Here is a 57,671-nt window from a genome sequence, read left to right as displayed (position 1 = left end):
ACCTTCACGACCAGCAAATGGAGAATCATTGGTCCGGAAAGTCATCTGCAATGTAGGTGGATCAATCCGTAATGGAGTGATTGCTTCGGGGTGTTCTGGATCTGTTACAGTTTCCCCAACATTAATATCTTCCATTCCAGAAACCGCAATCAAGTCACCAGCTTTAGCTTCATTAATTTCCAATCGCTTCAAACCGAAGAAACCAAAAAGCTTAGTAACCCGGAAATTCTTCTTTGAGCCATCAAGCTTCATTAAGGTAACATTATCGCCGACCTTAATCTTACCACGGAAGACACGACCAATACCAATACGACCAACGAAGTCATTATAATCCAAGATAGCAACTTGGAATTGGAGTGGTTCATCAGCGTTATCTACTGGAGCAGGAATTGTCTTGATAATAGTATCAAACAATGGCTTCATTGTGTGTTCTTGAGTAGAAACATCTGAATCGTAACTTGAAGTACCATTCATTGCTGAAGTGTAAACAACTGGGAAGTCAAGTTGATCTTCATCAGCGCCCAATTCAATAAAGAGGTCAAGAACTTCATCAACAACTTCTTCAGGACGAGCACCTTTACGGTCAACCTTGTTAATCACAACAATTGGTGTTAAGTGTTGTTCAAGAGCCTTCTTAAGAACAAACCGTGTCTGAGGCATTGTCCCTTCGAAAGCATCCACAACAAGCAATACACCATCAACCATCTTCATAACACGTTCAACTTCACCACCGAAGTCCGCGTGTCCTGGTGTATCCAAGATGTTAATTTGGTGATTGTCATATTTAACAGCAGTATTTTTTGAAAGAATAGTAATACCACGTTCACGCTCAATAGCGTTAGTATCCATCGCACGATCTTCAATTGAGAAGTGTTCTGGTAAAGTATCTGATTGCTTCAACATTTCGTTAACTAAGGTAGTTTTACCGTGGTCAACGTGGGCAATAATCGCAATGTTACGAATGTCGTCACGAGTTTTCAAAACTTGATTCTCCCTTTCGTCATATCATTTTTAAGTCGAACAGCAGCGGCCTATCAATAGCCAATTTCATAAAAAAACTGTGACATCGCGGTCACAGCCTCGACAACTAATTGATGATTTGTCGAATATCTCGACTAACCTGCCTCGTTGCTACTAATACAAGATTAGATGATAACACATTAATAGAACTACCGTCAATTGATTTCACAACTAAGCCTAATTCTTCTGCTAACATTCGCCCAGCAGCAAGGTCCCATGGCTTTAAATTCGAGATATATCCACCTAATTGACCAGTGATCACACCAATCATCTCAATACCAGCACTTCCATACATCCTTAAGCCAATTGCGTCTTGAGCGATTTCCTTTAATGCTGAATCGCCACTTAAAGTTAATGTCCGATTCATCGCTAATAAACTTTCTCGTAAGCCTAAATCAGCTGGTTGAATAATTTTTTGGTTGTTAACATAAACACCAGCGTTTCTTCGACCATGGTAAAGACGATTATTAATTACATCTAAAATATAACCAAGCGTTGGTTGACCATCAACGTATAATGCCAACATAACAGCAAAATTATTATGCTGCTTAACAAAATTCATCGTTCCATCAATCGGATCAACAATCCAAACATGTCCTTGCATATTGCTTATTTGCTGGTCGCCAAATCCTTCTTCACTTAAGATTTGACTATCAGGATCAATTTTGCGCAGTTGATCATTTATTAATTGTTCATTCTCCCGGTCAATCGTCGTTACAAGGTCAGTATAATTCGTCTTAGTATCGATTTGGTAATCATTTTCCATTTTCTGGTATGCATTTTGACCTGCTTGACGAATTATTTGTTGTACTTTTTGGTCTAACTCTTCAATACTAATCATTTTTACCCAACCATCTTAATTCGTTTATCTGTTGATTCTTGTGCTGCTTTGACAACACGGTAGAGAACATAGCCAGAATTCTTTTCAAATTCGCGCCCTAATTGTTTCTCTTCAGCCTTCGAGGGAACGACTTGCTTAAAAGCACGATAACAATCTAGGATTTTATCCCTGTCAATCCCAACTTCATAAGCATCTTCAACTGCCCTAAACATAGCAATTACTGTTTCCATCTCTTTAGTTGTCCATGATGGATCAAGCGGATAACTATAGTTTTGTGAATTCATTTTTTGTCCCTCCATTCATTTCCTACTTGTATTATACAATCCAAACGGAAATTTAGGAATAAAAGGCCTAAAAGAATCCAAATAGAAAAAGTTCTTAGTGCTCTCAAAATTGAGTCATTCATCACTAAGAACTTTTCTAATTTATTAAAATTTAAATATGTGTTGGGAAGCCAAGCGCAATGTCTGCAGCTTCTTGAACAGGTTCATTCAATGTTGGGTGTGGATGAATTGTTAAAGCAACGTCTTCAACATTCATTCCACAGTTGACAATCAATGAAAGTTCACCAGCAAGGTCACTAACACCAGGACCAACACCTTGAGCACCAATAACATTCTTCTTATCTTTAGTATAGATTAAGCGAATAAACCCTTCCGCAGCATCAAGAGAAACGGCACGAGCATTACCAGCAAATGGGAATTGAGCAGTAGATACATCAATTTCTTTATCTTTAGCTTCTTCAACCGTCATACCAACTTGAGCTAATTCCGGATCAGCAAAGCAAACCATTGGTACTCCAACCCAATCGTTAGCAGTATTTTTACCAGCAATTGCACCAGCGGCAGTCTTAGCTTCAAAGAATGCCTTGTGAGCAAGAGCAGGACCAGGAACAATATCTCCAATAGCCCAAATACCAGGTACATTCGTCCGACCTTGTTCATCAACAATTACTTGATGACGGTCGTTTAACTTAACATTTGTCATATCAAGCCCAAAATCATCAGTATTTGGTTTACGGCCAACAGATACCATGCAGTAGTCTGCTTTAATGCTCTTTTCACTGCCATCGACTTCATAAGTGACAGTAACACTATTTTCATCTTGCTGAGAATCTTTAGCCATTGCCTTAGTTACAATGTCTACGCCCTTCTTTTCAAGATTCTTGACAACAATATCAACCATATCATGGTCAAATCCACCAAGAATTGAATCAGTACCTTCAATAATCGTTACATGAGCACCAAGATCGGCATAGGCACCAGCTAATTCTGTACCAATGTAGCCACCACCAATTACAACTAATTCTGCTGGTACTTCCTTGAGGTTTAAGCCACCAGTTGAATCAATAACACGTCCTTCAAACTTAAAATGGGGAATTTCTACTGGACGACTTCCTGTTGCAAGAATCAAATTCTTCCACGCGATAGTCCGACCATTATCATTATCCATGAATTGCTTTGGACCGGGCTTAATTACACGAAGTTGATGGTCATTATCGAGAATTGCCTCGCCATCAATAACTTCAACTTTATGCTTCTTTAAAAGCATCTTAACTCCACGAATCATCCGGTCAACAACTTTATGGTCCTTCCATTCTTGAGTCTTAGTAAAGTCTAGCTTTGCATCAGTCTTAGAAATACCATAAATAGATGAATCTAAAGTTTCTTGGTAACGGTGACCAGCAGCAATTAATGCTTTAGATGGTACACATCCAATATTTAGACAAACACCACCTAAACCTGGTTCACCCTTATCAATTAAGGTAACCTTTTGACCTAATTCTGAAGCTCGAATAGCGGCTACATAACCACCAGGACCTCCACCAACAATTACTGTATCCTTTTGTTCAACATCAGCCATTATCTAACCCTCCATCATCAATAATTCTGGATCATGTAATAACTTGTTCATGTAGTTCAATGCATGTTGTGCAAGTCCACCATCAATTAAACGGTGATCGTAAGTCAATGATAACTTCATCATTCGGCCAACAACAATTTCACCATCTTCGTTAACGTATGGTTCCTTGTCAATTCGACCAACACCAAGAATTGCAACATCTGGTTGGTTGATAACAGGGGTGAACCAGCCACCGCCAATTGAACCAATATTACTGATGCTGATAGTCCGACCAGCCATTGATTCTGGACTTAGCTTGTTGTCAAAGGCTGCTTGAGTATTTTCGGTAATTTCCTTAGCAATCTCAAACATACTCTTAGAATCTGCATTCTTAATATTTGGATTATAGAGGCCGTGGTCAGTGTTAGTAAGGATTCCAACATTGTAGTAGTGCTTGTAAACAATTTCTTGAGCAGAATCATCAATTGAAGCATTTAATTCTGGGAACTTCTTACATGTGGCAACTAAAGCCTTAATAATGTATGGCAAGAAAGTTAAATGAATATCTTGTTCTGCAGCAACTGCCTTGTACTTCTTGCGACTAGCCATTAGAGCAGATACTTCAACTTCATCAAATGACGTAACATGTGGTGAGATATCCTTTGATTCACGAGTAGTCTTAGCGATGATCTTCCGCATGTTAGACATTGGTTCACGTTCTTCAAGGTCAGCATTCCATGGCTTGATGGTATTACCAGCTGTCTTAGCCGCAACAGGAGCAGTCTTAGCTAACGTAGATGTACTCTTTTCTTCCTTAGCTGGAGCAGCTGACCCATTAAAGTTATCAATATCTTCTTTAAGAACTTGACCGTGATTCCCACTTGGTTGGACAAGTGAGATATCAACACCTTTATCACGGGCATATTGACGAACAGAAGGCATTGCCATTACAAGCTTATTTGGTTCTGCAAGGGGAGCCACTCCACCCTTTGAAGAATTACCTTCTGAAGGGGAATCTGTAGCTGGAGCAGTGGATTCTTCACTCTCAGTAGCCTCCTCACTACCTGTATCAGTTTCATCATCGTCGTCACTTTCGACATTTGTACTAATACCTGGCTTACCATCATCAATTTCAGCGAGCTTGTCGCCCTTTTCAACGTGGTCGTCTTCCTTTACAAATAATTTTTTGATAGTTCCATCAACTGGAGATACCAATTGCGTAGTTGACTTGTCAGTTTGAATTTCAATTAAAGGATCATCAGCTTTAATTGCTCCTCCTTCTTTAACGAGCCAAGAAGCAACATCACCTTCAGTTAATCCTTCTCCCATTTCTGGTAGTCTAAAAATGTATGCCATATCGTATTAACACCCTTTCTATTCCGCACTTTAGTAATTAATTACTTCTCGTACGGCGTCCTCAATATCACGTGCACCTGGAAGCCAAACATTTTCAGCTTGTGGGAATGGATATACTGAGTTAGGAGCAGCAACCCGGGTAACAGGAGCATCAAGATACATAATTGCGCCTTCTGAAATAGCTGATGCAACTTGGGCACCAACACCAGCCATCTTTTGCGCTTCTTGAACAATAACTACTCGGTGCGTCTTCTTAAGTGATTCAAAGATCGTGTCAGTATCAAGCGGGTAAAGAGAACGTAAGTCGATAATCTCAGCAGAAATATTATCCTTAGCTAATTTCTTAGCAGCTTTTTGCGCTTCTGATACTTCACCACCATAAGCGATAATTGTAACATCAGTACCTTCTTGAACAACATTTGCTTTATCCAACGGAACAGTATACTTATCATCAGGAACTTCACCTTTGACTGAACGATAGAGACGAAGGTTTTCAAGGAAAAGAACTGGATCGTTATTTTCAATTGCAGAAATAATTAATCCCTTAGCATCATAGGCAGAACTTGGTGCAACAACCCGTAATCCTGGAATACCAACGAAGAAGTTTTCAAGATCATCCCCGTGCAATTCAGCAGTATGAGTACCACCACCATAAGGAGTCCGAATGGTAATTGGCGCATGCTTAGTTCCATTATATTGGAAACGCATCCGTGACATTTGGGCAGCGATAGAATCCATTGCTTCAAAGGTGAAACCCATAAATTGAATTTCTGGGACTGGACGCCAGCCGGTTGCTGCTAAACCAATTGACATTCCTAAAATACCTGATTCGGCAAGCGGAGTACTAAATACTCGATCAACACCGTATTTTTCTTGAAGACCATTAGTGGCACGGAAAACACCACCGTTTTTACCAACATCTTCACCGAATACTAAAGTCTTAGGATCTTCGGCTAAAGCGATGTCAATACCTTCAGTAATTGCTTTGATATAAGTCTTTTTAGCCATGATTACTTCGACTCCTTTTCTTCGTACTTCTTAATTTGTTCTTTAATATCTGGAGTTGGTACTTCAAACGTCCGCTTCAACATATCGCTAACTTTTTCTGGCTCTACTGAGTCGGCTTCTTTCATTGCTTCTTTAAAGCTTTGTTTACATTCATCAGCGTACTTTTGTTCTTCTTCTTCAGACCAAAGCCCTTTCTTTGTTAAGTACTTGCGAAGGCGAATCAATGGGTCTTTATCAAACCATGGCTTTGTTTCATCCTCAGTCCGGTAACGACTAGGATCATCACCAGCAGAACTGTGCGCACCGAACCGGTATGTTAATGTTTCAATTAGTACTGGTCCATTACCAGCAGCAGCAAATTCACGAGCTTCCTTTGCAACTTCATAACATGCAAGAACATCCATCCCATCAACTTGAACGCCAGGAATACCAGCAGCAACAGCTTTTTGGGCAATTGTTTGCGCTTCAGTTTGGAGTTTCCGTGGGAATGAGATAGCCCAGCCATTATTTTGAATAATAAACACACCAGGAGCTTGGAACGCACCAGCAAAATTCATTCCTTCATAAGTATCCCCTTGTGAGCTTCCACCTTCACCAGTGTAAGCATAGGCAACAGTGTCCTTTTCGCCATTCTTCTTAATTCCAAGAGCGCCACCAGCCATTTCGACCATCTGAGCACCAATAATGATTTGTGGCCGAAGAGCACGAGCATCAAAAAGATTACCTTTGATGTGTCCCTTTGACCATAAGTACATTTGAGCAACGGTTGCTCCATGTTGAATTAATTGTGGCAAATCACGGTATGCCGGAAATAGGAAGTCTTGCTTCTTAAATGCAGCAGCGGTTCCCATTTCAGAAGCTTCTTCACCCCAAGTTGGAGCATAAAAACCTAACCGACCTTGCTTTGAGAAACTCATTGTTTGTTCATGCAAGGCACGTTCCCAAACCATTTTTTTCATTAAGTCAACTAATAATTCATCACTGAAATTAGCCATTAATTCTTTGTTAACAACGTTTCCGTCGTTATCAAGAATTTGTACGGGTTTTGCATAAGGTACCCCTTCATTGGCTTTAATCTCAGCAAAATTGACAGCTTTGGTATTGGCCATATTCAACATTCCTTTCCAAATCCAATTAACATCATGTAAGCGATTGCTTACCTACATTTATAGTATAACCGATTGCCCAAATAATACAAGCGCTTTCATGGACTTGATAAACAGAATTGTTAAAATGATTCAATTAAAGTATACGTTTTTTCCAAAATTTATAGTTAACTATTGTTACCCTCATATTCATTAGCAATTTTAAATAGTTATGATAGACTATAATATGACTGAATTTTTATATGGAGGCATAGTGAGTAATGTATTTAATGAAAGATATTACCCGTGATGGAAATCCCGTTTTACGTAAACGAGCTGCCAAGGTCTCATTTCCCCTATCTGATGAAGACCAAAAATTAGCTAAGGATATGATGCAATACTTAGAAGTAAGTCAAGATCCTGAATTATGTGAAAAGTACAAATTGCGAGCTGGGGTTGGCCTTGCTGCCCCTCAAGTTGGTGTTTCAAAGCAAATGGCCGCTGTTCTTGTCCCTGCACCTGATGAGAATGAAAAGCCCTTATTTAAGGACGTTATTATTAATCCAGTAATCGTCAGTGAATCGGTTCAATATGGTGCTCTTACTGAAGGCGAAGGTTGTCTTTCAGTTGATAAAGACGTGCCTGGCTATGTACCACGACATGACCGGATTACACTACGTTATCAAGATGTTAATGGTGAAACACATAAGGTACGATTAAAGCATTATCCAGCAATTGTTTGTCAGCATGAAATTGACCATTTGCATGGGGTGCTATTTTACGATCATATTAATAAAGATCAACCATTTGAGGCACCTGCAGATACAGTGATGATCAGTTAATTTTTATAAAAAATGGTCGAGAGAAATCTACACTTTCTCCCGACCATTTTAACTAATTTGGTTTAATTTTTTTAAATCCTCAATGTACTCAACAGTTGCTTCATTTATCAAATAAGCAATATCGATATGCAAAATTCCTTCATATTTCCACCAATCGGTTATAATAAACGGCTGAGGGGCCTTGGGAGCCATCTTTAAATGATGGCGTTTTGCATATTCATCAAGGGCTGATGCTAGTTTTTGACGTGTGAAATCATCAAGATTAATATTTTCTTTTTTATAATCAAAATGGTATTCAAAAGCAAGAACGCCTTTTCCCCAAACATCGGCAACAATTTGAGAATCTAGATTTTTATTCCAATGCAACATTTCTTTCAAGCTAGTATTTAACGCTGCATCAGTAACGTCTTGAGCATTTTTCTGCACCATCATCGTTGCTCGCTTAAGAAATACGCGATGGATCGTTAAATAAAGAGCAATAACAATTATTGCTGCTAAAATACAGATTAAGAATATAACCATGACTATCACCTCTTTGGCCTTTAACTTTATTTAATAATACCATGTTAGGAAAATTTAAGACACTTTTGGTCATCTGTGATAGAATAATAAAGTAAATCACTGCATAATATCTTTAATTAAGGAGTTTTTAACAGTATGACTTTTAAAGTATACTACCAAGCTGATAAGACAAAACGTCCAGTTCGTGAAAACACTCAATCATTATATCTTGAAGCTGATTCAGAAGCTGAAGCACTTTTAATGGTTGAACACAACACAGACTACAATATTGAATTTGTAGAACAACTTGATGAAAAGGCCCTTGCTTACGAAAAGCAAAATCCTAACTTTAAGTTGACGACGTTCTAAGCTTTTAATCATTAAACAGAGGCTGAGAAAAACGCTTGTTTTTCTCAGCCTCCAACTTTCTTATGAACATTAGAAAAAGACTGAATTAATTATTCAAATATAAATATTATTTTTGCTTTTTGGCACCATTCAAAGGAGGAATATTGATGAATTATTCAATCATCCTCAACCGTCATGCTGGTAATGGCAATGCAGAAAAGGCATGGTCGTCAATTAAACCAATTTTAGATCAACAACAAATTAATTATCACATGGAAACAACTAAGTATCCTAATCATGGAGAATACCTTGCCAGTCAAATCGCCCAATCTCATAATGCGGGATCAACAATTGTCATTGCGATTGGTGGTGATGGGACACTACATCAAGTTGTTAATGGACTTATGAAGACGGCCAAGCGATTGAATAAAGAACCACTCGCGGTTGGATATATTCCTGCTGGGACAGGAAATGATTTTGCCCGTGGCTACGGAATTGCTATGCATCCACAAAAGGCATTAAATCAAATTTTAACTGCAAACGCACCACAAAAAATTAACATTGGTCATTATCATGAGGCAATTCGGGGTGAAGAAGGCTATTTTCTTAATAATTTAGGAATTGGTTTTGACGCGGCAATTGTTAGTCGTGCTAATACATTTAAGGCTCATCATAAGAAAAACCATATTGGTCGTTTCACCTACCTTCAAAAAGCCATTGGGGTAATATACGATCAAGAACCTTTTACTTTGATGATTCAAGCAGGGCGGGAACGTTTTATTTTCCCAAAGGCTTACATTGCAATTGCTAGTAATCATCCATTTATCGGTGGTGGATTTAAGGTCGCACCAAACGCTTCATTAAAGAAACCATCATTGGAATTAGTCGTCGCTGAACGAAAAGGTTGGCCGATGACAATCTGGCAATTACTTCAGTTAGCCCGGGGCAATTTAAGTCAATCAAAATTTGCCCACCACTTTCAAAGTGATAGTCTGCATATCACTACTACTTCACTAGAATTTAGTCAAACTGATGGTGAAGAGATAGGTAATCGTTTTATCGATCTCACCCTAGATATTAGTCAATACCCAATTTGGCAAACAACAGAAAAATAAGTTAAAAGCAGTAAGGCCAGAAAAAATTTTTTCTTCTAGCGCTTACTGCTTTTTGTTAATCTTTTATTTTATTAATCTTCAGAAGCTTCCATCGCTTCTAAAATAATCCGTAACTGACTGCATTCTTCCCGTAACGATTGCATCTCTTCACCGTACTTTGGTTGAATAGTAACAGTCTGGGTACCCGTACTTTCCTGTCCCTCTTGTTTACATAAATCGTCTAATCGAGACTGTGCACGGTATAAATCTTCCTCAATTTCATGTTTGTTACTCATATTTAACACTCCCCAATAAATGTGAAATATTTTTAGAGCAATACTGGAATTGCAATATAAGTAAGATAACACGAGCATAGAAGAATGTTAACCCTTTTTAGGTTACATCTTTGTTACTATCTAATGAAAAAGCTCTAATAATTTATCAGAACTATTTAACTGTTCCGGCAAAACTTGGATTAAAATATGGACTAATCGTGTAAGTTGCAACATTAGTACCTGGTTTAGCAGCAGCAACATACTGGTTATTACCAGTATAAATTGCAGTATGGTAAGTTGAACCATGGTTACCCCAGAATAAAAGATCACCCGGCTTAGCTTCACTAACTGGATGTTGATCAACACAATTTTCAAGTGCTCCTGTATAGTGTGGTAATTGCTTACCTTCCGCATTAGCATAAACATACTTAACTAATCCAGAACAATCCATTCCACTAAGGCTTTCACCACCCCATACGTACGGAACGCTATTAGAGTTAGCAATTTTAGTGGCAAGACTAACTACAGAACCATGTTGTAAATCTTGATTAGTAGTTGTTGCTTGTTGCGCAGGTTGACTAACAGCCGCTTGTGATTGTTGTGGTTGGGCTTGTGACGTTACAGCAGTTGTTTGTTGTGAAGCAACGTTACTATTCTGAACGTTAACCGTTGCTTGTGATGCTGGGGCAGTCTGTGATTGCGGAGCTTGACTTGCTACTGGAGCTGCTTGAACAAATGATTGTCCATATAAGGCGGCAGTATTGGCAGCTGTTGATGCAGCCTGACTAACAGTAAAGTTTTGTGTTTGTGGTGCAACACTATTTTCAGCTGAGGTAGAAGCAACCTGAACATTAGACTGAGTAGTATCTGTTGCAGTTGATGAAACTGTTACATCAGCAGAAGTTGAAGTTGTACTACTATTATTAGCTGCACTTTGATTAGGAACAGCTACTGTTGAAGCAGTTGAAACTTGTTGCATTGCACTTGAAGCAGGCGTTGCTGAAGTTCCTGCTGGTTGGCTACTAGCCACATCTTGTTGCGGCATAGAAGCAGACGTAACTGCTGAAGTTTGAACTTGAGTAGTTGATTGAACAACCGGTTGTTGAGTTGGTACACTTGCATCAGAAACAGGCGCACTTACAACATGTGTACTTACAGGAGTTGCAATAGCAGGCCCCGTTATACTGAGTTGTTGTCCAATGTATAATGAATCATTAGTGCTTAAATTATTCCATACCATTAATTGATTAACAGTTACATTATAACGATCAGCAATAGAGCTAAGCGTGTCGCCAGGCTTAACAGTATAACTACCATCAGCATTCAAATCAGCGCTAGCATCATGTTGAGCAGTAGGCAACGTTAATTGTTGACCAACCGTAATTAAGTCGATGCTATCGTTTATCTTCTTAACTGAAGGATTTGCTTGTTCTAATGCACTAACAGAAAGTCCATGTTGTTTTGCAAGCCCCCAAATAGTGTCACCAGACTTAACAGTAAGCTGTTCAGCATTAACTGCTTGTGTTGTTACTGCTAATAAACTTAAGGCACTAACTGCTCCTGCAAAAACGCCACGAGATCGATGGTTATTTGAATGATGTGTTCTTTTTTTACTCATATAAATAAAACACCCTCCCAATAAGTTCCTAAAAACTAAACAAATAATAATAAATTAGTGAAATACACAATTCTAACTTTACCATTAATTTTTAAATGCGTATAGCAATTATTAGATAGTTCTTAAAAAACGTTACTCTTTCTTAAAATATTAACTATTATAATAATATTTAATCTATCATTTCGTTTTTTACACGATCCATACGAGTCACTAATAATAATTCAATAATTGTAATAATACTCATTAATAGAACTGAGTAACGACTAGTCGTCATGAAAACAATAATTGCTAAGATACACAAGATCCAATTCAACCGTTTCTCTTGACGAATTACTCGGATAAAATCCTTCGTAACTTTATCTGGTCGTTGACTTGCCAAAAATCCAAGTTGACTATGCAAACGATTTTCCCAAATCACTAATCCTAAAAAGGCAATTGAAATAATAAACGTTATTAAGCTATTCATCATTATCCTCGCTATCATCGGCATGCACCGTCTTATTATTTGCTTGTGATTCATTATATCGCGCGGATAAAATCTGCTGATACTTTTCCATGATTACTTTATTGATCGGTGTATCATTTAGGGTTGGATATTTTTCTTTTATTTTTTCCAAAACATCATCTGAAAAGTCATAAACGGTCTTAACTTCCTTTTCACCATTAAGAAATGCCAACGTCTCATCATAGTCCAGAGTTATTAAATCGCGCTGTGTACGGTCAGCATCTGGCTGGTGAAGAACATCCGGATCATCTTTTAGATCTTCCCGAAAGCCGTTTTCATCATATTGATATTTATTATCTTCCATTTTTAAATTCTCCTTGATTATCTTCCAATTCATTATACGGTCTTTATAAGACTAAGCCAAGCCAGTAATTTGCTATAAAAAGTGCATAGAAAACAGTCTTCTCGACAAGGCGGTTGGCTAAACTAAGGCGGAGTCACGGGCTGATTATCGTTCAGACGTGAGCCTTGTGACGACGCGAAGCTAGAGTTCTACGTTATCTTGCAATTGTTCGTGAAAATAGCAGAGGGTGAGAAAAAAGCAAAGTTTTTTCCACCCTCTTTTAATTCTTAATTACTAACATGACTCACTTTAATTAAACGTGCAACGTTTTCCGCTGTTTGAGCAATATCAATAGGTGCATCCGCTAATGCTGTTTTTAATGGTTTAGCCCCTTCAGGAGTTGCAAAAATTGCATCAATGGCCGTGGATGAATATAGATCATTTACACCTTTACCAATATTTCCAGCCAACACAATTACTGGAGCATTAGGCGCCACCTCTTTAGTTGCCTTAGCGACTCCATATGGCGTTTTACCAAATTTAGTCTGGAAATCAATTCCCCCTTCACCAGTAAAAACATAATCAGCGCCAACTGCCTTTTTTTGTAGTTGAGTTGCTTCAATCACTAATTCTACTCCTCGCTTCATTGTCGCACCGGTAAATGCTATTAATCCGGCTCCTAAACCACCGGCTGCACCTGCACCTGCCGTTTGTTCAACGTCAGGCCCACCAGCTGCAACTATTTTTCGTGCATAATGATGAAGATTTTTGTCCAAGATATTAACCATTTCGTCATCAGCTCCTTTTTGAGGGCCAAATACTGGGGCTGCCCCATTTTTTCCTGTTAATGGGTTGGTAACGTCTGATGCAATCTGAATATCTACATTTTTTAATCGAGGATCTAAGTCTCCAAAATCTATTTGCTCTAAACTTGCTAACGCACCACCGCCTAAACCAATTTCATGATTATCAGCATCCAATAAACGTGCTCCAAGCGCTTGGGCCATCCCCGCTCCGCCATCAACGGTTGCACTTCCACCAATTCCAATAATTATTTTTTTAATGTTATGGTCAAGAGCATCCTTAATTAGCTCGCCGGTACCATATGTAGTTGTAATAAGTGGGTTTGCAGTCTCCGTATTAACAAATTGAAGGCCACTTGCCGCCGCCATCTCAATCACTGCTGTTTCCCCATCACCTAATATTCCATACTCAGCATTAACTAATTTATTTAATGGATTGTGGACTTTAGCAATCATTTTTTGACCGTTAGTCGCATCAACTAAGGATTGAACAGTTCCCTCCCCTCCATCAGCCATTGGAACTAAAGCATACTCGGCATTCGGAAACACTCTTTTGATTCCTTCTGCCATCACATTTGCTGCTTCTTTTGCTGTTAATCCGCCTTTAAATGAATCTGGAGCAATTACAAATTTCATCACTGATCATCCTTTCATTTATAGTAAATGCAAAAAGCCATACAAGATAGTTGCGGTTAACATTGCGGAACCCCCAACTAAGAATTCATAAAAAATACCTTGCGATCGTTCTTTAATATCCATATGCATTGCATTCGCTGTAACATGGAAATAGTTTCCTTGAGGTAATTGGTCAATGACAATCGCCCCAGTATGAACCATTGCCGCCGCTGCAAGTGGTGCAACACCAAATCCTAAAATAGACTTGGCAAAAGAACCAGTAGCTAAAATAACACCCGTAGAAGTTGAAGCAGTTGCTCCAGCCATGAGAATACCAGAAAGTGGTGCTAATAAGACACCAGGCACATGACTTGCCTTAATAAGATCAATTAATAACTCTGGGAAAGTAGACGCGGTGATAGTTGCACCAATTGCACCTGCACCAATTAAAATCATTACTACACCAGTCATTCGACTAACACCAGTCTGAGCATAACTTTTAATCTTCTCACCTTTTCCCATTGCTAAAGCACCTATTATTGCTGCAAATGGCAAAACATAGGTAGCATCTAAATTTACCTTTGCTAATAATGGTAAATGACAAATAGTTCCAATTGGTCCTAATAAAAGTAAAACTATTGCAATAACAGGAGCAACGATGGCTTGTTTAAACGTTGGCAAATCACTTTGCTTGATTGTTTTTGTACTATCTTCAAGATCTTGTTCTAAAACTGCCCTACCTTTTTTGTGGATCATTCTAGCTACAACAACTGTAACTATTAAAGCGATTACGGCAGGAATAAAATCAGCAATCATTACTTGACTCAGCTCAAGACCAAATCCCTTTGCCGCTGCAATTGTATTTGCATTTGGTGAGATTATGTTACCTGCCTTGCCTCCACCAGATAAGGCAACCAATAAAGATAATTTTGAAATATGCATATTGCGACCAACTTCAAGGGCAATTGGTGCAACAATTAAAACAGCAACTGGGATAAAGACCCCCACAGCTGTAATTACCATCGTTGCAAGAGCTAATGCAAAAATAGCTAACCGATCACCAAATTTATTAACGATCGTCCGTGCAAGGGTTTCGGCAGCCCCAGAATCCATCATAACGCCAGCTAACATTCCTGCCGCTAATACTCGAAGGACCGTTCCCATTACACTTTGCTCACCTTTAACCAAAATATTAATAGTTCCTTCTAAACCAGCCCCACCAATAATGGCGCCGACAATGGCTCCTAATAATAGCGAATATACTGGATCTAGTTTTCGTAAAATCAAAAAAATCGCAAGTGCTAATCCTATTAATGCTCCCCACCAAGAAATCATTTTATAAGCCTCCTCTTTGATTACTAGTAAAGAAATACTAAAATAAGATAAAACATCACAAAAAACAACATCCCTTTGTCACCGTTTACATTAACCTTTAAACAAGCTTATAACAAGTTACGTTTTGCACAAAAATTATTATGCATCTTGTACATAGTTCCTATTATCAAAATATTAAAGGAGAAAAATGATGGAGCTCAAACCAAAACTTGCACAATCAATTGTCGATCATATGATGACACAAATACCATATAACATTAATATTATGAATAAGAAAGGTTATATCATCGCAAGCGGTAACAAAAGTAGGATAAATACTTTACATGTTGGAGCTGTCGATGCGATAAAACAGCTAAAAACACTACCAATGGATCAACAATATGGAAATCATGGGCAACCAGGCGTTAATATGCCTTTAAAATTCAAAAATGAAATTATCGGTGTTGTTGGAATTACCGGTGACCCTAATAAAGTTACTCCCCTAGCATCATTGCTAAAAACAGCAGTCGAACTCTTGCTACAGCAAAAACAAGAAAATGAACAAGAGCACGAAATTGAAAAAGTTAAACAAAGATTTATTTATAGGTGGCTTAATGTCAGCAAGTATCAAGATCCGCAACTTGATAGTGAACTAGTTGAGGAAGCAAATCGTCTAAATATAAATTTAGGAAAACAACGATGTGTAATTGCAATTGCCGGGAGTTCTCAAATAATTAAAAACCTTAAACTAGATCAGGAAACAATTATTTTTTCTCTCACTAATCGTATTGAGTTGATTATTCTCAGTTCAAAGCACCAAGAAGCATATATTCAACAAAAACTTGAACATCAAGAAATTGAATACGGTATCAGTAATTGGGGTAATTTGCTTGGTAGATTAGCGGAGCAAGCAGTTACAACACTGCGATTAAGTAATATTTTTGGAAAGCCATCATTTAGGTATTATTCACAAATTTCTTTTGTTAAACAGGTATTAGATAGTGATTTAAATTTAATAGCAGTTAATGATCAATATGAAGCCTTACTAAAAAGAAAAGATGGGAAAGAATTAATCGATACAATCCGTGAATTTATTAAGTGTAATATGAGTGTGAATCAAACTGCACATAATTTATTTGTACACCGTAATACACTCAGTAATCGATTACTTCGTATAAAAAAACTTTTTGAACTAGATCCTAAAAATACTGAAGACTTATTTCAACTTTTTATTGGCTACATTACTTTTTACTATCGACAAACTTTATAATCATACAAAAAATACTCCCTATATTCAGAGAGTATTTTTTATTATGATTATTAAATTTTAAACTAACCCATTTGCGACTAACCGCTCTGCATTTTCAACGGTATTCCAAGCAGCCCCTTTAAGGAGATTATCAGCAACAACCCACATATTAAAGGAACCAGGATTTTCTTCATCTGCACGAAGACGGCCAACAAAAGTGTCACGCTTACCGACAGCATTAATTGGTTGAGGATAAACCTGGTGCGCAGGATCATCCTGCAGAACTACCCCGGGAGCGTCCTTTAATACTGCCCGCAATTGGTCAACAGTTACTGTTGGATCGTCAACAGTAAAGTAAATTGATTCTCCATGAGCAATTGGGACAGGTACACGAACACAAGTGGCAGTAACCTTAATATCCTTAGCGTTCATATCGTTTAACATGATCTTCTTTGTTTCATGGATCATCTTCCATTCTTCATGGGAGTAACCATCATCTTCAAAGACATCGATCTGCGGCAATAAATTAAAGGCTAATGGATAATGCTTCTTGTCACCCTTTGTTGGCAAAATCTTGGCATCTGCTTGCATGTCTTTACCATCAAGGTAGTCTTGAGTTTCTTGTCGCAATTCATTTAAAGCTGATTGACCTGCTCCTGAAGCTGCTTGGTAAGTCGAAACAATAATTTGATTCAATCCAAATGCTTGGCGGATTGGTTCCAATGCTACCACCATTTGAATTGTCGAACAGTTAGGATTAGCAATAATTCCGTGATGATTTTTTAATGCCTCTTCATTTACTTCTGGAACTACTAGCGGTACATCGGGTTCCATCCGAAAAGCACTCGTATTATCAACACAAACTGCTCCCCGCTTTACTGCTTCTGGAAGGAACTTTTTTGATACTGATCCACCAGCAGATGAAAGCACAATATCAACCCCATCAAAAGAATCAGGTGTAGTCTCTTCAACAGTGATCGGTTGGCCCTTAAATGATAATTGCTTACCAGCTGACTTAGCGGATGCTAGTAATTTCACACTCTTTACTGGAATTGTTGACTGTTCCAATTGTTGAATCATCCGTGTACCAACTGCACCAGTAGCACCCAAAATTGCGACATTATATTCTTTACTCATCTTAGTTCCTTCTTTCAACCTATCCTAAATTATTCATAAAATTTTGTAACCGTTCAATCGCCGTATCAATAACAGAATCTGCCGCTGCATATGATAAGCGAATGTATCCTTCTCCACCAGGACCAAATGCATTCCCGGGAATTACGCCAACTTTAGCTTCGTGGGCTAATTTACGAGCAAAGGCGAGATCATCCTTCCCAAATTGCGCAGGGATTTTAGCAAAAATATAAAATGCGCCATCTGGCAATGCAATTTCAAAGCCCATCTTTCGCATTGCACTCGCAAGTTTATCTCTCCGTTGACGATAAGCCTGCTTAAATTTTTGCGGATCATCATCCCCGTTTTCTAACGCTTCAATCGCGGCCGCTTGCGCAGTATCATTTGGGCACGTTACCATAAATGAATGCATCTTTGACATCGTTGAAATAAATTCTCCTGGGCCAGCCACATATCCTAAACGATAACCCGTCATTGCATGTGATTTTGATAAACCACTAATCAGAATTGTCTGCTCGGGCAAAAGTGTCGCAAGTGAATGGAAGGGTTGATCGTACATCAGCGAACTATAAATCTCATCAACAATCGCATAAATGTGATGATCTTCAATTACTTTAGCCAGTGCTTTTAGCTCTTCTTCGGTATATGAACGGCCAGTTGGATTGTTAGGATAATTTAAGAGAACGGCCTTTACCGCAGGCCCCTCTTTTGCTAATACCTCTTCTAATCTTTCAGCAGATAGCAAAAAGCCATCATCAGCAGTATTAACTTTGATCGGTTCAGCACCAGTTAGGGAAACACTCGGGAAATATAACGAAAATGCTGGAGTGGGAATAATTACTTTATCTCCCGGATTTAACATTGCAAAAGTTGTCGCGGTTACCGCTTCTGTTGCCCCAATCGTGACTACAATTTCGGTTTCAGGGTCATAGTAAACATGACGACTCTGCTCAAGATATTTACTAATCGCTTTGCGTAATTCAATCTTACCCTTGCTTGGTGAATAGTGAGAATCATCATTTTGAATACTTTCAATTGCCGCTTTTTTGACGTGATCTGGCACAGCAAAGTCTGGTTCACCAAGTGTTAATTTTACTAGTCCAGGAACGGCAGAAATTTCTTCATCAAATGCGCGAATCTGTGCTGGCGGAACAGCTGCCAAATGACTATTTACGGTGGTTGCTAATTCAGCATGGAGTCTTGGCATTTTTTTCACCCTCTTATAAAATATTTTCTAAACCAATTACCAATTTTGATAATCCATCAACTTTTTCCAGAGCAACCTTAACCCCATTCATAAAGGATTGACGGTCAAACGAGTCTTGGCGAATTGTCAGAGCCTCACCATCCCCACCAAAGAGAACTTGTTCGTGAGCAATGTACCCCGGAAGCCGAACAGCATGAATCTTAATTCCATGGTAGTCGCCACCCCGCGCACCGGTTAAACTCTCTGTTTCATCAGGATTTGTCTCATGTTCAGGACGGACTTGATCGATCAACTTTGCGGTACTCAAAGCCGTTCCCGATGGGGCATCTTTTTTATCACCGTGATGCATTTCAATAATTTCAACGTCCGGGAAATACTTAGCCGCTTCCTGAGCAAATTTCATAAGAAGAACTGCCGACATCCCAAAATTAGCAGCAATCAATCCCCCCACTTGTTTTTCTTCACTGAGGCGCACCAGATCTGCTTGTTGTTCATCGGTTAAGCCAGTTGTTCCAACAATCGGCCTCATTTCGTGTTCAAGTGCGAACTTAACATTCTGATAAACAGCACTTGGCAAGGTGAAATCAATCCAAATATCAGCAACTCCATCTTCAATTTCATCCAAAGTTTGATAAGGATGAACAGATGATGCAAGGTGAAAATCAGCCATATTCTCTTTTGTTAAGGTTGGTGCAAGCGCAGCGGTAATTTCAAAGCCAGCGAGTGAGTTTACTAGATCAACCGCCTTTTGTCCCATTGCTCCAGTCGCACCAGCAATTAAAACTTTTTTCATGCTTTATTCCCCCAAATTTAAAGGTAAGTTCTTAGTAGTCAGTGAATTAGTAGGTAATGATAAAGCAGCCTCTAATTCGCGTTTTTCTTCTTCATTTAATGAAAGAATTGGTAAGCGACAACTACCAACGTTAAAACCTTGCGCATTCAAAACCGCTTTAACTGGTGATGGTGATGGAAACATAAACAAAGCAGCCATCCGGGGAGTTAACCACCGTTGCAGCTTACCAGCAGTTTGATAATCGCCTCGGTATAGTGAGTCATACATTTGGCGCATTTGATCGACATAGGCATGGGAAGCAACCGAGATAACCCCATTTGCTCCTAAAACCCGGGCAGTTAATGCCTGTGCATCTTCACCCGTGAAAACTGCAAAATCAGGGTCGCGGTGTTCAACAATGTATTCAAGTTCTTCCAAAGATGTACATTGTTTTACAGCGGCGATATTTTGATGGCGCGACAATTCTACTACGGTTTCCTGAGCCATTTTTACCCCTGTACGACCAGGAATGTTGTAAATGATGATTGGGAGGTCAACATTATCCGCAACTGCTGTAAAATGAGCAACCATTCCCCGTTGGTTAGGTTTGTTATAAGGAGGAACAACAACGAGGGCATAATCGATACCGTTAATTTGCGCAACCTCATTAGTAAAGGCAATCGTTTCCTTAGTATTATTGCTTCCAGTTCCAGCAATAACCGGAACTCGTCCGTTTACAATTTCACCGAAATGCTGGTATAGCTCAATTTTTTCATCATGAGTGAGTTCTGGCGTTTCTCCAGTAGTGCCTCCGATAACAAAGCCGTTACTCCCATGTTCAATTAAGTAATTTGTCAAATATTCTAAACGATCATAGTCAATGTTTCCCTCATCATCAAAAGGGGTTACAATCGCTGTCATTAAATCTGCATCTTGTAATAATGTCATCTTATTTCCTCCATTATTTCTTCCCTATTAATTTTGCATCCGATATTCAAGAAAACCAGTAATTGCATCCACTCCCCGTTTAATTGCTTTTTCATTGGGGTTAAGGGTGGCCGAATGTAATTGTGAATCATCTTCAACCCCAAGCCAAAACATGGTTCCTGGAAATTTAGCCAGTAAGTAGCCAAAATCTTCCCCAGTCATTGCTGGCTCTGTTTCTATAAAGTTTACAGTTGGTGTTTCTTCCATATAATGGATAAACCGTTTTGTTAATCCTGGATTATTCTCTACCGGCCAATAGCCACCCTGATTTAATTCAAGAGAAACATCCATGTTAAAACTACGCCCAATTCCTTCACATATATCCTTCAAGCGGTCATCAATGGTTTCAATCATGGTCTGCGTTAATCCCCGAATCGTTCCTTCAATTCGCGTATGTCCAGCAATAACATTTCGAATCGTCCCGCCGTCAATCTTTCCTAAAGTAATTACACCACTTTGAATAGGATCGATACTCCGCGAAATCACAGTCTGCACTTGAAGAATCAATGATGCTGCCGCAACGACTGTATCATTAGCATTTTGAGGATACGCCGCGTGACCGCCCTTGCCATTAAGGTCAATATTAACTTCCGTGGTTCCCGCAAACAAGGTCCCCATTCGACAACCAATTGCTCCTGCTGGTAAATCCGGATTATCATGCAAACCGTAAAATTCACCTGGTTTCCACTTTCCACTAAACAATCCCAGTTCATATGCCCGTTTTCCACCATTTTCGCTTTCTTCGGCCGGTTGGAAGAAAAACAGTAAATTATCCTGCGGCTGGTGTTCACTAAAATAATTCAATACACCTAATGCAACTGTCATATGGATATCATGACCACAGGCGTGCATTACTCCCGGGTGAGTTGATGAATATGGCAAACCTGTTTGTTCCTCAACTGGTAAAGCATCGATGTCTGTTCGGTACCCAATTGTTCGTTGCGGATTCTGACCATGAACTAACACCATGAGGGCAGTTGGTAATTCCTTAAAAGTACGAACTTCTAAAAAGGCTTGGTTGAAACTAGCGATCGTATCGGCAAGGTATTGGTGGGTTTCAAATTCTTTGAGAGCCAGTTCCGGAATTTGGTGGAGGTGGCGACGAATTTGAATTAATTCTTCTTCTGTTAACATCTTCACCCTCCTAAAGTTTCCGTAAATCGTCCTCTAGTTCAGTTTTACCAGCAGTTTGATCATCAACATTCTTAATAAACTTAGCAGGAACTCCCGCAACCATTGTATGTGGAGCTACATTATGGGTAACTACAGCACCGGCAGCAATTACAGCACCTTCCCCGACATGCACTCCTTCAATTACAACCGCATTGGCGCCAATCATTACATTGTCATCGATGCGGACTGGTTCAGCTGAAGCCGGTTCAACAACTCCAGCTAAGACAGTACCAGCTCCAATATGACAGTGGCGGCCAACAATTGCACGGCCACCAAGAACTGCTCCCATATCAATCATTGAATCAGCACCAATTTCTGCACCGATATTAATCGTTGCGCCCATCATAATGACAGCATTGTCACCAATAAGAACTTTATCGCGAATAATTGCACCAGGCTCAATCCGGGCATTAATATTCTTCAAATCGAGCAAAGGAACTGCTGAATTACGCGCATCGTTTTCCACGTGGTAAGATTCAATTGCTGAACTGTATTCCTTTAATAACGATTCAATAATTGTCCAATCACCGAAAATAACACCTGTATGCGGTTCAAGAAAGGTTTCGACTTCTGCGGGAAATTCTAAATCACCCAGATTTCCTTTTAGATAGACCTTTACCGGTGTCTTCTTGGGTGCGTTACTAATGTAGTTAATGATTGTTTGTGCATCTAATTCAGCCATAATTGTTTACCTCTTTCTTCCTTTATATATGTCAAATTATTGTTGGTATGGTTCATCCAAATGAATTAAATCATCATAGGTTTCTCGTTTAATTACAACCTGAGCTATGCCTTTTTCTGCAAAGACAACTGCTGGTCGAGGATTCCGATTATAATTTGAAGCCATTGAATAGCCATAAGCTCCAGTATCAAGCATTGCTAAGACATCCCCTGGTTTTGTAGCCGGTAATGCCTGATTCTGACTGAGGATATCACCAGATTCGCAATACTTTCCTGCTACCCGAACATGTTCAACCAACTCTGCACGAGGATTATTTGCTAAGACCGTTTCATATTGTGCTTCATAAAGTGCTGGACGAATGTTATCACCCATCCCGCCATCAACTGTTACATATGGTTTCAACCCTGGTACATCTTTACGTGATCCAACAGTATAAAGATTATAACCAGCAGGTCCTACGATTGAACGACCTGGTTCTATCCAGATCGCTGGCATGGTAAGATTGGTTTCTTTAATTTCAGTTTTGATTGCCTTAATAATTGCTGCCACAAATTCTTCTGGGGCAAGTGGTGTGTCGTCTTTTACATAACGGATTCCAAAACCGCCCCCGACATTGATCACAGCAGCTTGATAATTAAATTTCTCTTGCCAGTGAGCTGCAACTTCAACTAACTTCTTAGCTACCCCTTCAAATCCCGCAAGTTCAAAAATCTGCGAACCAATATGGGCATGCAATCCTTTCATTTGCATCCGGGAATTTTCGAGAACTTTTACTAACGCCTTATCTGCCTGTCCTGATTGAAGGTCAAACCCAAATTTACTGTCAACTTGACCAGTTTGAATGTACTTATTTGTATGAGCAGAAATTCCAGGAGTAATTCGCAGCATCACATCAACATGCGCATCATGTTCTTCCAAAACGGCTGCTAGCAATTCAATCTCATGGAAGTTATCAATCATGATTGTGCCTACATGATGATCAATTGCCATTTCCAATTCTTCCCGCGATTTATTGTTTCCGTGAAAACTAACATTAGCCATTGGAAAACCAGCTTTAATTGCGGTATATAATTCACCACCGGAAACAACATCAACATGTGCACCTTCTGCAGCAGCTACTTGATACATTGCGATTGCTGAAAAAGCTTTACTAGCATAACTAACTGCATAAGCAACATCATTTTCTTCAAAAACCTGCTTAAATGCTCGGATCTGTTGCCGAATCTGTTGAACATCATAAACAACTAGCGGGGTACCAAACTGATGGGCTAAATCAATCGCATCACATCCCCCAATTGTTAAGTGACCAGCGGTATTTAATTGTTGATCAGAAACTTGTTCGTTCATTTGTAATTCCTCCATGAGATTTGTAGTAAAGAGGCTATAAAAAAATCCACTGTCTGCGCAAACAAACAGTGGAATTCACTTATCCATTCTGATTTGTCGATAGCGCAACGCAGGCTCTTATTGTCCTGCGACAGTCCGTAGCTTATTCAACCACGACCCAGCTACTTAATGTGCCAAACTAAGCGCTTCGGCAACTTCCCTGTTCAACTAACCTCAATGTCTTGGCGGACTAAATTAGTTTACTAGTGTCGGTTGCGCCTCTTCGATTTATACATAGCTTATAAGTCTTTTATGAGAATGTCAATACAAATAATTAAATTTAAAAAAGTTTTTTTAATCCATTAGATGTAAGAAAGTTTATTTTACTTACCTTTTAAAACTCAAAGCCTTGCATGTCACCCTCAATGTGTTAGAATTCGATTAAATTATTTTAGAGATAAATTAGCAGTCCTAATTATCTCAAAGGAGTATTTAAGTATGAAAGTTGTAAAGTTTGGTGGAAGTTCTCTAGCTAATGGAGAAGCCTTTCAAAATGCAATTAATATTATTACCTCTGATCCACAACGACGGGTAATTGTCACTTCTGCGCCAGGCAAACGTTTTGCCGATGATATTAAGGTTACTGATTTACTAATTAAGTATGCCCAAGCAGTAATCGCAGGCCAAAATCCCGAAAAAATCGTTGAGCAAGTTTTAAATCGATATCAAGAAATTGCCGCTTATTTTGGCTTACCAGCTGATAAATTAATCCCGTTAGCTGAACGACTGGAGGGCCTTCCTAGTCATACATATCCCAATAATAATTACCTTTTGGCTGCTTTCAAAGCTCATGGGGAACGCTTAAATGCCCAATTAATGGCAATCCTTTTACAACATTTAGGTTATGAAGCACGCTTTGTGACGCCGAGTGAAGCTGGTATTATCGTTACTGGAACTCCTAATAATGCCAACGTTATTCCAGAAACTTACGTAAATTTGAGTCATTTTACATTTAACGAGAACGAATTATTAGTATTCCCCGGTTTCTATGGCCTCACCCTTGCCGGACATATTGCTACTTTTTCTCGTGGTGGTTCTGATATCACTGGCGCAATTCTCGCGCGCGGTCTTCATGCCTCTACTTACGAGAATTTCACTGATGTTGATGCTATTTACTCAGCCAATCCACAAATTGTCGATCATCCGCAACCAATTACTACCATGACTTATCGAGAAATGCGGGAACTATCTTATGCTGGTTTTTCCGTCTTTCACGATGAAGCATTGATTCCTGCCATTCAAGGAAATATTCCAATTAATGTTCGTAATACTAATGATCCTGAAAAGCCAGGAACAATGATCGTCCCTGATAAAGATTTTCAACCAAGTGACATTGTAACGGGGGTCGTGAGCGGAAAACACTTTGCGGCCCTCTACCTCCATAAATACCTTCTCAATAAGCAAGCAGGTTTTACTCTTCGTATCCTTGAAATTCTCGCAAAGCACAATGTCTCATATGAACATATGCCTTCAGGAATCGATGATATAACAATTATCCTTGATCGAAATGCAATTAATGACCAATTAATCGATACCATCTGCAATGAAATTCAAGAAGAGATTAATCCTGACCGTTTAGAATGGATTGATAATTATGCAATTACCATGGTTGTTGGTGAAGGTATGCGTAATCGCACGGGGGTAATTGATGATATTTTAATGCCCCTAGCTGAAAAACACATTGCGGTTCCCATGATTAATCAGGGGGCATCACGAATTGCAATTATGATTGGGACATACAACGAGGATGCAGATGAAGCTGTTCGAGCTATCTACCATCGCTTTTTTGTAAATTAGGAGGAACTATTTATGGTGCAATTATTAAAAGTACACGGATCACAAAATGCCTTTTTTATCCTTGACCAAACGCAACTAATCAATCCCCTTACCGATGAAGAATTAGTGTCATTTACCAAAAAAATAACTGATGCACAAAATGGTGTTCTTGGCGGTGCTGACGGTGTGTTAGTTGTTAATCATCCCACTAGACCAGGATCAACAGCGCAAATGCGGGTAATTAACGCAGATGGCAGTGAAGCTTCAATGTGCGGTAATGGTTTAAGGACGGTTGCTCGTTATGTAGCAGAGCGTGATAATTTAACCGATTTTAAAGTTGATACAATGAATGCTAGTCTTCGTGTTCGTCAACATGAAGACCTTGCACCCGGAGTTCCCGCTTTTGCCGTTGAAATTTCACCAGTAAAGTTTGACCGCACCGCTTTGCCATTTGATAACCTTGGCCATGAGCGCTTGTTAGACACCCTTGTCCCTGAATTATATCCTAGTCTCCGTTTTTCCGCCCTTGCTGTTCCAAATCCCCACTTAATTAGTTTTGTTAGTATGGAAGAACTAAATGGCCCAGCACTTGAAGAATTAGGGACACGGTTAAATAGTGATAATCCTTACTTCAGTGATGGGGTAAATGTTAACTTTGGCCATATTCTCGGTCATAACAAACTCTTTGTAAAAACTTTTGAACGTGGTGTTGGCTTTACGAATGCTTGCGGGACAGGTATGTCTGCCACTAGTCTCGCTCTAGCCCTTACTCATCCAGACACAGCATCCTTTAATGAACCAATTAGTGTTTATAATCCTGGTGGAATGGTTAAGACAATTCTTCACCGTGATAACTACAACTATTGGATCGAATTAATTGGTAATGCTACGTTTACTCATACTCTTACCGTAGATGAATCAGCTTTGCACGCAGTCAATCTAGCTGACCTTCGTAAAAACATTGTCGAAAGTAATGAAAGTCAAGCTTATCAGACATTCGTTGACTCATTACCATCATTATCAATTTAGTTTAATCACAAAAAGCCGAGGTTAAGATTTTTTCTTAGCCTCGGCTTTTTTAATCATTTGAGATGACAAACAATAATGTATTTTTAGTCACTCATACCAGTTGATAGATATCCAAACAAATTTATTTACGATTAAACAATGTATCAATTGACTGGTTGTTATGAATCCGAACAATTGCTTCTTTTAATAAATCGTCCACTGATAATTGAACCAGCTTAGGGAATTCCTTCTCTTTTGGCAGTTGAATTGTATCTGTTACAATCATCTTTTCAAGAGGAGAATTTTGCAACGTATTTACCGCATCGGCTGATAATACTGCGTGCGTAGCAATACCATAAACCTTAGCTGCCCCGAAATTCTTCAAGGCTTGCGCAGATAAGTTCATCCGGACACCAGTATCAACAATATCGTCAACAATAATCGCAGTCTTTCCCTTTACGTCTCCAATTACATACTCAGGTACTTCTTGTTCAGTTCGTTCCCGAACTTCATCGTTACGGTTGTCAATAATCGCAATAGACGCTTTAATTCGTTCAGCATATTTCCGTGCTAAATTAACACCGGCATGATCAGGGGCAACTACTACAATATCATCCCCCAAGTTTTGTTCTTCAATATATTTGGTAAAAAGACTGGTTGCTTGGAGATGATCAACTGGAATATCAAAGAATCCTTGAACTTGCGGAGCATGAAGGTCAATTGTTACCAAACGACTAATCTGATCCATTTCAAGAAGGTTTGCAATTAACTTAGCTGTAATTGGTTCACGGCTACGTGCTTTACGATCTTGTCGGGCATAACCATAGTATGGCATTACAACATTGATTTTGGCAGCACTTGCCCGCCGTAGAGCATCAACCATGATTAATAGTTCCATCAAGTTAGTGTTAACTGGATCAGAAACTGACTGGATGACATAAACCTCACAGCCACGAATACTTTCGTCAATTGTAATTTTAATTTCGCCATCCGCAAAATGGCTAATTGACGCCTTACTTAACGGAATTCCTACACGTTGCGCAATTTGTTCAGCGAGTTTAGGATTTGAATTTAATGAAAATAAACGCACATTATCGGCATTTTTTATCTGGGTCATTTTTATACTCCTTTAAAGTTCGACAATAATCATAACTATTATGACAACAAATTACTGTTCAAGCAAGTATTATTTGGCTTGATGCAAACTTTGTAAGCTAATGTTTTCCATTCCGATTAATGGATCAATTTTATTCGAATTAATCAATTCCGCCGTTAGAAGATAGTCTTGAGATTGGGGATCAACTGATCGGCTATCTGCCTGTTCATTTACGGTAATTTGCGAGCTAACGGAACCAGTATTTTTAGTTAAATCCTTCTCTAAAGTATCAGTTTTAAGAGAACGCTGCAAATCATTATGTTTTTCCCAAACCATCTTTAATCGTTCAACAAGAGAAGTATTCCGATTAACTGCCTCATTTTCTACACTGGTGGCAACAGCATATGATTCTCCAATCAAAACTAATTTTTCTGCTGCTCGGGTAATTGCCGTATATAGGAGATTGCGTTGCAGCATCCGACTAAATTGTCGAACAACGGGGAGAAGAACCATTTTGAACTGACTCCCCTGGGCCTTATGGATTGAGATACAGTAAGCTAACCGTAATTGATTCCATTCCATCCGATTATAAGTTACCTCATTTCCATCAAAGTCAACGGTAATTGATTCATTTTTCTTGCCGACTGTTCTACCACTTTCAATTGCCGTAATATTTCCAATATCACCATTGAAAATATTTTTTTCTGGAACATTAACGAGTTGAAGGACTTTATCTCCGACGCGAAAAGTTAGTCCCCGAAAATCAACTTCTTGCTTTCCATTAGTTGGTGGATTATAGGCCTGTTGTGCAAGTTCATTTAAACGATCGATTCCTGCCTGCCCACGATACATTGGTGCCAAAATTTGAATATCATTTGCGGAATAATCTCGTTTTTTCGAAAGGTCAATAATTTGTTGAACAACACTTGGCACTTGGTTAGCATGACATGAAATAAAGGATCGATCTGGCATTTTATTCGTTAGATCTGGTGGTAACTTACCCTCTTTAATAGCATGAGCCAATGGAATAATTGTTGAATCAGCAGCTTGGCGGTGAATATTGGTTAATTCAACTTTCGGCAGTTCTGCAAAGTCAAGAAGATCGTGGAAAACTTGTCCCGGACCGACAGACGGTAATTGGTCCTTATCACCTACCAAAACTACATGCATAGAAGTAGGAATAGCTTGAATAAGAGTCTTAAACAAGAGAGTATCAACCATCGACATTTCATCAATAATCAATAAAGAACCTTCTAGATCGCGGGCATTCATATCGGTTGGCATTTCCCGACCATTGAGCCCAAGCAAGCGGTGAATTGTACTTGCTGGCAAATCAGTAGCTTCACTCATTCGTTTAGCAGCTCGACCTGTAGGAGCAGCTAGTAAAACGGGGAAGGACTTTTCTTTATACTCACTTACATCTAATGAGAGATCGTGAATTTTCGCATAACTAGCTACAATTCCTTTAATAATTGTTGTTTTTCCCGTTCCTGGGCCTCCCGTAAGAAGCATAACTTTACTATTTAAGGCTGTTTTAATAGCCTCTTTTTGAACTTGGTCATAGGTTAGCCCCGATTGCTTAGCAACTTTTGTAACTGTTTTTTCAATAGTCGTTGCTGGCAACTTTTCCGGGTCGACGGTAAGAAGGCGATGTAAGTGATCAGCAATTTGCCATTCTGCGTTATAAAGAGCGGTTGGATAAATTTTTTCATTAGCGTAACGAATTTCTTGATTTTTCTCTAATTCAACAATTTGATTAGCAATTAAATCTGTAGAGACGCGACCACCACTTCCCTGAGCAAGCAATTGGATCGTTTGCTGCAGAAGCGGTTTTGTCGTGGTAAACGTATCACCAGTCTCCATTGTCAAATCATCAAGCGTTTGGATAATTGCTGCATCAATTCGGCGTGAATCATCCGTGGCAATTCCTAATTTCTGTGCCACCTGATCAGCGCGATTAAAGCTAATTCCATCTATTTCAGCGGCAAGTTGATAAGGATTTTCATTAATAATATGCAGAGTCTCTTCCCCGTACTTATCAAAAATTGCACTACTAAGGTTAGCGCCAAAGCCGAGATCATTTAGGCCAATTATAATCTGGTCCATCCCCTGGTTTGCCCGTAAATTATCAACTAATGAATCCTTAATTGCTTTGCGGAGCTTTAATTCATCTAAAACATGAGGGTCAGCAATAATTTTATTAATAGCATCCGTTCCTAACTTATCGACAATTTTTTCAGCCGTCTTTTTTCCAATTCCGGTAAATTGTTTTCCAGACAAGAAATCAATTAACCCATCCTTGCTTGTGGGACGGTTGACATGGTAAGAAGAAGCTTGAAATTGTTGTCCATATCGTGGATGCTCAACAATTTTTCCCTCAAAGCGGTAAGTTTGATCATCACTAATATCACCAAAACTTCCAGTTACCGTGATTTCCGGCGCGTGCCAATCAAAATTTGCCTCTTCAACCGAGACAATTAAAACCTTAAAAAACGAATCTGGACTAGTAAAAATCTCAGATTGAACTTGACCAATAAAAAAAGACGGCTCCGTTGGCGTCTTAAATAGGTCGATTTCTTCAGCCATAGAAGTCATCCTTTCATGTTGCTAATCTTTCTTTTGCGTTGCCTGAAGCGTTTTTTCAATATCATTAAGTCGTTGCTCACTCTTATGGTAGTAATTAGGATTTAACTGCTTAGCTTGGGCAAGGTAGTCTTTGTAAGGCTCACCAAGAACCATTGCCACAATTCCGCGATTAAATTGTGTATCAGCACGTCCTGGATGATACTTTAGAATTGCATCATAGTAAGCTTTAGCTTGTTTAAATTCACCCAATGCTAATAATGAATCACCAATTACCTGATTAATTTCAGGATCGTCTGGGCGTAATTCAAGGGCAGTCAATCCATAAGCAACTGCTTGCTTGTATTGTCCCTTTTTCATATAGCTTTGAGCTAACATAAGATAAGAATCAGCTTTGAGCTTTGGATCATCAATCTTATTGTAAAGTTTAATTGCTTCATTAACTTTGCCAATCTCATAGTAAAGATTACCAAGACCATAGTTTAAGAGATTCATAGCATCCTTGTCGTCTTTTGCCTCAAAAATACCCAAAGCTTTCATGAAGAGTTCTTCTGCTTGTTGATAATCATTTAACCGGGTTAGCAAAGACCCTAAATCATAATAATTATTGACTTTATCTGGATGTTCATCAATTGCTTCAACTAGTTTATGAACTAATTTTTCAGTCTCCTTTTTCTTAGGATCACGAAAATCTTTTTTCTCTGTCATTAATATCACCTCTTAAATTGTATCAGTCGGATCAACCTTGCTCTTGTGAAGATAAGACGTGTCATTCCACTTTTCAAGTTCAAAATGGCGCCCATCATTAGTAGTAAGAACTGTCGTTGATGTATTGCTTAGTCCACCACGATCTTTCAAGTGAGCAAGAGGCGTTCCAATCAATGCATTAATGGCAGCATTCAAGGCAGCTCCATGTGAAATCACAAGAATATTACCACTAGGATATTGGCGACAATACTCTTCAATTGCCGCACGGAAACGGGCTATTACTTCTAGAAAACTTTCTCCTTCTACTAATGATTCATCATATTTATCAGGATGATGACGAAAGTTTTTTAAAACTTCAGGCCATTTTGCCGCAACATCTTCAAAATGCATTCCTTCCATTTTACCTAAATTAAATTCTTTTAACCGGCTATCAATTGTTAATGGAATTTCTGGATTTAAATGATTCAATAAAGCCTGCGTTGTTATTCGCGCACGCTTTAAAGGACTAGTATAAGCATGCTCAAACGGAATCCTTTGCAATGAATCAGCTAATAATTCAATTTCACGATAACTGTCCTTTAATAACGGTGAGTCTCCATTGGCACCTTGATAACGGGACTCTAAATTCCATTGCGTTTTTCCGTGCCGGATTAAATAAACTTTTGTCATCTCTGTCGTTACTCCTTTTATTTACTATCTTACCAGAGTTTGCGGCAATTGTTTATCACAGAGTTATTACTTTATGTATATTTAAGAAGGCAAAAGCAAAACTACTCCTGCCTTCTTTAAGGTTTAAAAATATGAATTAAACGTATTGAAGTTGCCGATCATGACTATAAGCACGATCAATAATGGCACTTCCCAGACATTCCTCTCCATCGTAAAAGACAACTGCTTGACCCGGAGTAATGGCCCGAGCAGGATCATCAAATTCAACTGTTACCATTTGATCATCATCTGACAAATGAACAGTAACGCCAACATCCGTCTGACGGTAGCGGAACTTAGCTGTACAATGAAAATCACGTCCATAACGACTTACGACATCATCAACCCAGTGAATGTCACTAGCCTCAAGATGAGTAGCATAAAGGTGACTATTCTCATAGCCTTGACCAACATAAAGAACGTTCTTCTTCATATCCTTACCAATTACAAACCATGGCTCGTTGCTTTCCTTGTTTCCGCCAAGGCCAAGACCACGACGCTGACCGATGGTGTAATACATTAATCCCATATGCTGACCAACGACTTTGCCATCAAGGGTCTCCATATTCCCTGGTTGGGCAGGAATATATTGACTCAAGAATTCACGGAAATGACCATCTTCACCGATAAAGCAAATTCCAACTGAATCCTTCTTCTTAGCAGTAGCCAGACCAGCTTCTTCAGCAATCTTTCTGATTTCTGGCTTAGTGTAGCCAGCCAATGGAAACATTACCTTATCCAACTGCTTGTAATCCAGTTGACTTAAGAAGTAAGTTTGATCCTTATGTTGGTCTTTAGCGCGCATCAAGTGCATCCGGCCATTCTCATCACGCTTTACATCAGCGTAGTGGCCAGTGGCGACGTAATCAGCACCTAATTGATTAGCATATTCGATAAAAGCCTTGAACTTGATCTCTTTATTACAAATAACATCAGGATTTGGTGTACGGCCTTTCTTGTACTCAGCAATGAAATACTTGAAAACCCGATCCCAGTATTCCTTTTCAAAGTTAACGGAATAATATGGAATCCCAATCTTAGAAGCAACTTTTGCTACATCTTTGTAGTCTTCAGTGGCAGTACAAACACCATTTTCATCAGTGTCATCCCAGTTCTTCATGAAGACACCAACGACATCGTATCCTTGGCGTTTTAAGAGGAGAGCCGTTACAGACGAATCAACTCCCCCACTCATTCCTACTACCACACGTGTATGACTATTATCAGCCATTAATTATCACCATCATTTCGTATAGATTCTGGAATAATCTACGATTGAAGGTCGCATGCATCCAGTGATAACCATTGTACCAGAGTATTTCAATCCCTGCACAGTTTTTATTTAGTGAATATTTGCCGGGCGACCATTTCATCTAAAATATAGTGATATTGTTGAACAAATTCAGCTGCTCGTTGGTGATTAAAAATATTAATTTTTCGTAAGCCATTTCCCGAAAGAGTTTCCATTTTTAAACCATCTAAATCACTGTTAATTAAAATCCGAAGCCGGGCAACAGGTTTAAATGGGTTATCAGTATCGAGACTGCCTAAATATTCAAAGTTTCCCCGGTTCGTCTGTTCAAATCCTAAATCAAGCAAGGCGTATTTTTTTATTTCTGGGCTGATTGTATATTTATCTTTATCACCAGAAATTTGTACTGTTTTTGTAAATTCCATTTTAATTGTCCCCATTAATCTTCTTTAGGTTTTCAACGGTTTTAACAATCGTAGCAATTAACTGATCAATATCTTCTTCCGTATTTAACCCGCCGAAACTAATTCGAATTGATTCACTAATGCGGGGGCTGTCAGCGCCAAACATCGCTGTTAAAACGTGAGAAGGCTCAATGCTACCAGCTGTACATGCAGACCCACCAGAGACTGCGATTCCTGCAAGGTCCAAGTCTGTCTGGATAACATAAGTTGAAATTCCTTTAAACCATAAGTTAAGAACGTGTGTCTTGTTGATTTGACCATTAATTTCAAAATCAACATTATTTTCCCTAAGCGCGTTAACAATTTTTTGCTTAAAGGCATAATAACGATCACGACGTTCTTCTTTCACTTCGGGTGTGTTTAACTCAACCGCTTTAGCAAAGCTAGCAATCCCAGGTACATTTTCAGTTCCGGCACGACGTTTAGTTTCTTGATCCCCACCCTTGATAAAGCTTGGAAAACTAATACCATCACGACGATATAAAAATCCTATCATCTTTGGGCCATTAACCTTATGGGCCGATGTTGAAAGCATATCAATATGGTCAGCTTTAACATCAATTGGTAACAATCCATATGCTTGAACAGCGTCTGTATGGAACCATGCTTGATGGTCTTTCAAAATTTCACCAATCTCATGGATAGGCATTTGACTACCCACTTCATTGTTTTCCATCATAATGGTTACTAAAATCGTATCATTACGAAGAGCTGCCTTAAAATCATCAATTGAGATATTACCATTTTCATCAACTGGTAAATAGGTTACCTCAAAGCCATGTTCTTCTAAAAAATGGAGAGGTTTTAAGACCGCCTCATGCTCAATGGCAGTTGTGATAATGTGCTTACCAAGATTTTGCCGTTTAAAAGCGGTTTGGATAATAGCAGTATTATCACTTTCAGTTCCTCCACTGGTAAAGATAATTTCATTATCATCAGCATTAATGCTTTGGGCAAGAATGTGACGACTATTTTCCATTACAAGTTTAGCATGACGCCCATAAGAGTAACCAGTCGATGCATTACCCCATGATTCTTGCATTTGTTTAGTCATTTCCGCAATCACTTCCGGAGTCATCGGGGTTGTTGCTGCATTATCCAAATAAATCTCACTCACGAGTTTTTCATCCTTCCATTTTACTTATCTAAATCTGCAAAGAGCTGAAGAAGCATATTTGCAGAGCGTTTTCCGGCATCAATAATAAAGTCGTCAAAACTAACGCCGGCGTCTTCATCACCTGTATCCGACATTGCTCGTACTACCACATATGGAATTTGGTGGTCAGTGGCAACTTGTCCAACCGCTGCCCCTTCCATTTCACTAGAAAGTGCATCAGGGAAATTATTCAAAATCTCTTTAATTGCTTCTGAACTTGCAATAAATTGATCACCAGAAACAATCAATCCTCGTTTTACATTTAAGCCAGTCTTCTCGCCGGCTTTTTCTAAAGCTTGTCCCCATTGGTCAGAAGCCTTAAAGCGTGGTTCTTTTCCTGGGAGTTGGCCATAACGGTAATTAAATGCAGTTGCATCAACATCATGGTAGGCCGTTTCAGTTGAAATGACAATATCACCAACATGTAACCCTTCACCAATTCCACCAGCTGATCCAGAATTAATCACAACATTTGCCCCACAATCGGTAATTAAATGTTCAGTAGTAATCCCAGCTTCCACTTTACCAATTCCAGATTCTACTAATACAACGTCTTGATTATTGATTTTACCGAAAAGGTAGGATTTACCCCCGATTTTCTTTTCTTGTTTATCGGATAACTTTGCAGTTAATTCTTTAATTTCTTCAGGCATTGCACAAATAATTCCAAATCGCATATTTTTCTCCTTTTTCTACCCAACATAAAATAGTATTAAGTAAACAATAATAATTGCCACAATCAAAGCAATGATTGCAATATTTAAGCGGCGTTTCAAGCGCGCCGTTTTTTCTGCCACTGTTTCGTCATGACGTTGACTAGCAACTGCTTCGCGACTATAAGGTTGATCAGTTGTATTTTCTGTTGCTTCATTAATAGGTTGCTGTTCAGTCTGACGTTGCTGTTGACGATATTGACTACGTGACATACGTGATTGTTGCTCATCTTGTTGTTTATTATCCACGGTTGTTCATTCCTTGCCAGTAATAGATTGCCATGATTGTCTTAGCATCTTCAATTTCGCCTTGATCAATCATTTCAAGCGCTTGTGGTAAAGTTACTTCTTTTAACATCAATTGTTCATCTTGATCTTGCGGCAGCTCGTTGCTAACCCGTTTTAATCCCGTAGCCAAATAAAGAGTCATGTATTCATCCATACAACCAACAGAAGTATAAAATGAAGAAATCTTTTTTAAACTTGTTGCTTCATACCTTGTTTCTTCATTTAATTCACGTTTAGCCGCATGAAGAGCATTATCAGCATCCCGTTGATCGAGCTTCCCCGCAGGAATTTCAAGGGTTGTTTTTGCAATTGGTGCGCGCCACTGTTTTTCAAGAATCATTTTATTATCAGCCGTCAAAGCCAAAATCGCAATTGCTGGTGCGTGGTGGACGATTTCTCGTTGTGTTTTATTACCATGTGGGGTGATAACTTGCTGTACTTCAACATCGATTAAATGGCCGTGAAAAACTGTTTTACTACTTATTGGTCGCTCTTCAAATTCCATTAGAACCCGTCCTTATCTTAAAACACGAACATGTGCTGCTTGCGGTCCCTTTTGTCCTTGAACAATTACTAATGAGACCTCTTCATCAGGGTGAAGGATGCGACGACGCGTTCCTTCAATTCCACTATAGTGAACAAAAATTTCTCCTTCGTGAGGAACTGTAATAAAGCCCCATCCTTTTTGTTCGTCAAAACTTTTTACTTTTCCTTTGAGCATTTTTTACCAACTCCATAATAAAATACCAAGCAACAAGTGTCACTTGGTATTTTACACCGCTTAAAAATAATTGTCATTTACTGGATAGCGAAAACCAGTTTTTTTAGAGATTATTATTCTTCTAAACCATCTTCTACTGTTTCAGGGAAGTTTTCCCGAACAATAGCAGCACAGCGAGCACATAATTCAGGATATGCTGGATCACTGCCAACATCTTCCTTAACCATACGACAACGAGCACAAGTTTCACCATTAGCAGTTGTAACCTTAACTGCTACCCCATCGTTGTATTGGTCAGCATCAGCAGGCGCTTCATCAGCTGGATGTACATGAAGAGCAGAAACTCCTAGCAATAATTGAATGTTTTCATCAAGGCTATCAAGTAATTGCTTTTGGTCATCGGTTAAGTAAAGATCAACTTGCGCTTCAAGAGATTTACCGATTAGCTTAGCATTCCGTGCTTCTTCAAGACTCTTTAGAACATGTGAACGCACTTCCATAAAGTCATCCCACTTACTCAATAGCTCTTCTTCACCATCAAATGTCCGTGGATCTGGAATTTCAGTTAATTGAACAAAATCTTCCGGTTCATTCATGTAACTCCATACTTCTTCTGTAGTGTGAGGAAGGATTGGCGTAAGAAGTTTAACAAGTGTCAAAAGAATATCATAGAAAACTGTTTGCATTGACCGCCGAACTTCTGAATTTTCAGCCTCAATGTAGAGCACATCTTTGGCAATGTTCATGTAGAAAGCTGAAAGATCATTGTTTACAAAGTTGATCAATACCTTATAAGCATCAAGGAAATCGTAGTTATCAAAATCTTCCCGCATTGTCTTCAAGAAGTGGTTAAGTTTAACCAACATGTACTTGTCTACTGATTGTAACTTCTCATAAGAAACGGTATTTTCTTCAGGATCGAAGTCACTAGTATTAGCAAGTAAGAAGCGGAACGTATTTCTCAACTTACGATATGCTTCAGAAATCTGTTGGAATGTCCCCATCGATACCCGAACATCAGCCGAAGTATCAGCACTCATTACCCATAAACGGATAATTTCTGCACCCATTTGTTGAACAACTTTATTTGGATCGATAACGTTACCTTGAGATTTACTCATCTTGTTACCGCGCTTATCAAGTGTGAACCCTTGAGAAACGATTTCCTTATATGGCGCATGTCCTGAACATACAACACTGGTAATCAAACTCGAGTTAAACCAACCACGATATTGGTCAGATCCTTCAAGGTAAAGGTCCGCTGGGTATGTTAAATAATCACGTTCAGCTAATACCCCTTGGTGTGATGAACCAGAATCAAACCATACGTCCATAATGTCAGTTTCTTTAGTAAATTGACCATTAGGAGAGTGTTCATTAGTGTAACCTTCCGGCAAGAGGTCTTTTGCCTCACGTTCAAACCAAACATTAGAGCCATACTTAGCAAATAAATCTGCTACATGATTGATTGTTTCTTCTTCCATGATTGGTGTGCCATCTTCAGCATAGAAGATTGGTAAAGGCACACCCCAAACACGTTGACGAGAAATTACCCAATCACCACGGTCTTTGATCATATTGCGAAGACGAACCTTTCCCCATTCTGGGTGGTACTTAACGTCTTCTAAGGCATCTAAAATATTTTGGCGCATCTTTTCAATTGATACAAACCATTGATCAGTTGCCCGGAAGATGATTGGTTGCTTTGTCCGCCAATCAAATGGGTAGCTGTGTTGTAATGGTTCTTGAAGAAGTAAAGCATTGTTTTCTTCTAACTTTTGAAGGGAAACGTCATCAGCATCTTGGTAGAATACCCCTTCAAAGCCTTCACCGTTTTCCTTGGTTAAAACACCTTGATCATTGATTGGGGCAAAAATTGGCAAGTCATACTTTTTACCAAAGTTGTAATCATCATCCCCATATCCAGGAGCAGTGTGAACAAGGCCAGTACCAGCATCAGCAGTAACGTAATCTGCTAAGCCAACAAGAAGATCACGATCAAGGTATGGGTGTTGAGTAGTCATTCCTTCAAGTTCTTGTCCCATTAGATGGTCAACAACTTCGTAATCTTCCCAACCAAGTTTTTCCGCTAATTTTTCAAGAAGATCTGTTGCAACAACAAACTTCCGGTCATCATTAGCAGGCTTTACAACTGAATAATCAAACTTTGCATTAACAGCAACCGCTTCTGAAGCTGGAATGGTCCATGGTGTAGTCGTCCAAACAACTAAATATGTATCATTATCTAAACGGCCTTTGCCATCTTTAATTTGTTCTGCAAAGAAGGCAGTTTTAGCAACAACATCATGATATTCAACTTCGGCTTCTGCCAAGGCTGATTCTGAAGACCATGACCAGTAAACTGGCTTCTTAGCTTGATATAATAGACCCTTCTTAGCAAATTCACCGAATACCCGAATTTGAGCAGCTTCAAATTCTTTATCAAGGGTAAGATATGGATGATCCCATTCACCACTTACACCTAAACGCTTAAAGTCAGTCCGTTGCTTGTCAACTTGCTTAAGAGCATATTCTCGGCAAAGATCACGGAATTCAGTTAAGCTCATCTTCTTACGGTCATAACCAGATTTAGTTAATTGGTGTTCAATTGGCAAGCCGTGAGTATCCCAACCAGGAACATAAGGTGCCCGGTAGCCAGACATTGACTTATAGCGCACAATAAAATCTTTAGAAATCTTATTCATAGCGTGACCAATGTGAATATTACCGTTAGCATATGGAGGCCCATCATGTAAAACAAAAGTAGGCTTTCCTTCATTTAATTTTTGTCGTAGTTCATAAACTTTATTTTCTTCCCATAGCTGTTCTCGTTGTGCCTCAGTTACAGGTAACTTTCCACGCATTGGAAATTTAGTGCGACCAAGGTTTAACGTATCTTTAACACGCATTGTAACTACCCCTTTCATTAATTCTTGTATTTTAATAATAAAAAAGCTTCCTCCCATTACTGGGACGAAGCTTCTTCGCGGTACCACCCGGATTTAAAACTTTAAGATTAAAGTTTCCTTATGTCATTAGATAACGATAATGAACCGCCTCATCCTAACTAACTCAAATGAGGTACTCCGAGATGATCAGGAATATTTAAACATTATCAACCTCTCACCAATTGTTGACTCGCTTTAACGTTATGATAATTATTCCAATTCTCTTCAACGATTTTATTAAAATACGATCCTAGTGATTTACTTGTTATTATCAGGGAAGACAACAACAGTTTCAGGTGCATCTGATCCTTTGTCATCGTTAACAGCTGTTGGTTGTGCAGGTGCACTCTCTTCTTCCGTTTGTTCAGCAGAAGCAACAGGCTGTTCTGATTCAACAGGTTGTTCTTCACTAGCAGTTGTTGCAGTTGATTCTACACTGGTTGCTGAACTGCTGTCAAGACGACTACCTAAAATTTTTTCAATTTCGTCATATTTACTCAAGTCATCATTTTCCAAAAGCTTGTCCCATTCATTACTCTTAATGACTTCTAATTGAGATTCAAGCATAACTTGAAGACGTTGGCGGAAGATCCGAGTCTGTTTACGAAGATCATTAGTTTCACTTGTCAACTTCTTAGTAGAATTAGCAGCATCTTCAATTACTTGATTTGACTTATCGTTAGCTTCTGAAACGATATCAGTTGCTTGCTTTTGCGCTTCACGAATCATAATATCTGCTTCACGCTTAGCATTATTTTTAACCTTATCAGCAGCTTCTTGAGCAACTAGGATTGACTTATTTAAAGAATCTTTCAAGTCAGCAAAGTACTTAATCTTGCTATCATTAGCACGTACTTGTTCTCGTAAATTATTATTTTCAGTTATTAATTGTTGAACTGTTTGTGAAACTTCCTGAATAAATTCTTGCACTTCTTCAGGATTATAACCCCGCATCTTGGTATTAAATTGCTTATTATTAATTTGATCAACCGTCAAACTCATGAGTAAATTCCTCCATTCAAATTACGCATTTACAACTGAAATGGTAATTCTTTCTTTATCTTTTTTTGTTTTTCCATTGGTCATATCGATTCTAAGGCGACCACCATGACGCACAGATATCAAATCATGAACCACAATTTGATAATCTGGACGATCAATCTCTTCCCAATTTAATCGAACTTGACCATGCTCTATTAATTGCTTTGCCCGGTTTCGTGAATAATTAAAGCCTGCAGCTATCACAACATCTAACCGTAGTGATGAAACTGTTGTAACTATCGGCACCCATTCCTCTTTAGGTGTTACCACTGCTTCTGTTGCGATCGGAATCCATTTAATCTTAATTCGACCAATATGTTCAACGTTTTTACGTAAATACTCTGCCATTGGTTTTGTTACAATAACTTGCCAATGCGATCCATCAGTTAAAATATCACCAAATGTATTCCGCTCCATCCCTTCACCGATCAATGTTCCCATAATTTGCCGATGATGAAGTTCTGAAAACTTAACAGGATAGTTTATCTCTAAAGCCTGTAAAGCAAAGTCTTCTATAGAGGGTTCATAATAAGGCGGATAAATTAGAACTCGTTGCATTTCTGCGCCTTGCCAACCACCATACATTGTTATTTTAACATTGTTATTTCGATTAACAATCGTTTGGACAATAAAACGTTCCCGTGGATTTAAAAAAGGAGTGAGGACAGGACGATATTGGCCTTCAGCAGTAGCTACCCAGTCATTCGCTTGGTCAATAAGGGTGGCTTCATCCGGACGAAAATGTTGTTTAATGTTATCTTCGCTCAAATCTACTTCCTCTTAAATTAATTAAATGATTGCTGCTATTTGTGCTAATCCTGCTTGGACAAAATATAGTACAAGAATAGCGATCATCGGCGCAAAACTTATCCCCCCGATTGGAGGAATAAAGTCAAACCAATGCATATAAGGTTCTACCAACCGATTGATAATATCACCAAGTCGTGAATTACGCGCATTAGGAAACCATGACATAATACACCACACAACTATTACTAAAATATAAGCATCAACTAATTGATTAAGAGCCCATAATAAAAATGCGATCATATTAACTCCTTTTAGTGATTAAAATTTATCACCATCATTTTTTAGATTACTCGTTAAACTACCTGAAATTTCATAGTTTTTAGGGGTGCAGAGGAAAATTTCCTTTCCGATCCGTTTCATTTCACCATCAATTGCAAAAACGGTTCCATTTAAGAAGTCTACTAACCGTGCTGCAACATTCGCGTCCATTTGAGTGAAGTTAACGATCACCGCATGCCCCTCTAATAATTGGGATGCAATCTGCTTTACATCTGCATAAAGACGGGGTTCATATAAGGAAATCTGACTCATTTGGTTAAGACGCCCGCTATTAATTGAAACTACTTTATTGCTTGTGTTTGCTGGCGTTGAAACTTGTTCACTCGTTTCATAGAGACCGTCTTGTTCATCAATGTCTTCTTCACCAAATAGGCTTTTTAAAAAATTTGCCGCCATTGTTTTACCCTCCTTAATAGTGCTAAACAGAAAAAGGCGGATTAAAAATCCACCTTTTTGCTAAATTATTTACTTACGACGATTCTTGAAGAACGGTGGAGTCGATAAGTTAGTATCATCATTGTCATCCGTATTAGCCGCATCATCGTTAAATACGTTAAATTCTGGCTTAGTAACGTGAGAAAATTCGTTATCAGAATTTCTTGATTGGTTACTTGTATCGGCTGTTGGATCATTCCAACCATCAAAAGGATCTCGTTGCTTTGGTTGTTCAACGGGTTGTTCTTCTTGTGGAATAGACCGCGTTACTCGTGGTGCTTCTTTTTCTGTTGGCTTTTGTTGTTGAATTTTCTTTTTCTTATCAATCCCAGTGGCAATTACAGTAACGCGAACTTCATCACCCATCGATTCATTTAGGGACATACCGAATGAAATATCAACATTAGTTCCAGCAGCTTGTTTAATCACATCTGATGCTTCTTGAGCTTCAAACATCGATAAGTCTTTACCACCAGTAATATCCATCAAGACATGTTGAGCACCATCAATTGACACTTCAAGTAATGGAGAAGATATAGCCTTCTTAGTTGCCTCCGTAGCACGGTTTTCACCAGTTGAAGCACCAACCCCCATTAAGGCCGAACCTTGATTAGACATCAACGTCTTAATATCAGCAAAGTCCAAGTTGATGTAACCTGGGGTAACAATTAAGTCTGAAATACCTTGCACACCTTGACGAAGAACATTATCAGCTTCCTTAAATGCTTCCATCATTGGCGTCTTCTTATCAATCATCTCTAATAAGCGATTATTAGCAACGATAATTAAAGTATCAACATTTGACTTTAATTTTTCAAGCCCTTCTGCAGCATAGCGTGCTCGACGAGGTCCTTCAAATGAGAACGGACGAGTCACAACACCAACAGTTAATGCACCACTATCTTTAGCAAGTTTAGCTACAACTGGGGCGGCTCCGGTACCAGTTCCACCACCCATTCCGGCTGTAATGAAGACCATATCTGCTCCCTCAAGAGCTTTTTTAATTTGTTCTTCACTTTCTTGGGCAGCCTTTTCACCTACTTCTGGATTTGAACCAGCACCTAATCCTTTTGTTAATTTAGGTCCTAAGCGAATCTTGGTTGTCGCTTGAGAATTATTTAATGCTTGTAAATCGGTGTTAGCAACAATAAAGTCAACACCTTGTACCTTTTCAGTAATCATTCGGTTGACGGCATTACCGCCAGCTCCACCAACACCAATTACTTTGATTTGCGCTTCCGCAAATTGGTTGTCGTTAGCGAACGTTTCGTTATCCATAGCAGTATTCCTCCAAATTAGTCAAATAAATTATTAAAAATGTTTTTAAACCGATTACTTAGGCCGTTTTGCTTTTTCTTCTTTGGCGCAGGCTCTTCAGTAACTGGTTGCTGCTGTGCTTCTCGCTGTGAACGTTGTAATTTATCAGATTTTTCACTCCATTGTTGACGTGACTGATTAACAGCTTGTCCTTTTTCTTCATGGGGACTCTTAATCGTATCAATTCGTTGAACAGTTTGCTTAATTAATCGATCAATATCTGATAACTGATTTTCATACATCCCCAAAGCTAAACTAACAGCATAGCGAGGATGACGAATGCCCATTTGTTCTGGAACATTCACTTTAATATTACCAGTAAAGTATTGTTCAGCAAGTTCCTTAACTCCTGGCAGAGCAGCCACTCCACCAATCAAAACTACTCCTCCCGGTAATTCAGGAGCATGAATAGCCTTAAGTTTATCCTGAATACGATCAAAAATTTGCCGTACTCGTGCTTCAATTATTTCTGATAAATACTGCTCTGAATATTGGACAGGATCATTTTGGCCAACAACATCAACGTCAACTTGGACATCTTCGTCAGCTAAGGATGCCATAGCATATCCATGGTTTAGCTTAAGTTGTTCAGCATTTTTTAATGATGTATTCATGACCGTAGAAATATCTTTAGTAATATATTTTCCACCTTCAGGATCAACATAAGTATACTTTAATTGATGATCATGAATAATGCTGGTCGTTGTTTGACCGCCACCTAAATCAATAACAACAGTCCCAAAATCTTGCTCTCCATCATTAAGGAGGTTAAAATCTGTTGCGATCGGCGTAATAACAAAATCTTTAATGTCATATCCTGCCTGTTGAACTGCCTTTTTTGTATTATGAATAATGGTCTTAGGTCCTGTATACAAGGTGGCCTTCATTTCTAAACGGACACCAACCATTCCACGGGGGTCCTTAATACCAGAAAAGCCATCAACAGTAAATTCTGTTGGAATTAAATCAATTATTTCCCGCTCAGGGGGAATACTTTGCGTCAACGCTTCACGAGCAACGTCAATTACGTCTTGGTTAACAATCTCTCTTGATTGTCCTCTGGTTGCAATCGTAATCATACCGTGTACTCGTTGCATTTGTAAGTAATTTGCCGGTAAGCCAACTACAACACTTTGAATCTCTACGTTGGACTTTTCCTCGGCCTGTGCTACCGCCGCCGAAATTGCCTGGGCGGTTTTATCAATGTCGACAATAACTCCTCGGTTTAATCCTGCCGATCGTTCTACACCAACACCAATAACTTTCAACTGACCCTTAACACTTTCACACACCAGTGCCTTGATCGAGGTGGTTCCAATATCTAATCCAACGTATACTTCTGAATTATTCATTCTAAAAGGAACCCTCCTAAGACTATCATTAATTAAATTAATTGTATTTTTAACCTATATAAGAATTTTACCACAGATAAACAATGACAAAAAAGGTAATTATCAAGGTTTTTCACAAAATCATTTATCCTTAGATCCATAATCATAAGAATAAGCTCCGACTTGAAGATCTATAATTCCCTTATTTTTCATACTTGCTGCAATTGCAGGGTAATATCCCATTTTATCCCCAATAGTATTTAAATCGCCATAAACTGTATTACCATCACGCATATAAATAATCACGCGATCTGGATACTCCTTAGTTGGTTGATAACTCACACTTGAAATACCATTTCTTATTGCCGGTTTCAGTTTTCCTAGTTGAGCAGCTGTTGCAGCAAGAGCTTTTTTATGACCATCAAAACGCTTATAAGCAATACCATTGTCAGCAGTTTTCGTTCGCTGCAATTGACCATCAGCTAAAACAGCGTATGTATCATTATTCATCACTGCTGTCCCTAAAAGAGCATTTTCTTTTACAGATATTCGCAGAGACTGAGGGCCAGTTACCTCAATCCTTAAACTTTTTATTTGAGGATTTTTACGAACAGCTTGTTTAATAAGTTGATGACGGGTAAGATAAACGCCCCATATAAAACGTCCTGGATAAATATTTGTATTTTTTTCTACCTGCTCTTTAGTCAAGTCATGATTACCAGTTACATGAAGCGTGTTAATTTTGCTCAAGGGAGAAATAATATAAATCATAAAGAGGAGAATAAGACTGAATAATATCACTAATTTTAAGACTCGTTCTCCGTTAGAAACGTAGCGCTTAATCTTAATTCCGCGAATCTTATTACCAACATGAGTTTTAGAAGGCTTCTTTTTCTGTTGTCGCTGTTGAGCGGCAGCACTCCGCTTTTCTAATTCAGTTAATCGCTTCGAATATTTATGATGTTCAATAGCCGATTTATCATCCAACACCTGTTCTCCTCCTTCCTAATCTATACTTTATTTTTTGTGTTCATCAATCGCCTTATGCAAGACCTTAATTAGCCTATCAGCAGCATCAGGTCGTCCCATCTTTTCAGCAGCAAGAGCCATCTTTTTACGTACTTCTTCATCTTCCATAATCTTATCTGCTTGCGTCAATAATGCCCGAGCATCTAACTTATCTTCTGTAATCATTAAGCCTGCATTATTCTTAACTAAAGCCTGAGCATTCTTTACTTGGTGGTTAGCGGTAACATACGGACTAGGAATTAAAATTGTCGGAACTCCGAGTGCTGTTACCTCAGCAATAGTAGTTGCTCCTGCTCGAGATACTAAAGCTGCTACCCGTGGCATCTTAGCTGGCATATCTTTTATGTAAGGAACAACTTTAACATTATCAGCTGGTTTAATATTGCCTTCTGCAAGCTGCTTCTTTACATCATCGTACCGTTTTTGGCCAGTTGCAAAAATAACCTGATAAGGACGCTTATTGAATTCTGGAATTGCATCGACAACTGTCTTATTGATTTTTGGTGCTCCTTGACTTCCCCCAAAAATCATTAAGGTTGGAACATCTTCTTTCAAGTCATAACTTGTCCATGAAAAATCACTATCTTTTTTGGCCGCTACCTGTTGAGCACGAGGATTACCTGCCATTGTAACTTTATCAGCAGGGAATTGACTGCGTGCAGCTTCAAACGCAATTGCAATTTGATCAACATAGCGACTTAAAAACTTATTTGTTACTCCAACGACGCTATTTTGCTCATGAATTACTGTTGGAATATGTTTCTTCGCAGCAGCATAGAGGACAGCTCCACTTACATATCCTCCAGTACCTAAAACAACATCAGGCTTAAATTCACTAATAATTTTTTTAGCATGATGAACAGAGTTTAAGAAAAGATAAATAGTCTTAAAATTTTCAAGAGAAAGAGAACGCTTAAAGCCCTGCATGTGCATTGTTTCAAGCTTAATTCCGGCATCCGGTACAATTTTATTCTCAAGGCCACGGGTTGTTCCAACATATAACACTTCAGTATCTGGCTCAACCTGCTTTAAGCGTTCAATCAATGCTAATGCCGGGTAGATATGACCACCAGTTCCGCCACCTGATACCAATAACCGCATCTTATTGTTCCTTCTTTCCTGTTAAGTCTTCAACTGCTTCAATAAATTTATCACCACGAACCTCAAAGCTCGGGAATTGATCCCAACTAGCATTAGCGGGAGAGAGAAGGATGACATCTCCTGGCTCACTCAACTTCCATGCTTCTGGTACCGCAGTAATCGCATTTTCGCTTTCAATCACTGGAACGCCAGCCTGGTTTCCTGCATCCCTCATTTTATCTTTACATTCACCAAAAACAATCATTGCCTTGACGTGCTTCTTAAAGTAAGGAACTAACCGTTCAAAGGTATACCCACGATCAAGACCACCTGCTAAAAGAATTACCGGGCGATCAAAACCTTGTAAGGCAACCTCAGTAGCTTCAATATCAGTTGATTTGGAATCATTGTAGAAAAGTCGTTCTTGGTATTCCATCACATATTGCAAACGGTGACGAACGCCGCTAAATGTTGTTAAAACTTTCTTTATTGCATCGTTTGTAACGCCACTTAATTTTGCCGCGGCAATTGCGGCCAATGCATTTTCTACATTTTGGGGACCGATCAATCGAATATCCTTGGTTGGCATAACTTCTTGCCCACGCCAGTAAATCATTCCATCTTCTACATAAGCTCCTTCATGGCTTTTGTTTAAACGAGAAAATGGCACAATAGTAGCTTGACTACGCTGAGCAATCTTTTGCCATTCATCACGATCCCAGTTAATAACTAAGAAATCATCTTTGGTTTGATTCCGAGTAATATTAAGCTTTGCATTAATATAGTTTTCCCGTGTCTTATGATAGTCTAAATGGTTAGAAAAAATATTAGTGATAATTGCAATATGGGGGCGAATTGTTGGTGCTCCTAATAATTGGAAACTAGATAATTCTGTAACCAATGTATCGTCTGGCTCTAAATCTTCAGCAATTTTACTAAAGGAGATTCCAATGTTTCCTGCATATTTCACTTGATGTTTTGCATTTTCAGCAATCATTAACTGGGTTAAAGTTGTTGTAGTAGTCTTCCCATTACTTCCGGTTACACTTACAAGGTGACCATCAAAAATTTGCCATCCTAATTCTGCTTCTGTAATAATGGGTGTCCCCTGCTTAACAAAGGCAGCTACTAATGGATTATCATAGGGAATTCCAGGATTTTTTACTACAACATCAAAGCCTTCATTAGCTAATGAAATGGGATTATTACCAGTAATTACTTTAATTCCGTCAGCTTCTAAATCTTCAACAATATCATTATTTTTAGGAGTTGCTTTATCATTAGCAGTAACATTTGCACCAAGTTTTACCAATAAGTGGGCCGCATTAATTCCGCTAATTCCGAAACCCATTACAAGAACTTTTTTACCTTGATATTCATCAATTTTTTTCATTTCTCTTTACTCCTAACCAACTAATAAGATTGTTGTAACAGCAATAATTGCAGCCACTAACCCTACAAGCCAAAATACAATATCAATTTTCCATTCGCTCCACCCACTCATTTCAAAATGATGATGGATTGGCGTCATCTTAAAAATTCGTTTACCAGTTGTTTTAAATGAAGCCACTTGAAGAATTACACTAGCAGTTTCACAAACATAAACAATTCCAATTACTAATAAAGACCATTCATGATGTAATAACAATGAAACAGCGGCTAAGGATGCCCCAATTGCTAAAGATCCCATATCACCCATGAAAATCTTAGCGGGTTTATGGTTGTAGGGGAAGAAGCCTAGTAAAGTTCCGATCATTGCTAAACAGAAAAGGGCAATTTCCGGATAACCTGGTTGATTGAGGTTTACTAAGGCAATGATTAAATAAGCTGCAAAAGAAATAATAGAAAGGCCACTTACTAAACCATCAAGTCCATCAGTTAAATTAACTGCATTTGAAAAACCGACGATCCAAAAAATAATAAACAAACCGTAAAGCCAACCAATTTGAGTTGTTCCAAAGCCCATTTGAAAGCCTTCATGTTGATAAATAACAGTAAAGACCATTGCTGCTAAGACCTGACATAGCGCCTTTTGCCATGGCTTAAATCCTTCATTTTGATGGTGAAAGATTTTAATGCTATCATCCCACATCCCAATCAGGCCATAAACAACTAGGACAAAGAGGAGTGCCCATAGCGTATTTGTAATTAACCCTTGCCAAGCAGCAACCCATAAAATTGTTACTACTGCAGAAAAGATGAACAATAATCCCCCCATTGTTGGCGTCCCAGCCTTTTTGGCATGCCAGGTAGGACCTTCTTTACGAATTTGTTGTCCCTCTTTTTTTGCCCGAAAGTATTTAATCAATGAGGGCATTAATAAAAATGTAATTAAGAATGAACTAAGAATAGTCAAAACTGCACTTAAGAAATTCATATTTACCTCCAATTAGTTTCTCTGCTAGTTTTTAGCTTCATATTGAACAGTCAAAGTTGTTCCTCGCTTAATAGTTGTATCAGGCGAAATACTTTGCTGAGTAACATAGCCGTTTCCATTTTCTTTTACTTTTAGTTTAAGAATCTTAGCTAATTGTTGAACATCAGCAGAGCTCCATCCAGAAATATCTGGCATTTTATACTCGCCACCGGTATCAAGGATAACATGTTGATCTGTTAATACTTGTTCGTCGGGAGCTGCTGATTGTTGTTTAACTTTCTTGCCAGAGCCAACGACGATTACTTGCATTCCTTTACCTGATAGTTTCTTATTAGCATCATCACTTGATTGCCCAACAACATTTGGCATTGTAATAACCTTTTTCTTGGCCTTTTCCGCAACCTTTTGTTGGCTTAATAGCATTTTCATTGTCGGATTAAAGACACTGGCAATTTGTTTGGTTGCTGGTTTTTTTAGGTTTTGCGGTTGGCGAAGGGTGACATACATAATATACTTTGGATTTTTAGCCGGTGCCATCCCTGCAAATGAGTAAAGGTAGTTTGTATCACCAGTTGAATAACCATGAGCACCACCAATTTGTGCAGTAGCTGTCTTTCCGGCAATTCGGTAACCCTTAATTTGATAATCGTGACCAAGTCCTTTTTGATCATAAACAACGCCTTGCATGTATCCAAGGACCTTTTTCGCTGTTGATGCTTTTATTGGCTGCCCAACGACTTTAGGCTTAACCTTTTGGATTGTCTTTCCGCTATTACCATCTACAACTTTGCTAACAATGTAAGGTTTCATCATTTTACCATTATTACCAATAGCACTGAACGCCTGCATCATCTGCATGACATTTACAGTAATTCCCTGTCCAAAGGCGGTATTAGCTTGAGCAAGGATACCTTTAAATGAAGTATAACCATTAACCTCATTACCCATTCCGATAACATTTACTTTTTTTAACAAGCCAAATCGTTTAATGTACTTCATCCACGTATCTGCTCCCATGTCTTGTTCTACATGAGCAAACCCAACATTACTAGACATGTCAAAAGCATCTTTATAGGAAATTGTCCCCCAACCAGAACTTGACCAATCAGTGATTTTTCCACCGCCCATGGCCCATGTTCCAGAATTAAAGGTTGCATTAGGATTAAAATGTCCGGTATCAATGGCAGCAGCTAAAGACAAAATTTTCATTACGGAGCCTGGTTCATAAGCATCTTGAACTAGCATATTCCGCCAAACCGGATTATTTTCTGCATGAAGAGTTGGCCGTTGAGTAGCGGCAATAATTTTACCCGTTTTAGCTTCCATTACAACTGCAGTCATTGCATTGGCATTAGAACTTTTATAAACCTTATTAACTTTATTTTCGAGAAAATGTTGGGTTTGTGAATCAAGCGTAGTGTAGATATTATCCCCATTGATGGCTTTCTTAGTTACCTGCTTTGAATTAGCAATCTGGTATCCATAGACATCCTGTTTATCTTTTCTTAATCCATTTGTTCCAGTCAATTGCTTATTAAAGTAGCCTTCTAAGCCTAATTGTCCAACTAAATTTGTCTCTTCAGTCCCATTATCATTTTTAATCTTAGGCGTTGCCATCCCAATTATTTGAGAAGCAAATTCACCTTCTGGATATTGACGTGCTGGGGTAGCAATAAAGTTAATCCCTGGTAAATGCCGATTTTTAATCTTCTGCATCGTTGAAACAGAAAGGTTGCTTCCAGCGCTTCCAAATTCAACTTGATAGGCTTGTCCCTTTGGTTTAAGGATCTTTTCAATTTGTTTTGGTGTCAGGTCAATATATTGTGATAATATCTTCGCAGTTTTTTGTCGATTCTTTACATATAATGGTTTACCATCAGAAGATTTTTGGGTTCGATCAAGAACAGCATAGAGGGTATATCTACTTGTATCAGTTGCTAAGGGGTTTCCTTCTGAATCATAAATGTCACCCCGGCGCGCTTGAATAATTCGTTGCTGAGTATAAATTTGCTCAGCTTGCGAGCGTAAGTTAACATGTTGAACATCTTTATTTATTGCGATATACGCAAAACGAACGATAAATAAGGTAAACAATCCAACCGTGATTAGAAAGAGCCATTTGCCAAAGGTCCCTCGGTTTTCTCTATGTCCCCTATTTTTCGTTCGTTGTGGCTTCTTATTCATTATTTATTAACGTTCCTTACATTTGAATTTTTATCTGATAATCCATATTTATGTGCTGCTGATTTCAAATGCGATTGAGTCGTCAATTCAGCAATTTCTTGCTGTAAACTTGTATTACTACTTTTCGCTTTAGTGATTTGTGTTTGAGTATCCTGTAAGTGCCGTTGTTGATTATTAATACTAATCTTCGTCGAAAGTAAGCTAATCATTAACCCTAGTGTGATTAAACTTCCTATTGCTACTAAAAATCTTTCAAACTTTGACCATCTAACCGGGCTGGGAGAAATCTTGGGTTGTTGATAAGTCTTTCTTCTTGGCGCTTGCTGTGGTTGTTGTTCTCCCGCAAGTTGCCTTGCCGCATTTGAAACCATAATTATGTCACTTTCCTTTTCTAATTTTCTCGATTATCCTCAACTTGGCACTATGCGCACGATGATTTGCTGCTAACTCTTCAACACTAGCTACAATCGGCTTTTTATTAATTAATTTGAAGTTTGGCTCCATTCCCGCTGGAATTACTGGTAACCCTTGCGGTACATCCCCACTTAATGAAGTCTTTTCACGAAACATCGTCTTTACTAACCGATCTTCTAGTGATTGGAAGGTAATGACACTTATTCGTCCCCCAACATCCAGCAAGTCTAATGCTTGTTCTAACGATTCCTCTAAAGCACCTAATTCGTCGTTAACTGCTATTCGAATAGCTTGAAAACTCTTTTTAGCCGGATGTCCACCATGACGACGAGCTGCTGCCGGAATCCCTTCTTTAATCACATCAACTAATTCAAATGTTGTCTTTATTGGTGCTATTTTTCGATGCTGTTCAATTTTTCTAGCAATCGACTTAGCAAATTTTTCCTCTCCATATCGGTAAAGGATCTTAACTAGGCGTTCATATGGCCATTCGTTAACAACTTCCATTGCCGATAATTTTTGTTCCTGATTCATCCGCATATCTAAGGGTGCATCATGCTGATAGCTAAAACCTCTTTTAGCATCGTCGAATTGTGGAGAAGAAACACCTAAATCATATAAAATTCCATTAACATGTTTTACATTATAACTATTCAATTCCACTTTTAAGTTGCGGAAGTTATCTTCAACTAATGTTAATTTTTGTTGCTCTATTGCTGTTTTTAAGTGTTCTTTATTGTAATTAATCGCAGTCTGATCCTGGTCAAAAGAATATAGGTGACCATCCACGAGCTGTTGTAAAATAGCTTGCGTATGACCACCACCACCTAATGTCGCATCAACGTAGGTACCTGTTGGTTGCACATTTAATCCTGCTACGGCCTCCTTTAAAAGTACCGTTACATGTTTAAATTCTGCCATCAACTAAAACCTCCATTAAAAATCAATATTAAGATCTTCTGCAATCTCGTCAAAATTATCAGCTGTTTCACTTGCAAATTTATTCCACCGTTCATCGCTCCAGATTTCTAAGCGATTGGAAACACCAACGATTACACACTTCTTTTTAAGGGAAGCATGAGTGCGTAAGGTTATCGGAATATTAATCCGTCCTTGTTTATCAAATTCGCAATCTGTCGCGGCAGAATATAAAAAGCGTACAAATGCACGTGCATCACGCTTCGTTAATGGGAGTGCCTTTAGCTTCTGTTCTAAAAGTTCCCATTCATTTAATGGATATCCAAACAAACATCCATCTAACCCCCGAGTAACAATGAAGTGTGCCCCCAATTGTTCTCGAAATTTGGCAGGAATAATTAGTCGGCCTTTGGAATCAATAGTGTGTGTAAATTCACCCATTAACACGACTAATGTCCTCCTTCACCATGTTATAGGTCAAGTCTACCACAATCCCCCACTTCTCACCACGTAATTTTGTGAATTTTACCAAAAAGTAATAGACACAAAAAAGTGAGTAGGAATTTACTTCTCCAACTCACTTAATATTTTTATATCAACGGTAACCATGGTGAAATAATTAAGCTACCAATATATATGATTAAAGCATAATATGCCGAATAGTGCCAAAATACTGGCCAGTAACGGCGATAAATGAATTCATGATTGTGAATAATTTGTAAAACAATTAATAGCAGAGCTAGAATCATCCATAAGGCAATGGGATAGGCTGGCCAATAAAAGCCAATATTAAAAATTATAAGAAGCCATAAAATAATTGTCCATCCCCACCACAAATGTTTTGTCTTTTTAGGATGATGAAATATTCGTACTAATAATCGTTCTACTACCCCAATCACTAATAATAAAATAATCTCTAAAATTACAACCTGAATACTAACCCTCAACCTTTTCAGTTCCCTTCTCTTCAGTTAAGTAATCTAAGTTTAACATAATTCAAAACTAGATTTGAAAAAGACATTAAAGATGCGTTACACTACTATTATTGATAAAAATGGAAGGATGGTTAATAATGCAGCGAAAAAAGAAAACTCGTTTCCAAAAAATCACCATGGTTGCTATTTGGCTGATGTTAATTGCAATGCTTGGTTCTTTAATCTTTGGAGCAGTTGCATCCTTAAACTTAATTTAGCCTATTAAACATCCACGCAGTCGGAATAAAAAAGATCGGAGAAGAAACTCTCCGGTCTTTTTTATTCCTCACGTTTTTGCTTATAAACTTCACGTGGTTTCGATCCATTAGCTGGTCCGATAAATCCACGCTGTTCCATATCATCAATAATTCTTGCTGCACGATTATAACCAATTCTAAAACGACGCTGAATTAGCGAAGTTGATGCCTTTTGTTGATCAACCACAAAATCTAATGCTTCGGGGAACAATTCATCTTCCTCCTCAGCTTGTTCTTCTTGCTCGATTTCATTATCAGTTACAACCATATTATCGTCATACTCAGCTGCTCGCTCGTTTTTTATAAAGTCTACTACTGATTCAACATCATGATCAGAAATAAATGCGCCTTGAATTCGGACTGGCTTATTTTGATCGATTGGTTCAAATAACATATCACCTCGACCAAGGAGCTTTTCTGCCCCATTAGTATCGATAATAGTTCGCGAATCAACTCCACTAGAAACCGCAAAGGCAATTCGAGAAGGAACGTTAGCCTTAATAAGCCCTGTAATAACATCAACTGAAGGACGTTGAGTTGCCAAAATCATGTGAATACCAGCAGCCCGCCCCATTTGTGCAATTCGGACAATTGCATCTTCAACATCATGCGAAACGGTCATCATCAAGTCCGCTAATTCATCAACAATAACTAAAATCAATGGTAAGTTAGCTTGAACTTCATCAGGATGGTCATCATTTTGTTGTTTAACCAATTTATTATACCCATCCAGGTTACGAACACCGAATTTAGCAAACAATTCGTAACGACGCTCCATTTCTGCAACAACTTTTCCTAACGCACGGGCTGCCTTCTTGGGTTCAGAAACTACTGGACTGAGAAGATGAGGAATACCATTATAAACACTTAATTCGACCTTTTTAGGATCAATCATTAACATCTTTACTTGATGCGGTTTAGCCTTTAATAAAATGCTTGTAATGATAACATTGATTGCAACAGACTTACCACTACCCGTTGCCCCGGCAATAAGGAGGTGTGGCATCTTAGTTAGATCGGCCATTTTGATATCCCCAGTGACACTGCGACCAAGCGGAACTTCCATGGGATTATCATTACTAGGAGCATTTTCGACCATATCGCGAAAACCAACTGTTGCAATTTGCTGGTTTGGAACTTCAATCCCAATTAATGATTTCCCCGGGATTGGCGCTTCAATCCGGATATCTTTAGCCGCAAGGGCAAGGGCTAAATCATCAGCCAAATGGGTTATTCGGCTGACTTTTACTCCTACTGCTGGGCGTAACTCATATTTGGTAACGGAAGGACCCAAATTAACATTTTCAACTGTTGCATCCACACCAAAAGATTTTAGGGTTTGCTGAAGTGTTTTGGTGTTCTTTTTGATATTATTCAAATCTTCTTGCTGGTCTGTTGCTTTTACTTGACTTAGCAGGCTGACTGGTGGCAATTGGTAATCATTATCTTCTTTAGCATCAATTCCTGCAAGTTTAATTTCCGTATCGTCATGTTGTTTCGAAGTCTGCTCATCTTGGGTACCACTATGAGTTCCTTCCACTTGACTTTCACTTGCGACCCTAATAGTTGGTTCAACAGGGTCTTGGGAAATTATAGATGGAGAAGAAACTGGTGGTGATGGCTCTGCTGGTTCTTGGTCTGCAAAGAAATCTTTGACCTGTCGTGATGCTTTACTAAGAGGCACACTAATTGATGGTACCGTGGTTGTTTTAGTTGCTCTCTCCGTTCTCTTTTTCATTAATTGATCGTGAGCATTAACTATTGCTGCTCCAAATTTTTTAATGCCAATCCCACATTTTACTAGAAATTCGCGCCATGGTAATGCAAAAAAGACAATAATTCCGATAATCATTAACAACCATGACAATACCGCTGTCCCAACTTCTGAAATTAAAATATTACTTCCATTGTATAGGTAAGCACCAATCATCCCTCCACCAACCGGAACAGTTGAATCACCGTTAAAAATAACCTTACTAAGACTATTCCAAGTAGTTTCGATTACCTTTGCATGAAGATTCAGACGCTGAAACATTACTGTCTGAAGCCACATCAATAAACCAATATAGGCAATAATAGCTCCTGCAATCCAACGTTTTTTGAAATGTGGACGATGCCCATACAATGCAAAACATAATCCATAGAGAAAAACAATAATCATCGCAATTGGAAAGGATGATCCTACAAAAATCTTAAAACAGTTATCGAGAAAAGTTCCTAATACTCCTAAATTAAATAAGCCAACTAACATTAAGAGGCAAACAATTATTCCTAACAGATTATCAATTAATCGATACTGTTGTTTTTTCCCTCTTGTCCGGCGGGATGATGCCTTTTTCCTTCTCGCCATCGCATTACTGCCTCCTTAAGGTTACTTCAATTTATCGAATTCATATTTATGAACTCGGGCTAAATTAGGAAAACTTTGTTGCCGCAAAGCTTCATAAATAACAATCGCTGCACTATTCGATAAATTCAGTGCTCGAATATTATTGTCATTTTGTGGAATCCGGATAGCATTTTCTGGGTATTTTTGCATAAAACGTTCAGGCAACCCAGTGGTTTCTTTCCCAAATAGGAAATAATGATCTCCTTCACCCGTATAATCAGCATCACTATAATCATGGGTAGCAAACTTAGAAACAATATATAAGCGGTTAATATCAGGAATAGTCTTCATAAATGAAGGTAAGTCCTCATGATATGTAATCTTTACTTTATCCCAGTAGTCTAATCCAGCTCGTTTCATATGCTTATCATCAGTTGAAAATCCTAATGGCTTAATTAAATGTAATTCAGTATTTGTCCCCGCACAAGTTCGCGCAATATTTCCCGTATTTGCTGGAAATAATGGTTCAAACAAGACAATATGGTTTGTCATAATAAAATCTCCTTAATAAAATAAAAAAAGCAGGGTCTCGGTGTGGGCACGGCGAAACGCTGCTTTAATGAAGTACTCCTTGATAATTACCAACGAAACACTTATATTCGATGTCAATTATCAAACGATTTCTTATAATAATTTAGCACTAATTTAGTAATGTTGCAATAATTAATTAGCTTTTTTCGCAATTAATAAGCTTACATCCACCGTAATTGTTTTCAATTGAGTTAATTCTTCTTTAGATAATCTTTTAGCGTTTGCTCCCCAGTGTAAAGGTGTCATTTCTAACATTGATTGTTGTAAGCCGTCTGGGATTCTAAATTGGTAGGTTACCGTTTCAACTTTACTATGCGGATAATGTCGTTTAAATAACTCGATTACTCGTGAATTATCATAGTGGTAATTGCGTTCTCCTGTTTTATATAAGAGGTGACGTAATTCGACTAAGTAGTTAGCGTTAGGAATTACCTTAATAAGGGTCCCCTCTTTCTTTAGAACCCGGTTAAACTCTTGATAATCAGATGGAGAAAACAGCTCTAATATACAATCAAAACTCTCATCATTAAAAGGCAATTTACGTAAATCAGCTACACAAAAAAAGGCTTTTAACGGTAACTGAGTAGCAAGTGTTATCCCTGGTTTAGAAATGTCAAAGCCAATCATCGTATCATTATAATTAGCACGAATCGTTTCTAATTGTAATAATGGGGTTCCTTCCCCAGTCCCCACATCTAAGATCTTTAAAGATTTTGAAGGTAAGAATTTACTAATATTTTCAATAATTGGCTTAAATAGGCCTGCATTTAATAGCTGACGACGAGATTCAAACATTGATCGATCATATTCAGTATTAGCAGCCCCATTGAGAAAATGAAGATAACCATGCCGATTAAAGTCAAAGCGATGACTATTTCCACAAATAATACTGTTTCCTTCGATTTTCTCCATTGGCTGTTCACAAACAGGACATTGAAAAAGGG

The 57,671-nt window shown here is 38.6% G+C and carries 58 protein-coding genes, 1 riboswitch and 1 other annotated feature (2 of these 60 cut by a window edge); of the genes, 7 read left to right on the top strand and 51 right to left on the bottom strand.

Annotated features, from left to right (window positions below):
• From typA to pdhA, 7 genes are all read right to left on the bottom strand, one after another.
• A protein-coding gene (gene typA, locus H5S10_RS05730) for a translational GTPase TypA (protein ID WP_019252617.1) crosses the window boundary here: on the bottom strand, positions 1–981 show its 5' portion. It extends 864 nt beyond the left edge of the window; only the first 981 of its 1,845 coding nucleotides appear in the window; the start codon lies at positions 979–981; the stop codon falls past the left edge of the window.
• Between the two features lie 106 nt (positions 982–1,087).
• The gene (locus H5S10_RS05725) at positions 1,088–1,861 is read right to left on the bottom strand and encodes an inositol monophosphatase family protein (RefSeq protein ID WP_182586123.1); all 774 of its coding nucleotides are present in this window, start codon (positions 1,859–1,861) and stop codon (positions 1,088–1,090) included.
• Between the two features lie 2 nt (positions 1,862–1,863).
• Positions 1,864–2,145, bottom strand: coding sequence for a UPF0223 family protein (locus tag H5S10_RS05720; protein WP_182586124.1), 282 nt, complete (start codon positions 2,143–2,145; stop codon positions 1,864–1,866).
• A gap of 151 nt (positions 2,146–2,296) precedes the next feature.
• Positions 2,297–3,724: a dihydrolipoyl dehydrogenase gene (gene lpdA / locus H5S10_RS05715; RefSeq protein WP_182589034.1), complete on the bottom strand. Its 1,428-nt coding sequence runs from the start codon at positions 3,722–3,724 to the stop codon at positions 2,297–2,299.
• Between the two features lie 3 nt (positions 3,725–3,727).
• Positions 3,728–5,059 (bottom strand): 2-oxo acid dehydrogenase subunit E2, encoded by a 1,332-nt coding sequence (locus H5S10_RS05710; RefSeq protein ID WP_182589033.1) that lies wholly within the window; start codon positions 5,057–5,059, stop codon positions 3,728–3,730.
• A 30-nt stretch (positions 5,060–5,089) separates the two neighbouring features.
• Positions 5,090–6,067: an alpha-ketoacid dehydrogenase subunit beta gene (locus H5S10_RS05705; RefSeq protein WP_134988807.1), complete on the bottom strand. Its 978-nt coding sequence runs from the start codon at positions 6,065–6,067 to the stop codon at positions 5,090–5,092.
• A 2-nt stretch (positions 6,068–6,069) separates the two neighbouring features.
• Complete coding sequence (gene pdhA / locus H5S10_RS05700; RefSeq protein ID WP_094537176.1) at positions 6,070–7,176, bottom strand: pyruvate dehydrogenase (acetyl-transferring) E1 component subunit alpha; 1,107 nt, start codon at positions 7,174–7,176, stop codon at positions 6,070–6,072.
• Positions 7,177–7,433: 257 nt separating this feature from the next.
• On the opposite strand from pdhA, the gene def reads away from it, so the two are divergent.
• Positions 7,434–7,994, top strand: a complete 561-nt coding sequence (gene def / locus H5S10_RS05695; protein ID WP_134988805.1) for a peptide deformylase — start codon at positions 7,434–7,436, stop codon at positions 7,992–7,994.
• Between the two features lie 48 nt (positions 7,995–8,042).
• On the opposite strand, the gene H5S10_RS05690 is transcribed toward def, so the two are convergent.
• Entirely contained in the window at positions 8,043–8,516 is a 474-nt protein-coding gene (locus tag H5S10_RS05690) for a hypothetical protein (protein WP_182589032.1), read from the bottom strand.
• 135 nt (positions 8,517–8,651) lie between these two features.
• Between H5S10_RS05690 and H5S10_RS05685 the strand changes: the two genes are divergently transcribed.
• Both H5S10_RS05685 and H5S10_RS05680 read left to right on the top strand, forming a co-directional pair.
• Positions 8,652–8,864, top strand: a complete 213-nt coding sequence (locus tag H5S10_RS05685) for a DNA-directed RNA polymerase subunit epsilon (protein ID WP_153710599.1) — start codon at positions 8,652–8,654, stop codon at positions 8,862–8,864.
• 146 nt (positions 8,865–9,010) lie between these two features.
• Positions 9,011–9,958: a diacylglycerol/lipid kinase family protein gene (locus H5S10_RS05680; RefSeq protein ID WP_182589031.1), complete on the top strand. Its 948-nt coding sequence runs from the start codon at positions 9,011–9,013 to the stop codon at positions 9,956–9,958.
• Between the two features lie 71 nt (positions 9,959–10,029).
• Here H5S10_RS05680 and H5S10_RS05675 read toward each other — a convergent pair whose 3' ends face one another.
• From H5S10_RS05675 to H5S10_RS05650, 6 genes are all read right to left on the bottom strand, one after another.
• On the bottom strand, positions 10,030–10,233 hold the full coding sequence (locus tag H5S10_RS05675) for a hypothetical protein (RefSeq protein WP_003666801.1): 204 nt from the start codon (positions 10,231–10,233) through the stop codon (positions 10,030–10,032).
• A 151-nt stretch (positions 10,234–10,384) separates the two neighbouring features.
• A complete protein-coding gene (locus H5S10_RS05670; RefSeq protein ID WP_182589030.1) occupies positions 10,385–11,830 on the bottom strand; it encodes a C40 family peptidase in 1,446 nt (481 codons plus the stop codon).
• A 169-nt stretch (positions 11,831–11,999) separates the two neighbouring features.
• A complete protein-coding gene (locus H5S10_RS05665; protein WP_003674385.1) occupies positions 12,000–12,296 on the bottom strand; it encodes a hypothetical protein in 297 nt (98 codons plus the stop codon).
• Positions 12,289–12,672: a hypothetical protein gene (locus tag H5S10_RS05660; protein WP_019254055.1), complete on the bottom strand. Its 384-nt coding sequence runs from the start codon at positions 12,670–12,672 to the stop codon at positions 12,289–12,291. The genes H5S10_RS05665 and H5S10_RS05660 overlap by 8 nt, the downstream gene beginning before the upstream one ends.
• Positions 12,673–12,905: 233 nt before the next feature.
• On the bottom strand, positions 12,906–14,057 hold the full coding sequence (locus H5S10_RS05655; RefSeq protein WP_182589029.1) for a glycerate kinase family protein: 1,152 nt from the start codon (positions 14,055–14,057) through the stop codon (positions 12,906–12,908).
• Between the two features lie 18 nt (positions 14,058–14,075).
• Positions 14,076–15,371, bottom strand: coding sequence for a GntP family permease (locus tag H5S10_RS05650; RefSeq protein WP_182589028.1), 1,296 nt, complete (start codon positions 15,369–15,371; stop codon positions 14,076–14,078).
• A 190-nt stretch (positions 15,372–15,561) separates the two neighbouring features.
• On the opposite strand from H5S10_RS05650, the gene H5S10_RS05645 reads away from it, so the two are divergent.
• Positions 15,562–16,620 (top strand): CdaR family transcriptional regulator, encoded by a 1,059-nt coding sequence (locus tag H5S10_RS05645; RefSeq protein ID WP_182589027.1) that lies wholly within the window; start codon positions 15,562–15,564, stop codon positions 16,618–16,620.
• A gap of 57 nt (positions 16,621–16,677) precedes the next feature.
• Here the strand turns inward: H5S10_RS05645 and H5S10_RS05640 are convergent, their stop codons facing one another.
• From H5S10_RS05640 to lysA, 7 genes are read right to left on the bottom strand one after another with little or no spacing between them, the layout of a single operon-like run.
• The gene (locus H5S10_RS05640; RefSeq protein ID WP_182589026.1) at positions 16,678–17,736 is read right to left on the bottom strand and encodes an aspartate-semialdehyde dehydrogenase; all 1,059 of its coding nucleotides are present in this window, start codon (positions 17,734–17,736) and stop codon (positions 16,678–16,680) included.
• Between the two features lie 19 nt (positions 17,737–17,755).
• A complete protein-coding gene (locus tag H5S10_RS05635) occupies positions 17,756–18,940 on the bottom strand; it encodes an aminotransferase class I/II-fold pyridoxal phosphate-dependent enzyme (RefSeq protein WP_182589025.1) in 1,185 nt (394 codons plus the stop codon).
• A 13-nt stretch (positions 18,941–18,953) separates the two neighbouring features.
• Positions 18,954–19,733 (bottom strand): 4-hydroxy-tetrahydrodipicolinate reductase, encoded by a 780-nt coding sequence (dapB, locus tag H5S10_RS05630; protein ID WP_182589024.1) that lies wholly within the window; start codon positions 19,731–19,733, stop codon positions 18,954–18,956.
• 3 nt (positions 19,734–19,736) lie between these two features.
• Entirely contained in the window at positions 19,737–20,660 is a 924-nt protein-coding gene (gene dapA, locus H5S10_RS05625; protein WP_182589023.1) for a 4-hydroxy-tetrahydrodipicolinate synthase, read from the bottom strand.
• 27 nt (positions 20,661–20,687) lie between these two features.
• Complete coding sequence (locus H5S10_RS05620) at positions 20,688–21,833, bottom strand: N-acetyldiaminopimelate deacetylase (protein ID WP_182589022.1); 1,146 nt, start codon at positions 21,831–21,833, stop codon at positions 20,688–20,690.
• Between the two features lie 10 nt (positions 21,834–21,843).
• A complete protein-coding gene (dapD, locus tag H5S10_RS05615) occupies positions 21,844–22,554 on the bottom strand; it encodes a 2,3,4,5-tetrahydropyridine-2,6-dicarboxylate N-acetyltransferase (protein ID WP_182589021.1) in 711 nt (236 codons plus the stop codon).
• A 36-nt stretch (positions 22,555–22,590) separates the two neighbouring features.
• Positions 22,591–23,901 (bottom strand): diaminopimelate decarboxylase, encoded by a 1,311-nt coding sequence (gene lysA / locus H5S10_RS05610; protein WP_182589020.1) that lies wholly within the window; start codon positions 23,899–23,901, stop codon positions 22,591–22,593.
• A 91-nt stretch (positions 23,902–23,992) separates the two neighbouring features.
• Positions 23,993–24,172: riboswitch (Lysine riboswitch) on the bottom strand.
• Between the two features lie 206 nt (positions 24,173–24,378).
• On the opposite strand from lysA, the gene H5S10_RS05605 reads away from it, so the two are divergent.
• Both H5S10_RS05605 and dapF read left to right on the top strand, forming a co-directional pair.
• On the top strand, positions 24,379–25,737 hold the full coding sequence (locus H5S10_RS05605) for an aspartate kinase (RefSeq protein WP_182589019.1): 1,359 nt from the start codon (positions 24,379–24,381) through the stop codon (positions 25,735–25,737).
• A gap of 12 nt (positions 25,738–25,749) precedes the next feature.
• Positions 25,750–26,745: a diaminopimelate epimerase gene (gene dapF, locus H5S10_RS05600; protein ID WP_182589018.1), complete on the top strand. Its 996-nt coding sequence runs from the start codon at positions 25,750–25,752 to the stop codon at positions 26,743–26,745.
• Between the two features lie 121 nt (positions 26,746–26,866).
• On the opposite strand, the gene H5S10_RS05595 is transcribed toward dapF, so the two are convergent.
• The 27 genes from H5S10_RS05595 to H5S10_RS05465 form a co-directional block, all read right to left on the bottom strand.
• Positions 26,867–27,841 (bottom strand): ribose-phosphate diphosphokinase, encoded by a 975-nt coding sequence (locus H5S10_RS05595; RefSeq protein ID WP_019254307.1) that lies wholly within the window; start codon positions 27,839–27,841, stop codon positions 26,867–26,869.
• 69 nt (positions 27,842–27,910) lie between these two features.
• A complete protein-coding gene (gene recD2, locus H5S10_RS05590) occupies positions 27,911–30,406 on the bottom strand; it encodes an SF1B family DNA helicase RecD2 (RefSeq protein WP_182589017.1) in 2,496 nt (831 codons plus the stop codon).
• Between the two features lie 21 nt (positions 30,407–30,427).
• On the bottom strand, positions 30,428–31,111 hold the full coding sequence (locus H5S10_RS05585) for a tetratricopeptide repeat protein (RefSeq protein WP_182589016.1): 684 nt from the start codon (positions 31,109–31,111) through the stop codon (positions 30,428–30,430).
• A gap of 12 nt (positions 31,112–31,123) precedes the next feature.
• Positions 31,124–31,780 (bottom strand): histidine phosphatase family protein, encoded by a 657-nt coding sequence (locus H5S10_RS05580; RefSeq protein ID WP_182589015.1) that lies wholly within the window; start codon positions 31,778–31,780, stop codon positions 31,124–31,126.
• 136 nt (positions 31,781–31,916) lie between these two features.
• Positions 31,917–33,050: a tRNA 2-thiouridine(34) synthase MnmA gene (gene mnmA / locus H5S10_RS05575; protein ID WP_182589014.1), complete on the bottom strand. Its 1,134-nt coding sequence runs from the start codon at positions 33,048–33,050 to the stop codon at positions 31,917–31,919.
• 107 nt (positions 33,051–33,157) lie between these two features.
• Positions 33,158–33,496 (bottom strand): DUF1831 domain-containing protein, encoded by a 339-nt coding sequence (locus tag H5S10_RS05570; protein ID WP_182578196.1) that lies wholly within the window; start codon positions 33,494–33,496, stop codon positions 33,158–33,160.
• A gap of 1 nt (position 33,497) precedes the next feature.
• Complete coding sequence (locus H5S10_RS05565) at positions 33,498–34,652, bottom strand: cysteine desulfurase family protein (RefSeq protein ID WP_182589013.1); 1,155 nt, start codon at positions 34,650–34,652, stop codon at positions 33,498–33,500.
• A 20-nt stretch (positions 34,653–34,672) separates the two neighbouring features.
• The gene (locus H5S10_RS05560) at positions 34,673–35,368 is read right to left on the bottom strand and encodes a 5'-methylthioadenosine/adenosylhomocysteine nucleosidase (protein WP_003666778.1); all 696 of its coding nucleotides are present in this window, start codon (positions 35,366–35,368) and stop codon (positions 34,673–34,675) included.
• 15 nt (positions 35,369–35,383) lie between these two features.
• Entirely contained in the window at positions 35,384–35,653 is a 270-nt protein-coding gene (locus H5S10_RS05555; protein WP_003668311.1) for a hypothetical protein, read from the bottom strand.
• A complete protein-coding gene (locus H5S10_RS05550; RefSeq protein ID WP_003666776.1) occupies positions 35,646–36,197 on the bottom strand; it encodes an NUDIX hydrolase in 552 nt (183 codons plus the stop codon). Before H5S10_RS05550 ends, H5S10_RS05555 begins: the two co-directional genes overlap by 8 nt.
• A gap of 12 nt (positions 36,198–36,209) precedes the next feature.
• Positions 36,210–36,413 carry a cold-shock protein gene (locus H5S10_RS05545; RefSeq protein WP_003666775.1) on the bottom strand — a complete coding sequence of 68 codons (204 nt, stop codon included), beginning with the start codon at positions 36,411–36,413 and terminating at the stop codon, positions 36,210–36,212.
• Positions 36,414–36,526: 113 nt separating this feature from the next.
• Complete coding sequence (ileS, locus tag H5S10_RS05540) at positions 36,527–39,322, bottom strand: isoleucine--tRNA ligase (RefSeq protein WP_182589012.1); 2,796 nt, start codon at positions 39,320–39,322, stop codon at positions 36,527–36,529.
• 57 nt (positions 39,323–39,379) lie between these two features.
• Positions 39,380–39,599, bottom strand: a binding site (T-box leader).
• A gap of 20 nt (positions 39,600–39,619) precedes the next feature.
• A complete protein-coding gene (locus H5S10_RS05535; protein ID WP_182586100.1) occupies positions 39,620–40,363 on the bottom strand; it encodes a DivIVA domain-containing protein in 744 nt (247 codons plus the stop codon).
• Positions 40,364–40,384: 21 nt separating this feature from the next.
• Positions 40,385–41,170 (bottom strand): YlmH family RNA-binding protein, encoded by a 786-nt coding sequence (locus tag H5S10_RS05530; protein WP_182589011.1) that lies wholly within the window; start codon positions 41,168–41,170, stop codon positions 40,385–40,387.
• Between the two features lie 21 nt (positions 41,171–41,191).
• Positions 41,192–41,452, bottom strand: coding sequence for a YggT family protein (locus H5S10_RS05525; RefSeq protein ID WP_003668315.1), 261 nt, complete (start codon positions 41,450–41,452; stop codon positions 41,192–41,194).
• An 18-nt stretch (positions 41,453–41,470) separates the two neighbouring features.
• On the bottom strand, positions 41,471–41,887 hold the full coding sequence (locus H5S10_RS05520; protein ID WP_003668316.1) for a cell division protein SepF: 417 nt from the start codon (positions 41,885–41,887) through the stop codon (positions 41,471–41,473).
• 69 nt (positions 41,888–41,956) lie between these two features.
• On the bottom strand, positions 41,957–43,204 hold the full coding sequence (ftsZ, locus tag H5S10_RS05515; RefSeq protein WP_182589010.1) for a cell division protein FtsZ: 1,248 nt from the start codon (positions 43,202–43,204) through the stop codon (positions 41,957–41,959).
• Positions 43,205–43,221: 17 nt separating this feature from the next.
• A complete protein-coding gene (gene ftsA, locus H5S10_RS05510) occupies positions 43,222–44,595 on the bottom strand; it encodes a cell division protein FtsA (protein ID WP_182586103.1) in 1,374 nt (457 codons plus the stop codon).
• 120 nt (positions 44,596–44,715) lie between these two features.
• A complete protein-coding gene (locus H5S10_RS05505) occupies positions 44,716–45,564 on the bottom strand; it encodes a cell division protein FtsQ/DivIB (RefSeq protein WP_094502535.1) in 849 nt (282 codons plus the stop codon).
• A gap of 27 nt (positions 45,565–45,591) precedes the next feature.
• Entirely contained in the window at positions 45,592–46,704 is a 1,113-nt protein-coding gene (gene murG / locus H5S10_RS05500) for an undecaprenyldiphospho-muramoylpentapeptide beta-N-acetylglucosaminyltransferase (RefSeq protein WP_182589009.1), read from the bottom strand.
• A 1-nt stretch (position 46,705) separates the two neighbouring features.
• On the bottom strand, positions 46,706–48,076 hold the full coding sequence (gene murD / locus H5S10_RS05495; RefSeq protein ID WP_182589008.1) for a UDP-N-acetylmuramoyl-L-alanine--D-glutamate ligase: 1,371 nt from the start codon (positions 48,074–48,076) through the stop codon (positions 46,706–46,708).
• Between the two features lie 12 nt (positions 48,077–48,088).
• On the bottom strand, positions 48,089–49,060 hold the full coding sequence (gene mraY, locus H5S10_RS05490) for a phospho-N-acetylmuramoyl-pentapeptide-transferase (RefSeq protein ID WP_003666758.1): 972 nt from the start codon (positions 49,058–49,060) through the stop codon (positions 48,089–48,091).
• A gap of 24 nt (positions 49,061–49,084) precedes the next feature.
• Positions 49,085–51,244, bottom strand: coding sequence for a penicillin-binding protein (locus tag H5S10_RS05485; protein ID WP_182589007.1), 2,160 nt, complete (start codon positions 51,242–51,244; stop codon positions 49,085–49,087).
• Positions 51,244–51,615, bottom strand: coding sequence for a cell division protein FtsL (ftsL, locus tag H5S10_RS05480; RefSeq protein WP_182586109.1), 372 nt, complete (start codon positions 51,613–51,615; stop codon positions 51,244–51,246). The genes H5S10_RS05485 and ftsL overlap by 1 nt, the downstream gene beginning before the upstream one ends.
• Positions 51,616–51,622: 7 nt before the next feature.
• Positions 51,623–52,579 carry a 16S rRNA (cytosine(1402)-N(4))-methyltransferase RsmH gene (gene rsmH / locus H5S10_RS05475; RefSeq protein ID WP_182589006.1) on the bottom strand — a complete coding sequence of 319 codons (957 nt, stop codon included), beginning with the start codon at positions 52,577–52,579 and terminating at the stop codon, positions 51,623–51,625.
• A 15-nt stretch (positions 52,580–52,594) separates the two neighbouring features.
• The gene (gene mraZ, locus H5S10_RS05470; protein ID WP_182586111.1) at positions 52,595–53,023 is read right to left on the bottom strand and encodes a division/cell wall cluster transcriptional repressor MraZ; all 429 of its coding nucleotides are present in this window, start codon (positions 53,021–53,023) and stop codon (positions 52,595–52,597) included.
• A 143-nt stretch (positions 53,024–53,166) separates the two neighbouring features.
• Entirely contained in the window at positions 53,167–53,523 is a 357-nt protein-coding gene (locus H5S10_RS05465; RefSeq protein ID WP_231795512.1) for a hypothetical protein, read from the bottom strand.
• Between the two features lie 125 nt (positions 53,524–53,648).
• Here H5S10_RS05465 and H5S10_RS05460 point away from each other — a divergent pair, with 125 nt between their 5' ends.
• On the top strand, positions 53,649–53,768 hold the full coding sequence (locus tag H5S10_RS05460) for a DUF4044 domain-containing protein (RefSeq protein WP_003666746.1): 120 nt from the start codon (positions 53,649–53,651) through the stop codon (positions 53,766–53,768).
• Positions 53,769–53,829: 61 nt separating this feature from the next.
• Here the strand turns inward: H5S10_RS05460 and H5S10_RS05455 are convergent, their stop codons facing one another.
• The 3 genes from H5S10_RS05455 to H5S10_RS05445 form a co-directional block, all read right to left on the bottom strand.
• Positions 53,830–56,157 carry an FtsK/SpoIIIE family DNA translocase gene (locus H5S10_RS05455; RefSeq protein WP_182589005.1) on the bottom strand — a complete coding sequence of 776 codons (2,328 nt, stop codon included), beginning with the start codon at positions 56,155–56,157 and terminating at the stop codon, positions 53,830–53,832.
• A gap of 21 nt (positions 56,158–56,178) precedes the next feature.
• Positions 56,179–56,688, bottom strand: coding sequence for a tRNA (cytidine(34)-2'-O)-methyltransferase (locus H5S10_RS05450; protein ID WP_078009603.1), 510 nt, complete (start codon positions 56,686–56,688; stop codon positions 56,179–56,181).
• 171 nt (positions 56,689–56,859) lie between these two features.
• Positions 56,860–57,671, bottom strand: the 3' portion of a protein-coding gene (locus H5S10_RS05445) for a methyltransferase domain-containing protein (protein ID WP_182586245.1). Its footprint extends 46 nt past the window's final position; 812 of the gene's 858 nt are visible here — the last part of the coding sequence; the start codon falls outside the window, past its right edge; its stop codon occupies positions 56,860–56,862.

The sequence above is a fragment of the Limosilactobacillus balticus genome (genome assembly GCF_014145615.1).
GTDB lineage: Bacteria > Bacillota > Bacilli > Lactobacillales > Lactobacillaceae > Limosilactobacillus > Limosilactobacillus balticus.
Note: the sequence above shows the minus strand (reverse complement) of the source record. Positions and strands in the feature narration are given on the sequence as shown.

What these genes read in the sequence shown, in the direction of transcription:
- H5S10_RS05675 (WP_003666801.1), bottom strand. Translation starts at nt 10,233, where the DNA reads ATGAGTAACAAACATGAAATTGAGGAAGATTTATACCGTGCACAGTCT.
- H5S10_RS05520 (WP_003668316.1), bottom strand. Translation starts at nt 41,887, where the DNA reads ATGGCGGCAAATTTTTTAAAAAGCCTATTTGGTGAAGAAGACATTGAT.
- H5S10_RS05725 (WP_182586123.1), bottom strand. Translation starts at nt 1,861, where the DNA reads ATGATTAGTATTGAAGAGTTAGACCAAAAAGTACAACAAATAATTCGT.
- murG (WP_182589009.1), bottom strand. Translation starts at nt 46,704, where the DNA reads ATGCGGTTATTGGTATCAGGTGGCGGAACTGGTGGTCATATCTACCCG.
- pdhA (WP_094537176.1), bottom strand. Translation starts at nt 7,176, where the DNA reads ATGGCCAATACCAAAGCTGTCAATTTTGCTGAGATTAAAGCCAATGAA.
- rsmH (WP_182589006.1), bottom strand. Translation starts at nt 52,579, where the DNA reads ATGGCAGAATTTAAACATGTAACGGTACTTTTAAAGGAGGCCGTAGCA.
- H5S10_RS05690 (WP_182589032.1), bottom strand. Translation starts at nt 8,516, where the DNA reads ATGGTTATATTCTTAATCTGTATTTTAGCAGCAATAATTGTTATTGCT.
- dapD (WP_182589021.1), bottom strand. Translation starts at nt 22,554, where the DNA reads ATGGCTGAATTAGATGCACAAACAATCATTAACTACATTAGTAACGCA.
- ftsA (WP_182586103.1), bottom strand. Translation starts at nt 44,595, where the DNA reads ATGAATAATTCAGAAGTATACGTTGGATTAGATATTGGAACCACCTCG.
- H5S10_RS05685 (WP_153710599.1), top strand. Translation starts at nt 8,652, where the DNA reads ATGACTTTTAAAGTATACTACCAAGCTGATAAGACAAAACGTCCAGTT.
- dapA (WP_182589023.1), bottom strand. Translation starts at nt 20,660, where the DNA reads ATGACATTATTACAAGATGCAGATTTAATGACAGCGATTGTAACCCCT.
- H5S10_RS05550 (WP_003666776.1), bottom strand. Translation starts at nt 36,197, where the DNA reads ATGGAATTTGAAGAGCGACCAATAAGTAGTAAAACAGTTTTTCACGGC.
- H5S10_RS05710 (WP_182589033.1), bottom strand. Translation starts at nt 5,059, where the DNA reads ATGGCATACATTTTTAGACTACCAGAAATGGGAGAAGGATTAACTGAA.
- recD2 (WP_182589017.1), bottom strand. Translation starts at nt 30,406, where the DNA reads ATGGCTGAAGAAATCGACCTATTTAAGACGCCAACGGAGCCGTCTTTT.
- H5S10_RS05545 (WP_003666775.1), bottom strand. Translation starts at nt 36,413, where the DNA reads ATGCTCAAAGGAAAAGTAAAAAGTTTTGACGAACAAAAAGGATGGGGC.
- H5S10_RS05605 (WP_182589019.1), top strand. Translation starts at nt 24,379, where the DNA reads ATGAAAGTTGTAAAGTTTGGTGGAAGTTCTCTAGCTAATGGAGAAGCC.
- H5S10_RS05585 (WP_182589016.1), bottom strand. Translation starts at nt 31,111, where the DNA reads ATGACAGAGAAAAAAGATTTTCGTGATCCTAAGAAAAAGGAGACTGAA.
- murD (WP_182589008.1), bottom strand. Translation starts at nt 48,076, where the DNA reads ATGAAAAAAATTGATGAATATCAAGGTAAAAAAGTTCTTGTAATGGGT.
- H5S10_RS05455 (WP_182589005.1), bottom strand. Translation starts at nt 56,157, where the DNA reads ATGGCGAGAAGGAAAAAGGCATCATCCCGCCGGACAAGAGGGAAAAAA.
- ftsL (WP_182586109.1), bottom strand. Translation starts at nt 51,615, where the DNA reads ATGGTTTCAAATGCGGCAAGGCAACTTGCGGGAGAACAACAACCACAG.
- H5S10_RS05665 (WP_003674385.1), bottom strand. Translation starts at nt 12,296, where the DNA reads ATGAATAGCTTAATAACGTTTATTATTTCAATTGCCTTTTTAGGATTA.
- H5S10_RS05660 (WP_019254055.1), bottom strand. Translation starts at nt 12,672, where the DNA reads ATGAATTGGAAGATAATCAAGGAGAATTTAAAAATGGAAGATAATAAA.
- H5S10_RS05620 (WP_182589022.1), bottom strand. Translation starts at nt 21,833, where the DNA reads ATGTTAACAGAAGAAGAATTAATTCAAATTCGTCGCCACCTCCACCAA.
- H5S10_RS05635 (WP_182589025.1), bottom strand. Translation starts at nt 18,940, where the DNA reads ATGCCAAGACTCCATGCTGAATTAGCAACCACCGTAAATAGTCATTTG.
- H5S10_RS05655 (WP_182589029.1), bottom strand. Translation starts at nt 14,057, where the DNA reads ATGAAATTTGTAATTGCTCCAGATTCATTTAAAGGCGGATTAACAGCA.
- H5S10_RS05680 (WP_182589031.1), top strand. Translation starts at nt 9,011, where the DNA reads ATGAATTATTCAATCATCCTCAACCGTCATGCTGGTAATGGCAATGCA.
- lpdA (WP_182589034.1), bottom strand. Translation starts at nt 3,724, where the DNA reads ATGGCTGATGTTGAACAAAAGGATACAGTAATTGTTGGTGGAGGTCCT.
- dapF (WP_182589018.1), top strand. Translation starts at nt 25,750, where the DNA reads ATGGTGCAATTATTAAAAGTACACGGATCACAAAATGCCTTTTTTATC.
- def (WP_134988805.1), top strand. Translation starts at nt 7,434, where the DNA reads ATGTATTTAATGAAAGATATTACCCGTGATGGAAATCCCGTTTTACGT.
- H5S10_RS05670 (WP_182589030.1), bottom strand. Translation starts at nt 11,830, where the DNA reads ATGAGTAAAAAAAGAACACATCATTCAAATAACCATCGATCTCGTGGC.
- mnmA (WP_182589014.1), bottom strand. Translation starts at nt 33,050, where the DNA reads ATGGCTGATAATAGTCATACACGTGTGGTAGTAGGAATGAGTGGGGGA.
- lysA (WP_182589020.1), bottom strand. Translation starts at nt 23,901, where the DNA reads ATGAACGAACAAGTTTCTGATCAACAATTAAATACCGCTGGTCACTTA.
- H5S10_RS05720 (WP_182586124.1), bottom strand. Translation starts at nt 2,145, where the DNA reads ATGAATTCACAAAACTATAGTTATCCGCTTGATCCATCATGGACAACT.
- H5S10_RS05570 (WP_182578196.1), bottom strand. Translation starts at nt 33,496, where the DNA reads ATGGAATTTACAAAAACAGTACAAATTTCTGGTGATAAAGATAAATAT.
- H5S10_RS05460 (WP_003666746.1), top strand. Translation starts at nt 53,649, where the DNA reads ATGCAGCGAAAAAAGAAAACTCGTTTCCAAAAAATCACCATGGTTGCT.
- ftsZ (WP_182589010.1), bottom strand. Translation starts at nt 43,204, where the DNA reads ATGGATAACGAAACGTTCGCTAACGACAACCAATTTGCGGAAGCGCAA.
- H5S10_RS05645 (WP_182589027.1), top strand. Translation starts at nt 15,562, where the DNA reads ATGGAGCTCAAACCAAAACTTGCACAATCAATTGTCGATCATATGATG.
- dapB (WP_182589024.1), bottom strand. Translation starts at nt 19,733, where the DNA reads ATGAAAAAAGTTTTAATTGCTGGTGCGACTGGAGCAATGGGACAAAAG.
- mraY (WP_003666758.1), bottom strand. Translation starts at nt 49,060, where the DNA reads ATGAATTTCTTAAGTGCAGTTTTGACTATTCTTAGTTCATTCTTAATT.
- H5S10_RS05595 (WP_019254307.1), bottom strand. Translation starts at nt 27,841, where the DNA reads ATGACCCAGATAAAAAATGCCGATAATGTGCGTTTATTTTCATTAAAT.
- H5S10_RS05650 (WP_182589028.1), bottom strand. Translation starts at nt 15,371, where the DNA reads ATGATTTCTTGGTGGGGAGCATTAATAGGATTAGCACTTGCGATTTTT.
- H5S10_RS05705 (WP_134988807.1), bottom strand. Translation starts at nt 6,067, where the DNA reads ATGGCTAAAAAGACTTATATCAAAGCAATTACTGAAGGTATTGACATC.
- H5S10_RS05450 (WP_078009603.1), bottom strand. Translation starts at nt 56,688, where the DNA reads ATGACAAACCATATTGTCTTGTTTGAACCATTATTTCCAGCAAATACG.
- H5S10_RS05640 (WP_182589026.1), bottom strand. Translation starts at nt 17,736, where the DNA reads ATGAGTAAAGAATATAATGTCGCAATTTTGGGTGCTACTGGTGCAGTT.
- H5S10_RS05535 (WP_182586100.1), bottom strand. Translation starts at nt 40,363, where the DNA reads ATGAGTTTGACGGTTGATCAAATTAATAATAAGCAATTTAATACCAAG.
- H5S10_RS05525 (WP_003668315.1), bottom strand. Translation starts at nt 41,452, where the DNA reads ATGATCGCATTTTTATTATGGGCTCTTAATCAATTAGTTGATGCTTAT.
- H5S10_RS05580 (WP_182589015.1), bottom strand. Translation starts at nt 31,780, where the DNA reads ATGACAAAAGTTTATTTAATCCGGCACGGAAAAACGCAATGGAATTTA.
- ileS (WP_182589012.1), bottom strand. Translation starts at nt 39,322, where the DNA reads ATGCGTGTTAAAGATACGTTAAACCTTGGTCGCACTAAATTTCCAATG.
- H5S10_RS05485 (WP_182589007.1), bottom strand. Translation starts at nt 51,244, where the DNA reads ATGAATAAGAAGCCACAACGAACGAAAAATAGGGGACATAGAGAAAAC.
- H5S10_RS05560 (WP_003666778.1), bottom strand. Translation starts at nt 35,368, where the DNA reads ATGCGATTTGGAATTATTTGTGCAATGCCTGAAGAAATTAAAGAATTA.